The sequence below is a fragment of the Gemmatimonadota bacterium genome, from assembly GCA_041390105.1.
GTDB lineage: Bacteria > Gemmatimonadota > Gemmatimonadetes > Longimicrobiales > Gaopeijiaceae > JAGQIF01.
The window spans coordinates 1366009-1423679 of record JAWKQO010000001.1 but is presented as its reverse complement, the minus strand read 5'-3'; the positions used below and the strand labels follow the sequence as shown (position 1 = coordinate 1423679).

Sequence of the window (57671 nt, the reverse complement as noted above, 5' to 3'; positions counted from 1 at the left end):
GACGAAGGTCGTCGCTGCCGGCCAGCCGGTCGAAGTGACCTTCCCGCCAATCCCAGCGATCCCCCGACATCCTCCGGGCCTCGATCAGCAGCGCGACGGCCGTGCGGGTCGGGTCGTAGGCAGGACCCAGGGCGGTCAGGCGGACGCCCTGGACGGTTTCGTCTCCGAACTTGCCATCCCCAGGCTGGCGCGGGGTGAACGAAACGGCTGTGACGCGGACGTCGGGCAGGTCGTACGCCGCCATGGCTTGGGCCAGGTCCTCGCCATCCAGCCAGGGCGCGCCGATTTGCTGGAATGCCTCAGGCGTTCCGCGACCCACGGAGAGGTTGGTCCCCTCGAACAGGCAGGTCCCCGGGTAGTGCAGGGCGCTCTCGACCGAGGGCATGTTGGGTGATGGGGCGATCCAGGGCAGCCCGGTCTCGGGGAAGGACAGGTCCCTCGTCCATCCGTCCAAAGGGACGACGTGGAGTTCCACTTCCACCCCGAACTCCCCGCGGACCAGTCGCGCGAACTCGCCCGGCGTCATTCCGTAGCGCATGGGCACCGGGTAGCGTCCCACGAACGTGGAGTACTCGGGATCCAGCACGTCTCCCTGCACGGTCATGCCGTTGATGGGATCGGGTCGGTCCAGCACCACGAAAGGGATCCCGGCCTCGCCCGCGGCTTCCATCGCCAAAGCCATGGTGGAGAGGTAGGTGTAGTAGCGGGTCCCGACGTCCTGGATGTCGTAGAGCAGCACATCGATCCCTTCCAGCATCGCCGGGGTCGGCTTGCGGGTGTCGCCGTAGAGCGAGTGGATCGGTAGTCCGGTCTGCTCGTCCCGACCGCTCTCCACCAATTCGCCTGCCTCGGCGGCACCGCGGATGCCGTGCTCGGGAGCGAACAGCGCCACGAGCTCCACCTCAGGGTGCTCGTAGAGTCGGTCGATGGAGGGCCGTCCCTCGCCGTCGACGCCCGTGTGATTGGTGAGCAGGGCCACCCTTCGACCGCGGACGACGTCGATCGAGTCCGTGAGCAGGACCTCGATTCCCGGACGTACCCGAGCCGGTGTATGCTCCCCGGTGGCGGCCGGAGCCGCTTCGCTGCTGCCCCCGCAGGCGCCGAGCAGGAGCAGCGCGGTGGACGTGATCGGGTACGATTGTGGGAGGCGGAGTACGTTCATTAGCTTCCGGGCGCGGTTCGACGTCATGGCGCAGCGACCTGCGTGCCACGTTGCAGGTGGCGCCGGGGGTTCGTCAATCCGACCTCGCGCAGGCCGCAGGGGGCGGCGCGCGTCTTGCGAGCCTGGAAGGAGACCGAGTCCCTATCCGATGAGGGTCCCGCCCGTGCGCGCATTCCGATCTCCGCCTCGCGAGCTTCAGTGGCTGCGGGGTCAGGCGGCGGCGCTTGCCCTGGTTCTCGCCTGTGCGAACCCGTCGCTGGCCCAATCGCCCGAGGGTGCGCCAGGGGGGGAAGGGCGGGGCGGAGCGGAATACACCTGGTCCACCGCGACGCTCGAGACCCTGAGCCTGCGTCAGAAGGCCGGCCAGGTCCTCATGCCCCTGGTGGAGGGGGCGTTCACGCCCGCCGGATCGGAAAGCCTCGCGCAAACGCTCGACGCCATCGAGAAGAGCGAGGTTGGGGGCCTCATTGTGACCATGGGCTCGCCCACCGAGGTCGCGGTCAAGTTGAACTACCTCCAGGGCCTGTCCCGCCTTCCCCTCCTGGTGGGTGCCGACCTCGAAGAGGGGCCGGGCTTCCGGTTCGACGGCATCGTCCGCCTCCCGGGCGCCTACGAGCTCGGGGGAGCGACGACCTTCCCGTCGCTCATGGCCATCGGCGCCACCGGGGATCCCCAGTACGCCTACCAGGCTGGACTGGCCACCGGTCGTGAGGCCCTGGCGCTGGGGATCCACCTGCCGTTCGCACCCGTCCTGGACGTCAACAACAACCCGGACAACCCCATCATCAACACGCGTTCGTTCGGTGAGGATGCCGAGCGCGTAGCCGCGATGGGGGCGCTGTTCGTGCGAGGGATCCAGGAGGCGGGCGCCATCGCCACCGGAAAGCACTTCCCGGGGCACGGGGATACGGACACGGACTCCCATTTCGCGCTGCCGGTCATCCGCTCCACGCGTTCCCGGCTGGATTCGCTGGAGTTGGTACCGTTCCGCCGCGCCATCGACGACGGGATCGGCGCCATCATGACCGCGCACATCTCGCTGCCGGAGATCACGGGGGAGCAACGGCTCCCGGCGACGCTTTCGGGCAAGGTGCTCACCGATCTCCTGCAGCGCGATCTGGGGTTCTCCGGCCTGGTGGTGACCGATGCCATGAACATGGGTGCCATCGACCGCGCCTACGGCCGCGGCGAGGCCGCGGTCCGGGCGCTCATGGCGGGAGCGGACATCATCCTGATGCCCCCCAACCCGGAGGTGGCGATCAACGCCATCGTGACGGCGGTCGAGGCAGGGCGGCTTCCGGAGGCGAGGCTGGACGAAGCCGTCACCAAGATCCTGCGGGCCAAAGAGCGCTTGGGGCTCGACCGTCGGCGCACGGTGGACGTTGCCGGTGTGGTCTACAAAGTGGGCATCCCCGAGCACCGGGAGATCGCGGACGAGATCGCCGCCCATTCGATGACCCTGATCAAGAACGATCGCGTTCTCCCACTCCGGGGCACGCGGCGGGCCCGCGTGCTTTCCCTCACCTACCGGAGGGAGAGTGATCTACTGGCCGGTCGTTCGTTCGACCGGGTCCTGAGGGAGACGTACCCACGGCTCCGCACGGAGAGCGTATACCGCGACACCGACGCGGGCGTCTACGAACGGCTCGCCCGCGAAGCGCGCCAGTACGAGCTGGTGGTCATCTCCACCTATGTGGCCGCCGTGACGTCCAGCACCCAGATTGGGGTCGCCGAAGGCCTGGCTCGTCTGGTTCAATCCCTCTCGGAGGCAGGAGTGCCGCACGTGGTCGTCTCGTTCGGGAGCCCGTACCTCATCCGCGATTTTCCGACAACGCGCGCCTACGTGGCGGCCTGGAGCGGATCGGGGGCCAGCCAACGGGCGGCGGCGGCGGCCTTGTTCGGGAGGGCGGAGTTCGCGGGTCACCTTCCCACTCGCATCTCCGAAGACTACCCGGTGGGTTTCGGCCTCACCTTGCAGCGATGAGGCAGGCGTCAAGGCGGCGGCGCGGCGGGGCGAGGGTCCTGCTCGCCGGGGTGTGCACGCTGGCGTGCTCCGCGGGAGCACCCGCGGAGGCAGGCCCCCCGCCCGCACCGGCGTACCGCACAGCGGCCGCGGTACCGGAGGCCGAGGTCCTGGACGAGCTGGACTTCGCGGGGGAGCGCTGGGTCGAGCAGACCTTGGCGGGCCTGACACTCGCTGAAGAGGTGGGGCAGCTCGTCATTCCCTGGATTCCCGGCGCCTATGCTTCGACCTCGAGCCCCGAGTTCAAGGAGATCGCGGGGTGGGTGGAGGAGCTGGGTCTGGGGGGGGTGTCCATCTCCATCGGCTTGCCCCACTCGTATGCTGCGAAGCTGAACGAGCTGCAGCGCCGCGCCCGCGTCCCGCTGTTGGTCACCTCCGACTTCGAGAACGGCGGACCGGGGATGCGGATCAACCACTCCTACGCGCTGCCCTCTCTGCTCGCACAAGGCGGTGGCACCAGCTTTCCGCCGACCATGGCGTTCGGCGCCATCGCGGACGAGCGCGCCGCCTTCGAGTATGGCCGCATCACGGCGGCTGAGGCACGCGCTGTGGGTGTGCACATGATCTTCGCGCCGGTGTTGGACGTGAACTCCAATCCCGCCAACCCGATCATCAACACGCGTTCGTTCGGCGAGAGGCCGGCCGACGTGGCCCGGTTGGGTGTCGCGTTCATCGAGGGGGCGCGGGCCGGGGGCGGACTCACCACCGCCAAGCACTTCCCGGGGCACGGAGATACGGAGACCGACTCGCACCTGGCCCTGCCGGTCGTGACGGCCGACCGAGCGCGTTTGGATCGTCTCGAGTTGGTGCCGTTTCGCGCTGCCGTCGACCATGGCGTGGACGGGGTCATGACTGCTCATGTGTCCGTGCCGGCCGTGCTCGGTGAGGATGCTCCCCCGGCTACGTTGTCTCCGTACTTCATGACGCGGCTGCTGCGTGAAGAGATGGGATTCCGCGGCGTCCTCTTCACGGACGCGCTCCGGATGGCGGCGATCAGCGATGCCTATGGCGGTGGTGAGGCTGCGGTGCTCGCCATCGAGGCAGGCTCGGACGTCATCCTGGCGCCCGAGGATCCGCGTGCGGCCGTGACCGCCGTGACGGATGCCGTGAACAGCGGACGCATCCCCAGGGAGCGCATCCAGGCGTCGGTGCGGAGGATCCTCACGTTGAAGGCCCGCGTGGGCCTGCACGAGCGACGCTTCGTAGACATGGAAGCCGTCGACGAGCTGGTGGGGTCCGCAGAGCACGTCAGGGCTGCGGAAGCGGACGCGGTGCAGTCCGTGACCCTGGTCACGGATTCCTGGGCGCTGGTGCCGTTGGACCTGGCGCGGCGCCGCCGGATTCTCTCGATCACCTACGCTCGTGTGAGCGACCCGGCCGCGGGCCTGGCCTTCGACGCCGAGTTGCGCCGGTTCGGCGCGGAGGTACGGAGCCAGCGCGTGTTCGACGAGACACCGCAGGACGGCTACGTCGAGCTGGCAGCCGCGTCCGACAGCGTCGATCTCGTGGTGGTCAGCGCCTACACCCCGCCGACGGCAGCCGCGGGCAGCGTGGCGGCCCCGGAGGGGTTGTCGGGGTTGGTGGAGGGATTGCGGGGGCGCTCTCCGGTGGTGGTGGTGTCGCTGGGCAACCCCTACCTGCGTACGGCCTTTCCGCACGCGGATGCCTATTTGATCGGCTGGGGCCCGCACGAGGTGTCCCAGCAGGCTGCCGCGCGAGCGTTGGTCGGAGCCCAACCGATCACCGGACGCCTCCCCATCACACTCCCGCCGGAGCAGCGCGTGGGCATGGGCCTCGACCGCGCCGCCACCGGAGCGCGCCCCGTCAGTGACGTGCGCGATCCGCTGGCGGAGGCAGGCGTGCTACCGGGCCGCCGTGTCGTCCGCGCCGCGGGTGCGCAGGACGGAGCGCTGCAAGCGACCGGCATGCGGATCTCCCCGCTGGAGACGGAGGCGAGCGAAGTCGGGATGTCCGAAGCGGTCCTCGCCCAACTGGATTCGTTGATCCTGGCCGGCGTGGAGCAGGGGGTGGCGCCCGGTGTCGCCGTGGCCGTGGGCCGCCACGGGCGTGTCGTGCGCCTGCGTGGGTTCGGACGCCTCGACACCGATGCGACGTCGCCTCCAGCGGACGCGGCCACGCTCTGGGACCTGGCATCGCTGACCAAAGTGGTGGGCACCACCACCGCCGCGATGCTCCTGGTCGAGGAAGGGCGTCTGGACCTCGATGCGCCCGTGATCCGTTACCTGCCCGACTGGGCGGATGGAGACCCCCGCAAGCGGGACGTGACCGTCCGCCACCTCTTGCTGCACCGAGCCGGGCTACCACCCTTCCGCCAATGGTACCTGCAGGAGAGCGGCAGAGACGCGTACCAACGCGTGATCAACGGGCTCGCGCTGGACTATGCCCCCGGCGATTCGACCGTCTACTCGGACATCGGCTTGATGACGACCGGCTTCATCGTCGAGCGCATCAGCGGCCTGACCCTGGACGCCTTCCTGGCCGAGCGGGTGTTCGGGCCGCTGGGGATGGTCGACACGGGCTTCCGGCCCGCGGCCGAGTTGATCGACCGGATCGCGCCGACCGAGATCGACCGGACCTTTCGACGGCGCCATGTGCGCGGCGAGGTCCACGACGAGAACGCATGGGCCCTGGGCGGAGTGGCTGGGCATGCGGGGTTGTTTTCCTCGGCCCGGGACCTCGCGGTGTTCGCGGCGATGATGCTGGGGAACGGAGTCGCTCCCGCGTGCCGACCGGTCGCGGGCTCGGGTGTGCCCTGCAACGCACCGCGCCCACGGGACCTGACCCTCCTCAACGCGTCGACCATCCGGCTGTTCACCTTGCGGCACGACGGAACGTCCAGCCGCGCACTGGGCTGGGATACTCCCAGCGGAAACTCGTCGGCGGGGCAGTATTTTTCTCGGCGTTCCTTCGGGCACACCGGTTTCACCGGGACGTCCATCTGGATGGATCCCGAGCGCGACCTCTTCGTGGTGTTGCTCACCAATCGTGTCAATCCCACGCGCGAGAATCAGGCGCACGTGCCCTTCCGGCGCGCTGTCCACGACCTGGCCGCGCGGGCGGTGCTCGATGCTCCGGTAGGGCGGGAGTGAACGCGCGTTCCCTCGACATTCGGTGGCCGCCTCATGAGTGAAGCGTTCACCGGACTCGACGTCGTGGTGCTGGGCGTCTATCTGCTGGGCGTAACCGTCTGGGGCGCGTGGCTGGGACGCGGACAGACGGGCGGCACCGACTACTTTCTGGGGCGGAGAGAGCTTCCCTGGCTGGCCGTGATGCTGTCGATCGTGGCCACGGAGACGAGCACGCTTACGTTTCTCTCCGTACCGGGGATCGCCTACCTGGGCTCCCTGACGTTTCTGCAGCTCACGTTCGGCTACCTGGCCGGCCGCGTGGCGGTCTCGGTCGTGTTCCTGCCGCGCTATGCGAGCGGGGAGATGACGACCGCCTACAGCATGCTCGAACGCCAGTTCGGCGCGGGAGCGCGACGCTTCACGTCCGGGGTCTTCATGGTGACGCGGCTCCTGGCGGATTCGGTCCGCCTGTTCGCCACCGCGATTCCGTTGGCGATCATCACGGGCTGGCCCTATCCGGTGTCGATCGCCGCCATCGCCGTGCTCACCGTGGTCTACACCTATCTAGGTGGCATTCGCGCCGTGGTCTGGGTGGACGCCCTGCAGATGGGGCTCTACCTGGTCGGAGGGATCGTTGCCTTGGTGGCCGTTGGCCTCGCAGTGGACGGGGGCTGGAGTGCGGTCTTCACACAAGCGGCGGCAGCGGGCAAGCTGCAGGTCCTGGACTTCGGGTTGACGCTCTCCACCCCCTACACCTTCTGGGCGGGGGTGGTGGGCGGCGGGTTCTTGACGATGGCCTCCCACGGAACCGACCAACTCATCGTTCAACGCCTGCTCACCTGTCGTGACTTGCGCTCGAGCCAGCAGGCCCTGATCGGGAGCGGGCTGGCCGTCATCGTCCAGTTCGCGCTGTTCTTGACGGTGGGCCTGGGATTGTGGGCGTACTACATGACCGATGCGGGACCGCGAGCCTTCGATCGGCCCGACGAGATCTTCGCTCGCTTCATCGTGGAAGGCTTGCCCGCGGGGTTGACGGGCCTGCTGATGGCGGGTGTGTTCGCCGCCGCCATGTCGTCCCTGTCCTCCTCCATCAACTCGTTGGCCTCGGCGGCCGCCTACGACTTCTGGGCGCCGCTGCGGGGAGTCGACGATGATGCCGCCGTGCTGCGGGCCGGCCGCATCTTCACGCTGTTGTGGTCGGCCTTGCTGGTCGGTGGCGCGGTCCTCTTCATTCCGTTGAGTCGGGGCACCTCGGCTGTGGAGGTGGCCCTCGCGGTGGCCTCGCTGGTCTATGGAGGGCTCCTGGGAGCGTTCCTGATGGGGGTCCGAGGGACCCGGGCGTCGTCCGGGGTGGTGGCCGTGGCCATGACGGTCGGGATCGGCGTGGTCACCGTGATCTGGAGCCTCTGGACGACACAGGTGGCCTGGCCCTGGTTCGTGCCTATTGGTGCCGCCGTTACTTTCGCGACCGGAACCACATTGGCGCGGGTGTTCAGGACGGCGTGATGGTCATGGCGAACGAGGTAGTGATCGGCATCGACGGGGGCGGCACGCGGACCCGGGTGCTCATCATGGATCGCTCCGGCAAGGAGATCGGGATCGGGGAGGGCTCGGCGACGCTGGTCGATCCGGAAGCGCCGGCCAAGGCGGCGCTGTTGGTCGACACCATCGTGCGCCGGGTGCTGAACGAGCACCGTGTCCCCAGACCGGCGGCGGCGCTGTGGGCGGCTCTCGCCGGGGCGGGTCGGGAGTCCACCCGCCAGCTTCTGAAGAAGGAGCTCGAGGAAATCTCGCGCGACCTGGTCCGTCGAGTCGAAGTGGGCACCGACGTCGACGCGGCCATCCACGATGCCTTCGGGAAGGGACCCGGCATCGTACTGATTTCCGGCACCGGGTCGATCGCCTATGCGGTCACGGCCGAAGGGGAACGCCTTTCCGTCGGAGGGTGGGGTTCGACGTTGGGGGATGAGGGCTCCGGGTACGCGCTGGGACTGGCCGGGCTTTCGGCGCTGCTTCGTGCCCACGACGGTCGCGGGCCCCGGACCGAGCTTTCGTCGCTGCTCAAGGAGTTGGGGCTGGCGGCCCCGGCCGAGCTGGTCGACTGGGTGGCTCACGCCACCAAACGTGACATCGCCGCCTTGGCCCCCACGGTCGTGGGCATCGCCGACCGAGGCGATGCCGTGGCACAGAGCCTCGTCAACGAGGCCGTGGCCGAGTTGCGGCTCCATCTGAAAGCCCTTCTGGAGCGCCTGGGTCCGCAGGCGTCGATTCGCACCGTGGCCCTGGTGGGTGGCTTGATCGTACCCGGTCGGGCGCTGCGCTCGCGGGTCGAGCGGGTCATCAACGAGATGGGGCTGGAGATCCTGACGCGCGAAGTGCGGCCGGACCGAGGGGCGGCGCGGTTCGCCCTGGAGCTCGCCGAACCCGTGCGCTGAGGGAGCCCCCTCCGGCCCTCCGCCGCGGCGGCGCATGCCGGCCGGCCATCGAGACAGGGGGGTCTGTCGAAGCGTCAGGCCGCTCGGTCAGGACGACTCGCCCGCGTGCCGATTTGACTGAAAAACCAGTGGTTTCCGTTGGCATGTGCCCTGCGATGGGGAGTCGCGACATCGCCTGACACGCGCCCCCCGCCGTCGGAGCGGGCGCGCAGCACCAACCAACGGAGACAACCATGGCCATCACCCGGTACACGGCCCGGCGGCCCAGCCCCTGGGCGGATTTCGATCAAATGTTCACGCGCTTCTTCAACGACCGCGCGCTCAGCCCCGAAGGCTCCTCCGTATCGGACTGGATTCCCGCCGTCGACGTACGGGAGTCGCCGGACGAGCTCCTGCTGACCGCGGACCTGCCTGGCCTCAGCGAGAAGGACATCGACATCGAGTTCGAGAACGGCGTGCTCACCATTCGTGGTGAGAAGCGCGCCGAGGAGGAGCGGGAGGGCGAGCGCTACCACATCTGGGAGCGCCGCTACGGTTCCTTCCAGCGCGCGTTCACGCTGCCCCGGACCGTGCACTCCGAAGGTGTGAAGGCGGTCTTCGAGAACGGAGTTCTCAAGATCCACATGCCCAAGGTCCCCGAGGCCAAGAGCCGCAAGATCGAGGTGAAGAGCAGGGCCTAGCCACGCGGCCCAGCTCGCGTTCCCGAGGTTCACGGAGGTCGGTGCCTGCAGGGTCGGGTGCCGGCCTCCGTGCATTCGTGAATCGGTGGAGCTCCGGGCCCGCGTTGACCGAGCGGAGCGCCGGGCCGTAGACTCACGCGGTACGAGCATCGCGCTCGGCTCTATCACCCTCCTGCGCGACGCCACCATGAGCTCTGTCCACGAAGCCACCCGACTCTTCGCTGCGTGGCGCAGTGGCGACGAGGCCAGCCTGGAACGGCTCCTTCCGCTGATCTACGAGGAGCTCCGCCGGCTTGCGGGTCGGTACATGCGCAGCGAACGCCCTGATCATACCCTGCAGCCCACCGCGCTGGTCAACGAGGCGTATCTGCGACTGTTGGACGCGGATCTGTCGTTCACCGATCGGGCGCACTTCTTCCGGATCGCCGCGCAGGTGATGCGACGCATCCTGGTGGACCACGCGCGCCTGAAGCAGGCGGAGAAACGCGGCGGCAAGGGAGCCGTGGCGGTCACCTTGGACGAAGGACTCCTGGTTCACGATACGGCCCCCCAGGTCATCCTCGACATCGACGAGGCCTTGGCGCGGCTCGCCCAGCAGGACGAGCGCAAGGCCAAGGTGGTGGAGCTGTTCTACTTCGGCGGGCTTTCCTACGACGAGAGCGCCGAAGCGCTCGGCATTTCGCCCGCGACGGTGCACCGGGACCTGCAGTTCGCCAAGGCCTGGCTGTATCGTGAGTTGGGCGGGAGCTCCGAGGAGGATCACAGCGACCGCTGAGCGCCCCCTCAGTCCGTCGCGGAGCCGTCGGCGGCGGCCACCAGGTCCCCCAGACGCGCCAGGAACGCGGGACCGTTGGCGGCCATGAGAGCGCCGGGCTCGAGGTCGACCGGCGCCTGATCCAGGCGGGACGCCACGCCTCCCGCCTCCTGCAGGATGATCAGCCCCGCCGCGATGTCCCAGGGGGCCAGGTGCAGTTCCCAGAAGCCGTCCAAGCGTCCGCTGGCGAGGTAACAGAGGTCGAGGGCTGCCGCGCCCGTTCTCCGGATTCCGGCACACCCGCGCAACACGAGGTCGAACTGGCGGAGATAGCGGGGAAGTGCCTCGATCCGTTTGAAGGGAAAGCCGGTTCCGATCAGGGCCTCTCCAAAGTCCTCGACCGCCGAGGTACGCAGGCGCACCGGGGCGGTATCGCCCGGGCCGAGATACCAGGCCCCTCCTCCCTCCCAGGCCCACCAGCGCTCACCCGTGCGTGTCGCCGTTACCGCGCCGGCGCGGACCTTTCCGTCGAGCGCCACGGCGACGGAGGCGGCGAAGTAGGGATGTCCGTGGAGGAAGTTGGTGGTCCCGTCCAGAGGATCGACGATCCAGAGAGGCCCTGCGGCGTCGGTCCCATGGCCCAGCCCCTCTTCTTCGGCCAACACGGCGTGCGTGGGATGCCGGTCGAGGATGAGGTCGGTGATTTCACGTTGTGCTTCGAGATCCACCGCGGAGACGAAATCACCGCGCCCTTTGGTCGCGGTGTGATCACGGTGCGAGCGCCCGTAGTGACGGGCGTGCACGAGGGCCGCGGCGTCGGCGGCGGCGCGCGCGGTGGCGGTCCATTCCTGCAGCCGGTCCAGAGTTCCTCCCGATTCGTCTGTGCGGGTACAGATGGGTGTGGGGTCCCCCGCCCATCGGCGACCTGCTAAGTTAGGCGCCCCTTCGGCGCGGGACAGGGACGGCTCCCTGTCCGGAACGGATTGGAGTGACCGTGAGCAAGAAGCCCGTCGTCCTGAGCGGAGTGCAACCCACCGGCGAGGCCCATCTGGGCAACTACCTGGGTGCCTTCCGCCAGTGGGTGGAGATGCAGGATCGATACGAGACCTACTACTGCATTGTCGACCTGCACGCGATCAACACCGAGTACGATCCAGCCGATCTCCCGGACCGCGTCTTCGACATGGCCGTGAGCCTGCTGGCCGTCGGGATCGATCCGGAGCGCTCGACGCTGTTCGTTCAATCGGATGTGCCGGAGCACGTCGAGTTGTTCTGGCTGTTCAACACGGTCGCGCCGGTAGGTGACCTGGAACGCATGACGCAGTACAAGGACAAATCGTCCAAGCTGGAGTCGGTCCCCGTTGGCCTCCTCAACTATCCCGTGCTGCAGGCTGCCGACATCCTCATCTATCGCGCCGACGCGGTTCCGGTCGGGGAGGATCAACGGCAGCATCTCGAGCTCGCGCGCGACCTCGCCCGTAAATGGAACGCGCGCTTCGGGGAGCTGTTCCCCGAGCCCGATGCGATCATCCCGCGCGTGGGGCGCATCCTGGGGCTGGATGGCGAAGCGAAGATGTCGAAGTCCCTGGGGAACACCGTCGGTATCCTGGCCGAGCCGGACGCCGTCTGGGAACGGGTACGAACGGCGGTGACCGACCCGCAGCGTGTGCGCAAATCCGACCCGGGACGTCCCGAGGTGTGCAATGTGTTCAGCCTGCACACCTTGATCACGGATCCCGGGCGACTGGACGACATCGCCACCCAATGTCGCGCCGCGACGCGCGGGTGTGTGGAGTGCAAGCGCATCCTGGCGGACTCCATCTCGACTACGTTCGAGCCGTTCCGGGAGCGGGCCCAGGAGCTGCGTGCCCAGCCGGGTCGGGTGCGCGACATCCTCGAGGACGGTGCCGAACGGGCGCGGTCGGTCGCCAGCGAGACCCTACGCGAGGCCCGGGACCGCATGGGACTGAACTGGCGCGTCGGGCACGAGTAGCGCCGCCCCCGCCGACGGTCCGGCTCGGGCTCCTCCCCGCGGCCAGGCCCCGCACCCGGCCCGGGCTGCGGAGGCGCCACAGCACCCGCCGATGGTCCGCTTCCTGCTCCCCACCCACGGGCCGGAGACCCCCGGAGCCGTCTCACGCTCAGAAAGCGCCCCAACTGGCGCGCTTTCCGTGCGTCGGAGGTGGAGGGGAGGCTCCGGAGCGGCCTGAGCCGGAAAAAAGGGCTCGGGCGTGGGACCTCCCCGCCCATCAGGGACGAGCAGACGCCGATGACCGAGATCTTCAAGGCTGCCATCGAGAAGGGTGCCAGCGACATCCACCTGAAGTCCGGGGACGTGGTCCGGGCCCGGATCCACGGGACCCTCTATCCCCTGACGGAGCAGAAGCTGACGCACGAACAGGTGCGGCAGATCGCCCTCAAGCTCATTCCCCATGAGCGCGACCGGCAGCGCGTCGACGAGCTGCTCGACTACGACTGCTCGTGGGGGCTTCCCGGTCTCGGCCGCTTCCGCGTGAACATCCTGCGGCAGCGGGGCACGTTCTCGATCATCATGCGCGTGATTCCCATCGAGATCCCGACCTTCGAGGACCTGAAGCTGCCGACCGTCCTCGAGAAGATCTCGCAGAGCGAGCGCGGGCTGGTGCTGGTGACCGGCGTGACGGGCTCCGGAAAGTCGTCGACGATGGCGGCCATGATCGGGTACATCAACCGCAACCGGCAGCGACACATCGTGACGCTGGAGAACCCGATCGAGTTCCTGCATCGCGACCAGAGCTCTTCGATCACGCAGCGTGATGTCGGGACCGACACCGACTCTTTCCAGACGGGCCTGAGGGCCGCGCTCCGTCAGGATCCTGACGTCATCCTCATCGGCGAGATGCGCGACAAGGAGACCATCGACATCGCCCTGAAGGCGGCCGAGACCGGCCACCTGGTGATCTCCACGGTCCACACGCAGAACGCCTCCCAGACGATCTCTCGCCTGATCGCGGTGTTCGAGCCCAACGAGCAGGAGATGATCCGGATCCGTCTGGCCGAGACCCTCCAGGCCGTGGTCAGCCAGCGCCTGTTGCCGCGCTCGGACGGGCAGGGGCGGGTGGTGGCGGCGGAGGTGATGCTCGTGACAGGAACGATTCGGGATTGTATTCGTGATCCCGACCGGGTCGAGGAAATCAGCGAGCTGATCGAAGAGGGCCGGGGCCACTACGGCTCCCAGACCTTCGACCAGCACCTGATGGAGTTGGTGCGGTCCGGATTCGTCGAGTTCGAGGTGGCCAAGGGAGCCGCCAACAACCCGAACGACTTCGATCTGAAGATGAACCTCTTCGGGGACAGCTCGCCCCAGGACCGGATCTCCGGGGGACGGGACAGCGGGATGGCCTCGGAGATGGCTCAGTTCTTCGGGACCTAGGCGGTCGTCGGAGGGGAAACCCATCTGGCGTGCCGCTGACCTTCTGGGGGCGTGGTGCCGCCAGGGGCGACCCCTCGAACCAAGGCATCCATGGCGACCTCCGCGCGGCTCGATCTATCCGGCGTCTTCATTCCCGCCACCTCGCCGTTCGACCCCGTCTCGGGCGACCTGGACGTGGTGGGATTGCGAGCCAACGTGCGCCGCTGGAGCGGCACCGGCGTCAAGGGCATCGTCATCGGTGGGTCCACCGGGGAGGCGATGCTCCTGGACGACGAGGAACGCCTGGCGGCGCTGGACGCGACGGCGGGCGTGCTCCCCGACGGGGTGCTGCTCGTGGCCGGGACCGGTGCCGAATCGACCCGCCGCACCGTGCGCCTGACGCGTGAGGCCGCTGCCCATGGTGCCCATGCCGTCCTGGTGCAGCCACCCGCCTTCTACAAGGGCGCCATGACGCCCGAGGCGCTCCTGATCCACTACACCGCGGTGGCAGAGGCCTCTCCCGTGCCGGTGATCATCTACCAGGTGCCTCTGCGGCTCAGCACGCTCGACCTCCCCACCGGCCTCGTGGCCGAGCTGTCGAAGCATCCCAATGTGATCGGGATCAAGGACTCCCGGGGCCAGCTGGATCTGGTGGGCGACCTGGTCTCGCAGACGGTTACCGGCTTCCAGGTCCTGGTCGGGAGTGGAGCGCACCTGTACGCCTCCCTCGAGGTTGGGGCGGTGGGTGGGATTCTGGGCGTGGCCAACCTGGCGCCTCGGGAATCCGCGGCCATCTGCGCCGCGTTCGCGCGAGGCGACCACGCGGAAGCGGGGCGCATCCAGAAGGAGGTCGGGCCGGTGCACGTCGAGATCGTAGGTGGGCTCGGCGTTCCCGGAGTGAAGGCCAGCCTCGATCTGCTGGGCTACCGCGGCGGTGATCCGCGGCCGCCGCTGCGGCCGCTGCCCGACCGGGGCCGTGAGACCGCGCACAAGGTGCTGCGAGCGGCGGGGCTGCTGGAACCCGACCGCGTGCGTGCTTGACCCGCGCCGGGAAGCGGATACCTTCCACCAAAGGATGCCCGAGACGGGCCCGTCCCCCGCGGACGGGCCCGTTTTTCGTCGCTTCCCGTCCCACGTCCATTCAGCGAAGGAGTTCGGTCATTGGCCGGAGGGCGGCGAGGGCGGTGCACCGTCGTGGTCGGATGCCAGTGGGGCGACGAGGGCAAGGGGAAGATCGTCGACGTACTGGCGGCCGACGTGCAGGTGGTGGCGCGCTATCAGGGCGGCGCCAACGCCGGCCACACGGTGCACGTGGGTGACGACGAGTTCGTGCTCCATCAGATCCCGTCCGGGATCCTCCACGATGGCAAGCGCTGCTTGCTCGGGAATGGTGTGGTGCTGGACGTCGTGCAGTTCTTCGAGGAGCACGACGCCTTGGTGGCGCGGGGCCTGCGTATGGGTGGCCGCGTCGGGGTCAGCGGGCGTGCGCACGTGCTCCTGCCCTACCACCGCGCACTGGACCGGGCGCGTGAAGCAGCGGCGACCGCCAAGATCGGGACCACGGGTCGGGGCATCGGTCCTGCCTACGAGGACAAGGTCGGTCGGCGCGGACTTCGCGTCGGCGACCTCGCGGATGCGTCGGGCGTGGAGCGTTGGCTCGCGGGTGCGTTGACTCGCGCGCAGGACCTGCTCGAAGCATTGGGGCAGGATGTCTCCCAGGTGGAGCGGGAGACGCGTGAAGCGCTGGCCCTCGGCGCCCGTCTACATGGGCTGTCGACGGAGGTCGGGTCGGAGATCCTGACGGCGCTGAGCTCGGGGAAGGACGTGTTGCTGGAAGGCGCCCAAGGCACGCTGCTCGACCTGGATCAGGGCACCTATCCCTTCGTGACCTCCTCCAACACCACCGCCGCGGGTGCGCCGGTCGGGGTCGGAATCGGACCCACTGCGATCGACGACGTGCTCGGCGTATTGAAGGCCTACACCACACGGGTGGGGGAAGGCCCCCTCCCGACCGCGTTCCCAGCCGAGCTGGACGAGCAGGTGCGCGAATGGGGTGGGGAGTACGGTGCCACGACCGGTCGGCCGCGCCGTTGCGGTTGGTTCGACGGGGTCGTGGCCCGACACGCCGCGCGGGTCAATGGTCTGACCGGGTTGGCCATCACCAAGCTCGACGTGCTCGATCAATTGCCCGAGATCCAGATCGCGGTGGGGTATCGCACCCAGGGCGGGCAGACCGAGTTCTTCCCGGACGCCGCCTGCGGATACGACTCCATCGAGCCGGTGTACGAGACGCTCCCCGGTTGGATGACGTCCACTGCGGAGGCGCGCACCTTGGAGGATCTTCCTCGCAACGCGCGCGGCTATCTGAGCCGACTGCAGGACGTCGTGGGAGTCCCGATCCGCATGGTCTCCGTGGGTACGCGCCGGAGCGAGATCATCCGGGTCTGAACCGCCCCACCGTGCGGACGCCTATATGGTGAGTACGCTCGCAGGATACGCGCTGCTCTCGGTGCTGGCGGCGCTGGCCACCATCGCGCTCAAGACGGCCGCCTGGTGGCTGACCGGGTCCGTCGGCCTGCTTTCCGATGCGCTGGAGTCGCTGGTCAACCTGGTTGCGGCCGTGGTTGCCCTGGCGACCCTCTCGCTGGCCCGTCGGCCGCCCGACGAAGATCACGCGTACGGCCACGCGAAGATCGAGTACTTCGCCAGCGGGTTCGAGGGCGGCCTCATCGTGGTCGCGGCCCTGTCGATCGTGGGTACGGCCGTCTGGCGCCTGTTCGAGCCGCGACCGCTGGAGAGCTGGGGCATCGGGCTGGGACTCACAGCGGTGGCATCGGCCATCAACGTCGTCGTGGCCTGGGTGCTCCTGGGTGCGGCTCGCCGCCATCGGTCCATCGCGCTGGAGGGAGACGCCCAGCATCTGCTGTCCGACGTCGTGACCTCCCTGGCGGTGATCGGCGGCGTCGCGGGCGTCGCGCTCACCGGGATTCGTTGGCTGGACCCCGTGGTCGCCATCGGAGTGGCCTTCAACATCGTGCGCATCGGGTGGGGCCTGGTGCGGCGCTCGCTGCTGGGGCTGATCGACACCGCCTTGCCCGTCGATACACGCCGCGCCGTGGATGCGGTGCTGGACCGCTACCGCCGGCAGGGCGTCGACTTTCATGCCCTGCGCACCCGCCAGTCGGGGTTCCGCGGGTTCGTCTCGGTGCACGTGTTGGTGCCCGGAGAGTGGACCGTGCAGCGGGGACACGACCTCCTGGAGTCGCTCGAGTCCGAGATTCGCGCGATCGCGCCGGATCTGACGGTCTTCACGCATCTGGAGCCGGAGGAGGATCCCGCTTCATGGCACGACCTGAAGTTGGATCGCCATCCGCACGAGCCGAGCTGACCCCTCAGCAGCCCAACTCCACCTTGCTCCGTGGGTCGTTGACCGGGAAGCAGTAGCCGGAAGGCAGCTCCGACGGCACGTAGCGGTCGAGCTCTCCATCCAGGAGCCCCTCTTCCAGAAACCGGACCAGATCGTCCACCTCGGTCGCGGTGAGGCCCAGCGGAACGAAGAGGGGTGAGAGACGGTCGAGCGGTACCCGTGCGTTCTGCGGAACCGCGGCATTCTTGTACTCGACCACTGCCCGCAGCGTCGTGAAGGTCCCGCCGTGCCCGAGCGGGCCGGCTTCGATCAGGTTGTAGAGTTGGGGCACCTTGAAGGCGTAGGCATCCTGCGGCCGCCCGGTGAAGCCTCCCCGGCCCAGGTGCTCCGGTCGGCTCGGGTCCGCCCCTCCCTCGAGAAAGACGCCAGCGCCTTCCAGGTCGCCCATCCCCAGCGCGTGGAAGCTCATGCTGCTCAAGGCTGGGCCCGTGTGGCAGGACGAGCACCCGCCCTTGCCGAAGAACACCAGAGCGCCGCGCTTCTGCGCCTCCGTCAGGGCCGCGGCTTCGCCGCGCAGCCAGCGCTGGAAGGGAGCCCGGTCCGCCAGGAGGGTGCGTTCGTAGGCCGCGATGGCCAGCCCCGCCTGTTCGCGATCGATGGCGGCCCCAGGGAAGGCGGCCTCGAACAGCGCCCGATAGACCGGGTGGGTCGAGGCCATCGACGATGCGACGGCGCCCATCCGATGGACCGACAGGCCCGCGATCGCTTGGGTCTCGATGCCTTCGTACCCGAGGAAGTTGGCCTCCTTCGGGGTGCCCGGCGTCCAGGACGCCTCGGTGCCGCGGTTGGGGCCCGTGGCCCCGAACTGGCCGTTCCAGAGCATCACGGGCTGGTAGGCTGCGTTCAGCGGGGCGGGGGAGCGGATCGGCTGGACGTCGAGGTCGGCCAGCGGGTAGGCCGGATCGCGCGTGCGCATCTCACCCCGGGTGCCGAAGCCCATCCCTCCCTCTCCGATGCCCTGGCGGCGACCGGCCTGGAAGCCGGCGGCGGCGTTGTGGCAGGCGGAGCAGGAAGCGGCGAAGCGTCCCTCGGGGCGCCGCGTCTCGTTCATGAGGGCCGTCTCGTGGAAGAGAAGCCGGCCCAGGACCACCTTCTCCCGCGTGAGCGGGTTCCGGGGGTCCTGTGGGATCTCAGGGAGCTCGTCGGCGTGGGGAAGGAGGAAGAAGGTGAGCCCCTCCCCCTGGGAAACCTCGGTCAACCGGGCCTGCAGGGCCTCGTCCAGGCTGCCCGCATCCGGGCTGGTGCCGGTTCCGTCGCATCCGGCGAGCAGGATCCCCCCTCCCAGCAAGAAGGCGGAAAACTGCAGGGCGCTACGCATCGGGTCCCTCTGGGTCTGAGAACCGACCGCGCATACCCCGCAACACCGGGAACGTACCACCCCCGACCCCCCGGGAGCCCGGTCCTTCTCCCGGCCGGAGCGGTCATCCTTGAGGATTTCCGCGCCCGGCGGCTATCTTTTCAAGCTTTGCCGCCTCCATCGGCGGGCCCGTCGCCGGCCCGCGGCGGAGGCCTGCTGACCAGACGTGCGGGCCCGGGGGCCCTGATCCGGATGTTCGACGAGCTCGGCCAAAAGCTGGATACGGTCCTGGGGCGTTTCCGCCAGCGGGGCCTGCTCACGGAGCCCATGATCAAGGAGGGGCTGCGTGAGGTCCGGCGTGTGCTGCTGGAAGCCGACGTCAACTATCAGGTCACGCGCGAGTTCCTGACCCGTGTGCAGGCGCGGGCGCTGGAGGAGCCGGTCCTCAAGTCCGTCTCGCCCGGGCAGCAGATCGTCAAGATCGTGCACGACGAGCTCGCCCATCTCCTGGGAGACGAGCGCCCCACCCTGCGCTGGGCCGCCAGCCCGCCCACCGTGCTGATGGTGGTGGGACTGCAGGGCTCCGGGAAGACCACCACGGTCGCCAAGCTCGCGCGCCGCCTGCTCAAGGAGGGTCGGGAGCCCTTGCTGGCCGCCTGCGACCTCTACCGTCCGGCGGCCGTGGAGCAGCTCCAGACGCTCGGGCAGAAGGTCGGCGTCCCCGTGCATGCGGGCGCACCCGGAACGGATCCCGTGGAGATCGCCAAGCAGGCGCTGGCGGTGGCGCGGGAACAGAAGCGCTCGGTCCTCGTCATCGACACGGCCGGTCGGCTGCAGATCGACGAAGCGATGATGGACGAGCTGCGCCGCATCAAGGCGGAGCTGGGCCCCCAGGAGATCCTGCTGGTCGCCGACGCGATGACCGGTCAGGAGGCGGTCCGGATCGCGGAGGGCTTCAACGAGGCGCTCGCGCTGACGGGCGTGATCCTCACCAAGATGGACGGCGATGCCCGCGGTGGCGCTGCGCTCTCCATTCACGGGGTCACGGGAACGCCCATCAAATTCGTGGGGACGGGCGAAGGGGTGGCCGACCTCGAGCCGACGGATCCGCAACGCCTGGCCGGTCGCATCCTGCAGATGGGCGATGTGGTGGGCCTGGTGGAGCGGGCGGCCGAGGCCTTCGACGCCGACGAGCAGGCGCGCCTGGAGAAGAAGGTCCTGGGCAAGGGGCGCTTCACCCTCGAGGACTTCCTGGGCGCCATGCGGCAGGTGCAGAAGATGGGGCCGCTGGAGCAGGTCGCACGCATGATCCCCGGCCTGGGGAAGAAGCTCCCCACGGGCTCGGTGGACCCAAGGCGCATCAAGCACGTGGAGGCGATCATCCTCTCGATGACGCCTTCGGAGCGAAGGAAACCGGAGATCCTCAACGGATCGCGGCGGGCCCGCATCGCGCGAGGGAGCGGGCGACCGGTGGCGGAAGTGAACCGCCTGCTGAAGCAGTTCAAGGAAATGGAGAAGTTCCTCAAGCAGATGAAGGGCCTGGTGCCCCGCTGAGGGACTCACTCGGAACGCAACACGACACACCACTCCAGACAGAGGAACGATGGCCGTTCGCATCCGACTCCGGCGCATGGGCCGGAAGAAGCAACCGCACTACCGCATCGTGGTCGCAGACAGCGCCTCCCCCCGGGACGGACGCTTCGTCGAGACGCTCGGGTACTACAAGCCGCTCAGCTCGCCTGCGCGCGTGGTCGTCGACCTGGAGCGGGTGGACTTCTGGGTGGCCCAGGGCGCGCTGCCCTCGAACACCGTGAGGTCGCTCCTCTCCAAGGCGCGTTCCGGCGGGGACGGCAAGATCGCCGTGGGCGCTCCGGACGTGGAAGCCGAGAAGGCGGCCAAGGCCGCCCAGGTCGAGGCGAAGCGCAAGAAGGAGGCTGAGGCCGCGGCGACGGCTGCTGCGGAGGCGGCGGCGGCCGAAGCGGCTGCCCAGGCCGAGGCGGAAGCCGCGGCTGCCGAGGAGTCCGGCGAGGCGGAGGCCGAGCCCGCTGCGGAAGCCTGACGGGCCCGATGGACCCGTCCGGGGCTTCCGCGCCCCGCTTTCTCACCGTGGGCCATCTGAGCAAGGTCCACGGGATTCGCGGCGAGCTCTATGTCTGGTCCCTCACCGATCACCCGGATGACGTCTTCGTCCCGGGGGCGGCGTTCCGCGTAGGCGACGAGCGGGGGAGGCCGGTCGACGTGCCCGTGTCGCAGCTGCTGATGAACGAGGTCCGGCCCTACCGTCGCGGCTACCTGGTCCGCTTCGACGGGGTCGAAGATCGGACGGCCGCTGAGTTCCTGGTGGGGCACGACCTCCTGCTTCCCGTCGAGCAGGTGCAGGATCTGGACGAGGGCGAGTTCTTCTACCACGAGCTGTTGGGCGCTCCGGTCGAGACCGTCAGTGGCACTGCCGTGGGTTCGGTCCGGGAGGTCTACGAGCTGGCTCCGGCACACATGCTCGAGGTGAGTCGACCGGGGCGGGAGCCGCTGCTGGTGCCTCTCTCCCGTCCGATCGTACACGCGGTCGAGCGCGATCCGGTGCGCATCGTGATCGATCCTCCGGAGGGGTTCCTGGACCTCTAGCAGGTCAGACGCATGCGCATCAACATCGTCACCATCTTCCCGACCTTCTTCGACACACCGCTTTCCCTCTCCATCCCGGGACGGGTGCGCAAGGCCGGGCTGGCGGACGTGCATGTGGTCGATCTGCGTGATTTCACGCACGACCGCCACCGCACGGTGGACGATGTGCCGTACGGTGGGGGCGCCGGCATGGTGATGAAGCCCGAGCCCTTCTTCGAGGCGGTCGATCAGCTCGCCCCCTCGGGACCCATCGTGCTGCTCTCCGCGCGGGGCCGTGCCTTCCGACACGCGGATGCGGTCCGCTTCTCGGTGCAGGAGGAGCTGACCCTGCTCTGCGGGCACTACAAGGACGTCGACCAGCGTGTCGCCGATCATCTGGCCACCGAAGAGCTGTCCCTCGGTCCCTTCGTGCTGTCCGGGGGGGAGATCGCGGCGCTGGCCGTCACCGACGCCGTGCTACGCCTGCTCCCCGGTGCGCTCGGCGACCACGAGTCCGCGTCTTCCGACTCGTACTACGAGGAAGAGCATGTGAGCGCGCCCTCCTACACGCGCCCGCCGGAGTACCGGGGGCATCGGGTGCCGGAGGTGCTGCTCTCCGGGGATCACGCCAGGATCGCGGAGTGGCGTCGCCAGGCCGCGGCGGAGGCTGAGGCGCGGAGGAACGCTGGTGACTCGTGATGGTTCAGGTCTGAGGGCTGATCTTCCCGGCACCCCCTCCTGAACGAGCCGGCGACCCGGGGAGCACCCACGGCGGCTCGAATCGACCGTGGCGCGCCGCCGTGGTCGAAGGGGCCAGCAGATCACGCCACCTGATCCCATCGCGGCCGGCCAGAGGCGTGCGCCTCTCGGGCCGTGTGGGGGCCCCGCGGCGCAGCGCTCCGACCAGGCCGCGAGGCGCGCGACGACTGCGACCGCGGTTGCTTTGCTGGGTTGATAGGCAGGCTAGGCGCGGTGGCACGCCGTCTCTCCGACGCCTTGTTCCAGGCCGAAGAAGGCATTGACCTGTCGGGGTCAGCGACGCCGGCCCTCTGCCGCTGCGATCTCGGATCCGCTGCCTATTGCCCCCCCCCCGTCACCCGCACTACCTTACGCGCAATAGCTTTTACTATGGGCCCCCCCGGCTCTGAGAAGTCCTTCATTCGGCGCAGGGGGGCTGAAATGTGGCGTGACTGTGGGGGTTGGGTCGCTGGTCTCCTCTTCTTGGTCGCTTTCCGGCCCGCAGACGCATCAAGTCAGACCCCCGAGTACTGCGATCCTGAGCATCTTCCCACCGCGGCGGGTCCGCGGTATTCCGTACCCCCCCGTCTGCTCGCTCCGCTAGAGGCCCGTGGTCGTCTCGATACGGAGTATCCAGTCGCCGCACGCGAAGTTGGCGTGGTTCGGACGGTCTTCCTGTGGCTGTTGATCGATACACGCGGGGCGGTCACGGCCGTTAAGATGGCGGAGTCCAGCGGACTACCGTTGGCTGACAGCGCGGCAGTTTCGACAGCAAGGTCCCTACGATTCGCACCTCCATACATCGGGCGGGAAGTGGCCTGCGGATGGAGTCGATTTCCTTTCGTATTCGCCCCCAAGACACCAGCCGCACCGGCTGGCCCCTCTCATCTCTGACGAGGAGCACTCGATCATGTTGCGACGCACACTACTTCTGGCCGGGGTCGGCGTGCTGTTGGGTTTGAATGTCAGGGCTCTCCGCGCTTCCTCCACAGACGTGCCTGAGGTCAGGCAAGGGGTCTGGACGGTCTGCATGTACCAGTATGGATGGCCCTTCGGCGAGTGCGTGGATTGGATACACGAAGGATGTATCATTGACATTCAGTGCATCCAATAGAGACTGGAGGGGGCGGGCGGCCACCGGCGGGCGCTCGTCCCCTTACCTCCGATCCGTACTGTGACGATTGACAGAGTACTCGCAATCGCTACGGTGGTGCTGGCGACCACTCTCGTGGTCTTCAAAGTGCGGGGTAGCCCCCATACCGAACCGCGTTCGTCGGAGGAGTGGGAGGCCTTGGCTCAGGACCCACTCCTACCAGGCGACGTGCTCCGATCGTCTCTCCGCTCCCTCGAAGGTGACTCCCCACACACGGGGGAGGGGTGTTGGCATGCGATCGTCGCATCAACTCTCTGTCCTTGGTGTCGCAGGCTAGCAAGCGAATGGTACAGCGGACCAGCGAAGCTCCGCGCGATTTGGATCTTCGCCGAAGCCCGGCAAGAGGTGAGTCAGTTCGTGACGCAATATCGACTAAGCGCTGATTCTGTCTTCCTTGCAGACGACGTAGCCGACTTGCCCGAGTTCGGAGTCTTTGCGACGCCAACCCGGCTGACCGTGGTGGGAGATACGATTAGCGACCTGAGCGTCCTCCAGGAGTTACCGACCGCGGAAGAGGGAGTGATCCAGTGCGAATCGAGCCCATAGGCGGGATGGTGGCCGCTCGCCTGGCCCTTGCGTGTGCGGTCGGAGTTGTAGGAGCTGCGTGCGGGAACGAACCGGATGGGCCCGGAGGAAGGGTGATCGCGGTTGAGCGCTGGGATACTGTCTTTGCCCTTGGTTCCGTCGATCCGACCGACACGACTCTGGTTTCCCCGAGTGAGATCGAGGTATGGAACGATCAGATCGCCGTCCTGGAGGGACTAGCTCGCCGAATCCAAAGCTTCGACGCTCGAACGGGTCGTCGGCGCTGGTCGTATGGTCGTGAGGGACGTGGCCCGGGGGAGCTGGCGCAGCCTTTCAACATGTGGATCGACGAGAGCGACAATCTCCGGGTGTGGGATGATCGCAATCGAAAGCAGTTGGTGCTTGACCAGCGCGGCGAGTTCTTTGAAGAAATCTACTATCGGGAGCTGTGGGGCCTGTCTACGAGCCCCACTGGATTCGGCCAGCGCATGGTTTGGACACAATTGCAGCCGGGTCGCCCGGCGATGATCACCGATATCGAGAGCCATGAGCTTGTCGATTCGGTGACGGTCGAGTGGCCAGTTCCGCCGTCAGTCGACTTCAAGCCCGAGCTCCTCACCAAGACGGCCGCATCGCCGTCCGCATGGGCCGCTGGCTTGTATTCGGGTCCCTTCTTCGCAGTTGGGACGCCCGTGGGCGTGAAGGTGCACCCGCTCATTGAGCCGATTCCCTACACGAGAGCGCCGGGCGCTTGGTTCGCAACGGATCCAAGGGCGGACAGCTCCTACTACGGCGCGCGCGACATCGCGATCGCCGATTCAAGGGTGTTCATTCTGTCGGGCGGCCGACCAAAGCGGGCCGCTCACGCGAGCCAGCCTACGACGATGATCGACGTATACTCCCTGGACGGGGAGTATCTGCACAGCTACCGACTGCCATTCGATGGTGCGGCTCTCGCAACGAGGGACGGTCGGACGTTCTATGTGGCCACGCTCGTGCAGGGCTCCTACCCCCACATCTTCGGGTTACGACCTGCGGACTAGGTTCGTCGCGCCCTCCAAGCCCGCTCCAGCTACTCCTGCCGCAGCGTCTCGAGCGGGTCCGTGCGACCCGCTCGCCGAGCCGGGAGCCAGCTCGCCACCACCGCAGTGGTCAGGAGAAGGAGTGCCGATCCGACCATCGTGGGCAGGTCGTGGGTGTCGACCCCCCAGAGTCGGTTGGCGAGCAGGCGGCCCGAGACCCAGGCGCCGCCGAGTCCCAACAGCACGCCGAGGCCGGTGAGGCCCAGCCCACCCAGGAGAAGGGAGCGCTCGATGTGCCCGCGCGACGCCCCCAGGGCCAGCCGAATGGCCAGATCCCGCCGCCGGCGGCCCGCCACGTAGAGCAGAAGCCCGTACAGCCCTCCCGCCGCCAACAGCAGCGCGAGCGCCGCCAGCGAGCCGAACAAGGCCGAATCGAAGCGGCGGCCGGCGTTGGCCTCCCGGACCATGTCCTCGAGGGAGCGAACCGCGGGAACCGGCAGCCCGGGGGCCACCGACCAGACCGCGTCCCGAAGCTGGCGTGGCACATCGGTGGCGGAGGGCTCCATGCGTACTGCGAAGGTCGCGCGGTCGACCACGAAGGGGAGCTGTTCCAGCGGGAGGTACAGCGCCGGTCCGTGTTCGTACTCGGCCCCATAGTGGCGGTCGTCGGCGGCGACCCCGGTGATGAGCGCGGAGAAGCCCACGTCGAGCGTCTGACCCACCGCCGCTGCGGCCGAACCGTAGAGCACGGTGGCCAGCGGCTCGGAGATCACGATCGGCGCGGGGTCGGCCGTGGACTCGGCGCGGTCCCACCCACGCCCGGCCAGCACCGCGAGCTGGAAGGTGTTGAAGTACTCGGCGCTGACCGGATGGAGCATCACCCGCACCTCGTCCCGGCCGGCGACTTCGATCTCGCGGGACCAGCAGCAGCGACGCCCCCCGGTCATCTGCATGGGAACCGTGAGGCCGACCGTAGCGCTCCGGGCTCCGGGCACCTCGGAGAGCGCGGTCCGGATGGCTTCCATGTCCCTGAGCCATTCCTCGGTGGTGCCCGTCTCCGCGGGCGTCACCGGGACTGCCCATACATGACTGGGATCGATGCCGAGGGACTGTCCTTGCACCTCGAGGAAGCTGCGCAGCAGCAGGCCGGCCCCCGCCACCAGCGTGAGCGATAGCGCAACCTCCGCGACCACCAGGCCGGAGCGCAGCGTGCGGACTCCGCGGCCCTCCGTCGCGGTGCGGGTAGCGCCGCGCACGGCCCCTGCCAGGTTCTCCCGCGCGGCCCGCAGTGCCGGCAGCAGCCCGAACGTCAGCGCCGTCAACACGCCCAGCGCCGCGGCGAAGCCCAGCACGCGTAGATCAAGGTGCACGGACGCTTCGCGAGGCAGGGTCTGGGGGTTCAGGGCCAGGAAGGTGCGCAGCCCCAGCGCCGACAGGGCCACGCCCAGGAGTCCGCCGACCAACCCCAGCACGAGGCTCTCGGCGAGCAACTGTTCCACCAGGCGCAGACGACCGGCACCGAGCGCGTGCCGCACCGACATCTCCTGTTGTCGCTCCAGTCCGCGCGCCAGGAACAGGTTGGCCACGTTCGCGCAGGCTACCAGCAACAAGATGGCGACGGCCCCGAACAGCAGCGACAGGCCCTGGCGCACCCGCTGCACCGTCACCTCTGCGAGTGGCGTCAGCGGGATCTCCTTCGGGGCGTCGCTGTCGCGCAGCCGGTAGTTGTTGTCGACGGGGGCCATCGCCACCATCAGTGCGTCCATCTCGGCCTGGGCCGCGGCCGCGGTCGTTCCCGGCGCCAGGCGGCCGGCCACTTCCAGCACCGAGTAGTCGTGGGAGCTGAACGCTTCGGCGCTCCAGTCCACGGGTTTCCACACGTCGATGTGCTGCCCGACCAGGGCCTCCGGCGTCGCGAAGCTTCCGTCCAGGATCCCCACCACCAGCGCGGGCGACCCGTCCAGGGAGATCGTGCGTCCGACCAGATCCGGATCGGCCCCCCACAACTGCCGCCAGGTGGACTCCGAGAGCACCACCGCGCCGCTGGACGGATCGTCGTCGGGACGGAGCAGGCGGCCCCGCAGGGCCGACGCTCCGAACAACGAGAAGAAGTCCTCCGTGACGGAGGCGCGCTCCAGCCGCTCCGGAGGGCCGTTCCCCACAAGGTTGACGTCGTCGGTGTATGCGCCGCCCCACTGCTCGACCGTCTGGAAGTCACCGAGCTCGTGGAAGAGGGGACCGGAATGGGAGCCGTGCTCCAGGTAGACGAGCCGATCCGCCGCTGGGTAGGGAAGCGCCCGCAGGATCACGTGATCGACGATGGTCGCGATGGTGGTGACGGCTCCCACCCCCAGGCCCAACAGGAGGACCACGGTCCAGGTGAAGGAGGGAGCACGGGCCAGGGAGCGCAGCGCGACGCGCAGGTTGCGGGTCCAGCGGTCCATGACGAGTTCCCTGACGCGGAGCAGGTGGGGGGAGCGGGGGGCGCCGAGATGCGACAGCCACTCGGAGAGGAGCGCACCAGGCAGGCGCCCGAAACAGCGGAGCGCCAGGCGGGTGCGCTGGCGGTCGACCGTGGCCTCGGCCCAGAGCGCCCGGAACGTGGCCGCCGCCTCGGCGGCGTGACGATCGCGAAAGGACGCCGGGAAGAGCCGCAGGAGCCGCTCGTACAGGCCGGGGACGCTCACCGACCCTATCCGTCGGCTACGAGGGGACGAGCCTCGGCGAGCAGGTGCTCGAGCCGGCGCAGCTCGGCCGCCAGGACCACCCGGCCGTCGGCGCTGAGGGAGTACGTCCGCCGGCGTTCGTCCCCATCGGCCTCCACCTCGGCCACCCAGCCTTCCCCCGACATCCGTCGTAGCGCGCGGTAGAGGTTGGCAGGGTCGAGTTGAACGCCCGAGCGGGAGCGGGCCTCCACGGCTTTGATGATTCCGTAGCCGTGGAGCGGCTGCTCCGCCAGGACGGCCAGGATCATCAGGTCGCGCGGGTTCAGCGGCACGGCGGGTCCAGGGCTCATGCGCCAGCATAACTGTCGATCGACTAATAGTCAATCGACTAATATCAGTGGCCACTCAGCGCGTTCTGGATGGACCCGGGGGTCGTGGCTCCGGACGAGTCATCCGCGCGCTGCGCCGGGTCGGGACTCGATGTCCACCACGATGTGCCGCCACTTCCCCTGGCGGAAGCGAACCACCGACAGCAGGGCTCGCGTGATGTGACCGAGCAGGATGGCGAGCCACACGTCTCCGGGCCGGAGGCCGCGCGTCTGCTGGAGCACGAAGCAGAGCCCCAACGGAATCACGATCTGGGAGACGATGGAGATGTAGAGCGGGCTCTTGGTGTCGCCGCTTCCCTGCAAGCCGCCGGTGTAGGTGAGGGCCACCGTGATGAAGAGCCCCGAGAGGCTGAGGAAGCGTAGCAACTGCAAGCCGAGCCCCACCACCACTGGCTCGGTCATGCCGAACAGCCCGAGCAGTGCCTCCGGCAGGAACAGGAAGAGTGCCCCCACCGTGACGGCCACGCCCAGTCCGATGCGAGCGGCGCCATGCACGGCCTGGATCGCGCGCTCCGGGTGCTTGGCGCCCAGATTCTGTCCCACCACGGCCGAGGTGGCGCCCATCAGCCCCACCGACGTCCAGGTGATGAGCGAGAACAGCTCGGTATACGCGACCGCGTAGGCGGCCTGTGCCTCCGCGCTCTGCTCCAGCGAGCCGATGAAGCGCAGCAGCAACACACCCGCGACGTTCATGGCCACGCCCTGGACGCCCGTGGGGAGCCCGAAGCGGAACAGCGAGCGGATCACCTCACCGTCGGGTTTCAGTGACATTCCCTTGGGGAAGCCCACCACCCAGCGCTCGCGTCTGAGCTGCACCAAGGCCACGATGGCCATCGACCAGGTTGCGATGACCGTGCCCATGGCGGCGCCCAAGGTACCGTAGGCCGGGATCGGGCCCAGACCACGGATGAAGATCACGTTCAGCACGATGTTCAGCACCGTGACGACCAGGCCGTAGCGCAGCGGCGTGCGGGCGTCGCCGGCGGCGCGCAGCGCGCCCCCCAGCATGAAGAAGATCAGCATGCCGAAGCTGAAGAGGAACAACAGCCGCAGGTACGGCAGGGCCTCCGCTTTGACTGCGGGTGCGGCGTTGACGAGATCCAGCAACGAGGGCGCGAGCAGCAGGCCGATCGGGGCCAGCACGAGCACGGAGAGGAAGACCGCGGTGAGGAAGGCCTGATAGACGGTGCGGTTCACCTTGTCGTGATCGCCTTGCCCGGCGAAGCGCGCCACCAGGATGCCCATCCCCGCGAAGAGCGAGGAGATGAAGACGATCACCACCAGGAAGATCTGCCAGCTCACGCCGATGGCAGCGTTCCCGGTGAATCCCACGTAGCGCCCGACCATGATGTGGTCGACGATGCCCTGCAGCCCGCCGATCATGTTCTGCAGCATGGTGGGCCAGGCGATCTTCCAGACCGCCTTCAGCACGGGGCCCTCGACGATGGAACGATCGAAGGTGCGCGTCCGTCCTCCCGGTCGTTGACGGTCGCTCACGAGCGTTGCCCCATCCAGACGGTGGTGGGACCCAGCCGCCACATCAGACGCGCGTCGAATCCGGCGCGCCCGAGCGCCTCGAGCTCCTGGTCCAAGGGAAAGTAGGTGTCCTCGCGAGCCCACTCGTCGAAGAGCGTCCAGCAGCGCTCCTCATCGATCCCAGACGTCACCATGTGGTCCACCCACTCCCGGTACGTGGCGTCCCGCTCGCTGCGGGTCTGGGGAATCGTGACGTCCCCGCACACGAAGACGCCCCCCGAAGGAAGCGCGTCGAAGATGCGGCCGTAGAGCGCCTCCTTCTCCGCCAGCGTCGGGACGTGATGCAGGGCCAGCGAGGCCATGACGGCGTCCGCGGGCGGGATGGGCTCCAGGAAGGAGCGGGCTACGAAGCGGGCGCGGTCGCCATGGCGGGCCAGCCGAGCGCGTGCCAGCTCCAGCATCGCTTCGTCCACGTCCAACAGATCCACGCTCACCGTGGGCGCACGAGCCAGCAGGGCAGCCGACAGGCTACCGGAACCTGCCCCGAGATCCAGCGCACGCCGAGCGCCGGCCGCCTGGACCACGCGCGACGCCTCTTCGAGCATGGACTCATAGCCCGGGATGTAGCGCCGGATGGTGGCGTCGTAGGTATCGATCTCGATCCCGAGGTGCTGTCGGACGGAATGGGTCAAAGGGGGTGCCGGACATGGGGAACGAAGGACTCCGAATATGGTGGGGGAGGGCGCTGCGGGGGAGGGAAGCGCCAGTTGTGATTTGGGGCGCCGGGGCGGAAGTTGACCGGATCGCGGAGGTCCCCTGGGCAACGCCGGGGTGTCCGGTTCCTGATCTCCGCTGCGCGTGAGCCACCGGGATCGCCTTTCTCGCCCTTCAGGGAGTGGACAGAGGTGGAATCCGTCGACGTGACCCAATTGCTGGCCGAAGCGACCGCCGGAGACGGTGCCGCCATCGACCGGCTGCTGCCGATCGTCTACGACGAGCTACGGGAGTTGGCGGGCCGGCACCTGCGGCGCGAGCGGGACGATCACACCCTGAACGCGACCGCACTGGTCCACGAGGCCTACCTGCGGCTGGTGCGGGTGGACCGGATGGAGTGGCAGGGCCGGGCCCACTTCTTCGCGATGGCGTCCCGACTCATGCGGCGCATCCTGGTCGACCACGCCTTGGCTCGGAAGGCGCAGAAGCGGGGCGGCGGCCAGCCCATGGCCGATATCGACGGAGTCTCGGTCGCCGTCTCGGACGAGGTGGAGGATGTGCTCGCGCTGGACGAAGCGCTCTCCCGACTGGGCGAGGTGAGCGAGCGGCAGTGCAGGGTCGTGGAATGTCGGTTCTTCGGAGGCATGAGCATGGAAGAGACCGCCGAGGCGCTCGGGATCTCCCCCGCCACGGTCAAGCGCGATTGGGCGGTGGCGCGGGCCTGGTTGAACCGCGAGCTCTCCTGACCACCCGGGAGCTCACGTGAGTCCAGGCGACCCGACGGCGCGTTGGGAGCGCGTCACCGAGCTGTTCGGAGAGCTGCTTGCTCTCGATCCCGAGGACCGAGGGCCTTTCCTGGAACAGCTGCGGGGGAGCGACGCGGCCCTCGCGGACGAGCTGCGTTCCCTGCTGGAACACCACGAGGGTCCTGGAGCGGTGGATGCCGCGCCCGAAGCCCTCATCGCGGATGCCTTCTCGTCGTTCTCGGCGGAGCCGCGTACTCCGGACCGGGTGGGACCCTACCGGGTCGAGCGGGTCCTCGGATTCGGTGGCATGGGTGCCGTATATCTCGGCGAGCGCGCCGACGCGGACTTCCAGCAACGCGTCGCCCTCAAGCTCGTGCGGGTCGGCTTCGATTCCCCGTCCCTGCGGGACCGCTTCCTGCGCGAGCGCCGCATCCTGGCGCGCCTCGAGCACCCGAACATCGCTCGACTCGTCGACGGCGGGCTCACGGAAGAGGGCACGCCCTACTTCGCCATGGAGTTCGTGGACGGCGTGCCCGTCCACCGGTTCGCGGACGATCGGCAGCTGAGCATCGAGGAGCGGCTGCGACTCTTCGTCCAGGTGTGCGACGCGGTGGAGCATGCCCACCGGCAGCTGGTGGTGCACCGCGATCTGAAGCCGGCCAACGTGTTCGTCACGCGCGACGGCACCATCAAGCTGCTCGACTTCGGCGTGGCCAAGCTCCTCGAGGAGGAGGACAGCGAGGCGCCGCGCACGCGTCCCACCGAGCGTTGGCTCACGCCCGAGTACGCGAGCCCGGAGCAGATTCGTGGCGAGCCGGCCACCACCGCGTGTGACGTCTACGCGTTGGGAGTGCTGCTCTACGAGTTGCTGACCGGACACCGTCCCTTCGGCTTCGGGAGCGCGGCTCCTCACCAGGTGAGTGAGGTCATCCTGGGGCGCGATCCCGAGCGCCCCAGCACGGCGGTGGTGCGCACGGAGACGCGCAACACCGGAGATGGACGGACCATCGAGATCACGCCGGATGAAGTAGGCCGAGCGCGCGGGCTGCCTCCCGACCGACTGCGACGGCGCCTTTCGGGAGACCTGGACACCATCGTCCTGAAGGCCATGCAGAAGGACCCCGGTCGTCGCTACGGAGGAGCGGCGGATCTGGCCCAGGATCTCCGCAACCACCTGACCGGTCGCCCGGTCACGGCACGACCGGACTCCTGGACCTATCGCTGGGGTCGGGCGCTGCGGCGCAACCGCTTGGCGGCTGGCCTGGCCGTCGCGGCCGCTGCGGCGCTCATCGCCGGGATGTTGGGGACCGCCTGGCAGGCCCGACGCGCGCGCGCCGAGGCGTCCCTCGCCGCCTCCGAGCGGGACCGGGCGGCGCGGGTGGCCGACCTGATGGTGGAGATGTTCCGACTCAGCGATCCGGGCGCCGTGAATGGGCAGACCGTCACTGCGCGCGAGGTGCTGGACCAGGGAGCCGCTCGCATCCTGTCGGATTTCACCGACGAGCCCGCCTTGCAGGCGGACCTGCTGATCGAGGTCGGGCAGATCTACGACAACCTCGGCTTGATCGAGGAGTCCGCGCGTCATTTCGAGCGCGCCCTGGAGCTGCGCAGCGCTCTCTACGACGATGACGACCCCCGCATCGCCACCGCCGTGCTGCAGGTCGCGCACGCGCGCATCGAGCAGGGCCGGCCCGAAGAGGCGTTGGAGCTGGGGAAGAGGGGGATCGCGGTGCTCCGCAGCCGCGGCCAGGAGCAGGCGGCGGAGCCGCAGCTCGCCTATGCGCTGATGGATCTGGGCATGGCGCATACGCTGCTGGGGCAGCCGGACGAAAGCATCGGGGCGTACACGGAGGCGACGCACATCCTGGAAGCGTCGGAAACCCCGGACCGGGCCGCGCTGGCGCGCGCCGTGTACTTCCTCGCGGATGCGGCCCATTCGAAGGGAGACTTCGAGTTGGCGGATTCGCTCTTTGAGGCCGCCGTACGACGCTTCCGCGAGGGGGGCGGTGAACCGACGCCCGAACTGGGTGCCAGCTTGATGAATCTGGGGAGCATCCGGCTGTTCCGTGGGCAGGCGGACGAAGCCGAACGGCTCATGCGGCAAGCGCTGGAGGTACGCCGGACGCTCTACGGGGACTTCCACCCGTCCACTGCGGAATCGCTGAACGGGCTGGCCAACGCCCTCCAATACCTGAACCGCTACGACGAAGCGCGCACCATGGCCGAGGCCTCGGTCGTGGCCGCCGATTCCGTCTGGGGCCGCAGCCACATGTCGTCGGTGAACGCCCGCACGGTCCTGGGCGCGATCCTCCTGCAGGGCTTTCCTGGGCCCGACGCCGTTCGGGTGCTGGAGGAGGCCGATCAGGGGCTCACGGCCGAGTTCGGGGAGGGCAACGCGCGGACCATCGCCAACCGCATCACCCTGGGGCAGGCCTATGCGGTCGCCGGCGAGCGGGAGCGGGCCCGGGAGCTCTGGCGGCGGCTCCTGGCCACGAGCGACGAGAACCTCGGGCCCGAGCACCCGTTCCACGCCTTCCTCGGGCTGGAGCTGGCCCGCCAGGCCTTCGACGACGGGGACCTGGACCGGTCGGCGGCGGGAGCCAGCGACGCCCGCGATCTGGTCGCGCGGGTGCTGCGCCCGGATCACCGCTTCGCCCTCGGGGCGGAGCGCCTGCTGGGGAGGATCTGGATGGAGCGCGGCCAGCTCGCGGCGGCCGATTCCGTGCTTCGGCGGGTCTGGGCGCTGGAGGTCGAGGAGGGATCGGATCCCCGGGAGGCGGCTGTGACGGAGACCCTGCTGGCCGATGTGGCCCTCCGCGATGGGCGGCTCGAGGAGGCGGCCGCCCGCGGGGCCCACGCGTTGGGGACCCTGCGAGAGGTGGCCCCGGCAGGGTCGGTCCGGCTGGCCGAGGCCCAGAGCGTCTTCGGGGCGGTCCTGGCGGCCCAGGGACGGGTCGCGGAGGCGCGGCCCCTGCTCCGGGACGGGGCAGAGGGCCTGCGAAGTGCCTTGGGGCCCCGGAGCCCCCGGGTGCGAAAAGCGGCGCAACGCCGCGGATCTTCACCCCCGCCACCAGGACCATTACCTTAACAGGCTCGAAATCACGCGCCCCGAGCGGCGGGCCGGAGCCGATCCGGTGGTCTTCTGGTCGAGGAGGGAAGATGGCGGACCTGATCAGCATTCTGGAGAAGGAACAGTTCAGGAACGACATCCCAGAGTTCTTCCCCGGGGACACCGTGCGGGTGAACTACCGGGTGCGCGAGGGTCAGAAGGAGCGCATCCAGGGGTTCGAGGGCGTGTGCATCGGGCGCCGGGGTGGTGGAGTCGGCGAGACCTTCACGGTCCGCAAGATCTCCAACGGCGTCGGCGTCGAGCGCGTGTTCCCGCTGCACTCCCCTTCGATCGCCGACATCAAGGTCGTGCGCCAGGGTGTGGTCCGGCGGGCGAAGCTCTACTACCTGCGTGAGCGTAAGGGGAAGTCGGCGCGCATCCGGGAGAAGCGCGCTACCTGACGCCCCGGCCCGCGCCGCCATGGCAGCGCACGCGGGTCGTCGGGGTGCGGCGCCCGCACCCGAGGACGCACAGCGGCTCCAGGGCCTGCTCGACTACGAGCGAGGCTTCTGGAGCCGCGGTGTTTTGCGGGTGGCCGGCGTGGACGAGGTTGGACGGGGCCCCCTCGCGGGACCCGTGGTCGCCGCCGCGGTGGTCTTGCCGGTGGACGTGTTCATCGAAGGTGCCACGGATTCGAAGGCGCTGGCCGAGGCCGCGCGCGACGCGCTGAGCGCTCAGGTGCTCGAACGTGCCTACGTGGGCATCGGGGCGGCCTCACCGCGCGAGATCGACCGCTACAACATCCTGATCGCCACACGCACGGCCATGGAGCGTGCGCTGCGTCAGTTGGAGCGTGCGCTCGGGCGGGCCGCGGATCACGTGGTCATCGATGGACTGCCCATGAAGGGGTTCTCCCGGTCCCACGAGGCGGTGGTCGAGGGCGATCGCCTGGTCCATTCGATCGCGTGTGCGTCCATCGTCGCGAAGGTGGTGCGCGACCGCCTGATGCGCCGGCTCCACGACCGCTATCCCGAGTACGGCTGGGACAGCAACGTGGGCTACGGGACGCTGGAGCATCGCGACGCCATCCAGGTGCACGGGCCCACGCCGCACCACCGCATGACGTTCGGACTGATGCAGCTCGAGCTGGAGCTGTGAGTGCGCGCCGCGAAGCGGCGGGGGGCGCGCGGATGAGTCACGGACGCGCACCTCGGGGAGATGATGCGCGCCTCGGGCGGATCTAGAGTCCCGGGCGCGCTCGGGGTACCTTTCTGGCCGCGAGCCGGTAGCTCAGCTGGTAGAGCAACGGACTTTTAATCCGTAGGTCCTGGGTTCGATCCCCAGCCGGCTCATTGCGTGACACGCACGGAGGCGTGGGTTGCCTGACTCCGATTCGACAGCTGCAGCGGGGTTCGCGAGCGCCGAGGAGGTGGCCCGCATCGGCAAGGGATTGCTGGCGGCCGACCTGCCGCGCGCGCAGTGGACCCACGCGGCGCATTGGGCCGCCGCGCTGTGGCTGCTGCGAGAACGACCGGAGCTCGACGCTGCGCGGGTGCTGCCTGCGCTGATCCGCCGCTACAACGAGTCCTCTGGGACCGCGAACACCGACAGCAGCGGGTACCACGAGACCATCACCCGGGCGTCCCTGCGGGCTGCGGCCCATTGGATCGCGGCCGCCGCTCCCGACGAGCCTCTCCACCGGATCTGCAACCGTCTGGTGGCCTCCCCGCTGGGCTCCCCCGATTGGCTGCTCCGCTACTGGAGCCGTCCCGTCCTGTTCTCCGTCGAGGCTCGACGCGGGTGGGTGGAGCCGGACCTGGCGCCGTTGCCGTATTAGCGGGGGGCCAGGGATGGCCGCCGCGAAGGATGCGCTAGGCTTCGCCCGCTTGCAGAGGTGACGCGGACGCGCGTGGAGCCCTCCCTCCGAACCGCTGCGCATTGCGGGCCCGCGCCTTGGCGGCCTCTTCCTCCCGGTCCTTCGCCGGCGCCGACGTCACCAGGGAGTCGATCAACGTGCGGGCTGAACGGAAGACCTCGTCCACGGCCCGGTCGAATGCTTCCTGGTTGGCCTTGGATGGCGTGTTGAAGCCACTGAGCTTGCGCACGAACTGCAGGGCGGAGGCTCGGATCTCCTCGTCCTGGGCGGGAGGATCGAAGTTGAAGAGCGTTTTGATGTTTCGGCACATGGCTCGTCCTCTGCGGTGGGTCGCTCCCAGCCCGGGTCGCTTTGCGACCCAGCTGCCATCCTACACGAACAGCGAGCCACCGTCACGCGGGCCCGGAGGACGCGCAAGAAAAACCCCGCTCCGGCAGGTGCCGAAGCGGGGCTGTGGGATGAGACTCCGGAATCCGGTCAGTTCGCGGGCGCCCGGTAGGTCTGGTGGCACCCTCGGCAGGTCTGCCCCACCGCTCGCGCCGCCTCGCCGATGGCCTCGGCGTTCATGCCGCGGGCCGCTTCGATCAGCGTGTTGGAGGCGTTGACCAGGTCCATGCGCTTGCTGTCGAAATCGCTCCAGTTCTGCCAGATCTCGGCCTTGGCCCGTGAGCCCTCCATCGAGCCCTCCGGGAAGACGTCGGCCATCATCATCGCGATGTGATTGATGGCTTCCGCGTGACCGAGCACGTGGCCGGGGTACTCCACGGCGCCGCTGGCCAGCGCGCGCAACGCGCCATTGTGTGACTGGAGGCCTTCCATCAGCGATTCGCGATAGGCGGCCAGGGGGGGCTTCTCCTGCTCCTGCTGGGCGGCTGCGCCCTGGGGTGCGGCGGCTGCGGCAACGAGCAGCGCCGCCGACATGAGCGTCGAACGAGTAGATCTCACAGATGACCTCCTGGTGGCGAGATCCCGAAGGTGACGACAACCGGCGTCGAGTCTACGCGGAGGGCGGTGCAACTGTCGAGGCCCCCGGCTGCGCGGCCAGCCCACGCTGGCGCAGCTGCCGGAGCGCCAAGGCCAGCACCTGCTCGGGCGTGCCGTCGGTGGGGACCCCCTGGGCGACCCGCTCCGTGTGGTCGGTCAGCCTTTCCCAACGGGCGGCCGCCGCCTCGTGGATGGACCAATCCGCGTCGGAGACGTCCCCGCGCCGGGCCATGATCCGGTACCGCACCACCTCCGTGGAGGCCTGGCAGTGGAGGAAGAGCGCCGGAACGGCCAGCTCCTCGGCGCGGTCCAGGAAGGCCCGCCGCCACCGTTCCTCCCGAAAGGAAGCGTCCACCACGACCCGCCCCCCACGCTCCAGGAGCGCCGTCGCGTCGGTCAGGCAGGCCTGGTAGGTCCTCTCCGACCACTCGGCGGCGTAGATGCCCTCGCCGAACTCCGCGGCGGCGGACTGGTCCGGCGCCAGGCCGGCCAGCCGCTTACGGGTCCGGTCTGACGAGATCGGACTGAGGTCTACCGCCTCCGCGAGCAGTCTGGCCAACGTCGACTTGCCGGTTCCCGGAAGACCTCCGACCAGGATGAGACAGGGCCGGCCCTCCGGAGCTTCCAAGGCGCCCAGGGCCAGCAGCCAGTACGCGCGTGCACGGAGACGGGCAGCGCTGCGCGTAGCGTCGGCAGCGTCCGGTGACAGCGCCAGGATGCCCTCCACCTTGGCGCGCACGAGGGCGCGGTAGGCGAGATAGAACGGCAGGAGGTATTCACCCTCCGGGTCGTCGCGGGCAGTGAAATACTCCCGCACGAAATGCTCGGCGAGGTCGGCCCTGCCGCGGAACACCAGATCCATGGTCAGGAAGGCCATGTCTGCCACCGGATCCGCGAAGCGGAAACGGGCGTTGAACTCGATACAGTCGATGATGGCCAGGTCGCCCGGCGGAGCCTGGTCTTCCAGAACGTAGATGTGCTGCAGATGAAGGTCGCCGTGCGTGTCGCGCGGGACCCCCGCGCGCGCGCGCGCCTCGATCAGATCGCCCAATGCCTGCAGCCATTCCTCCGAACGGTCGCGCGCACGTTCGTGGACCTCGCCGTGGACGGTGTGTCCGATGTGCAGACGGGTTTGCTCGAAGTTCTCGCGAGCGTTGCGCGCGACCACGACGAGCGCGCCGTACGCGTCGATCTCCTCTCCTGCCGCCGCCTCGGCATGGAAGCGGGCCAGCCTGTGCGCGACGCGCGTCAGGAGCGCCGCGTCCAGCTGACCCCGCTGCAGCCGCGCCAGGAGGGTGGCCTCAGCGGGGAGCCGCTTCATGCGCACTGCGAACTCGAGCGGCGTGCCGGGGCCGCCGACGCGGAGCCCACGCGGCCCGCGCACGATGGTCACCACGCCGAGGTACACGTCGGGCGCCAGGCGCGCGTTCAGGCGCACCTCCTCTTCGCAGAAATGACGGCGCGACTCGAGCGTGCGGAAGTCGAGGAACCCCAGGTCGAGAGGCTTCTTGACCTTGTACACGAAGTCCCCGGCCAGGAAGACGATGGAGATGTGGGTTTCGACGACCGCCAGGCCCGGAGTGGCGTGAGGGTACGCCTCGGGACGGCTCAGCTCCCGTACGAGCTCGGCTGTCGCAAGCGCCTCGCCGACCACGGTCGTCTAGACCTCCAGCTCGACCCACCTTCCCGCGGGCCCCGCGTTGATCACGCGCGTAGGCCCGATCTGCGATTCCACGCCCCAAGATGCATGGATGTGGCCGCACACCAGCAGAGGTCCCTGCACACGCTCGGCGGCCTCCAGAACCGCCCGGCTTCCCAGCGAGCGGCCACTGCCGTCCGTATCCGCATGACCGAAGGGCGGGGAGTGGGAGACCAGCAGCGCCCCCGCTGGGCAGTCCACCAGACGGGTCCGCGCCTCGTCTTCGCTCAGGTCGAAGCTCCAAGGGCCGAAGGGCGTCACCGGAATACCACCTCCGATGCCGAAGACCTCCACGCCCGCCGCGTGCGTGCCCTCTCCGTGCAGGACCCGCGCAGCTGTCCAACCCGAGCAGGCAGCGCGGAGCTCCACGTCGCTCTCGCCGTTCCCGGGCACGAGGATCGTGGGAGTCTCGATGGCGTGCAGGACATCGATGAGCGGCTGGAGCCCCTGCCGCATGACCGCGAAGTCTCCTGCTGCCAGAAGCAGATCGGCGTCCGGAGCACGTTCGACCAGCGCGCGCGCGGCGCGCTCGTCGCAGTGCAGGTCACTGAACACCAGGATGCGCATGTCCGCTGCCTCGGGCTGGCTCGAATGTGGTGCCCTACGGTGTCGGAGGCCGAGCGGCCGCGCCAGGGGAGCTTCTGCTCGAGCCTGGCTACCCCCTTGACCCGTCTGCTCCGGGACGTTCCCGTCCTGGCCATCCCAAGCGGAGGCTGGAAGGAATGACGATCCGCGTGTTCGTCACGGGCGGCACGTTCGACAAGGAGTACGACGAGATCCGCGGAGTGCTCTATTTCCGCGAGACGCATCTCCCCGAAATGCTGAAGCTCGGCCGCTGCCGACTGGATGTGGCGGTGGAGACGCTCATGATGATCGACAGCCTCGAGATGACCGCCGAAGACCGCTCGGGGATTCGCGGCCGCGTCCTGGAGTGTCCGGAGCGCTGCGTGGTGGTCACGCACGGCACGGACACGATGGTGCAGACCGCCGCGGTCCTGGCCCAGGAAGTGGGGGAGAAGACCGTGGTCCTGACCGGCGCCATGGTGCCCTGGGCCTTCGGCAGCTCCGACGGGCTCTTCAATCTCGGAAGCGCCCTCTCCTTCGTGCAGGTCCTTCCCCCAGGCGTGTTCGTGGCCATGAACGGGCGGGTCTTCCCCTGGGACAACGTGCGCAAGAACCGGGATACGGGTCGCTTCGAGGCTCTGACGGAGTAGGGCCCGCCGGGGAGCCGGCGCGGAGGGCCGGGCAGGCCCCACCTGCGGGCGCGCCCGCTCAGGCCCCAGGCCCTGGCCGCCCCCGGGGCCATTCGGCGCGTCCTCAGGGGGACGGGACCTCGGGCGGGCCCCGCCGGTACCCCTGGCGCGGGTCCTGCAGAGCAGGGGGTCCGCGCCCGTTTGCGGGACACGCGACCCCCGCTAAGGTTGTGGCCCGCCTGCTCCCCGACCTTGGCTCGCCCAAGCGCCATGAATCTGCCAGTCACCTCGACCAATCTGACCGAGCTCGAAGCCGAGTCCATCCACATCATGCGTGAGGTGGCGGCGGAATTCGAGCGGCCAGCCCTGCTCTTTTCCGGGGGCAAGGACTCGGTCGTGATGCTTCACATCGCCCAGAAGGCCTTCTGGCCCTGCAAGGTCCCTTTCCCGGTGGTCCACATCGATACCGGGCACAACTTCGACGAGGTCATCGAGTTCCGGAACCGGCGCGCTGCCGAATTGGGCGTGCGCCTGGTGGTCGGAAGCGTGCAGGAGGACATCGACACGGGGCGGGTGACCGAGGAGACGGGCCCTCGGGCCAGCCGCAACCGCCTCCAGACGACGACGCTGCTCCGCACCATCGAGGAGCATCGCTTCGACGCCGTCTTCGGGGGGGCCCGCCGGGACGAGGACAAGGCTCGCGCCAAGGAGCGAGTCTTCTCCTTCCGCGACGAGTTCGGTCAGTGGGACCCGAAGAATCAACGCCCCGAACTGTGGAATCTGTACAACGGTCGCATCCGTCGGGGCGAGCATATCCGGGTGTTCCCCATCTCCAACTGGACCGAGCTGGACATCTGGCAGTACATCGCCGCCGAGGAGATCGAGCTCCCGCTCATCTACTATGCCCACCGGCGCCGGGTGATACGCCGCGACAACATGTGGCTGGCCGAGACGCGCTTCCTGACGCTGATGGACGGTGAATCCGTCGAAGAGCGCCAGGTCCGCTTCCGCACCGTGGGGGATGCCTCCTGCACGGGGGCCGTGGAGAGCGAAGCCGACACGATCGAGAAGGTGCTCGCCGAGGTCGCTGTGACCCGAATCACAGAGCGAGGCGCCACCCGGGCCGACGACCGCATCTCCGAAGCCGGGATGGAAGACCGCAAGAAAGAGGGATACTTCTGATGGAGCTGCTGCGCTTCGCTACTGCCGGCAGCGTCGACGACGGGAAGTCCACGCTCATCGGGCGGCTGCTGTACGACTCGAAGTCGGTCTTCGAAGACCAGCTGGATGCGGTGGAGCGGACCTCGATCCAGATGGGGTCCGAGTACGTCAATCTGGCGCTCCTCACCGACGGCCTGCGCGCCGAGCGGGAGCAGGGCATCACGATCGACGTCGCGTACCGCTACTTCGCGACACCGCGTCGGAAGTTCATCATCGCGGATACGCCTGGCCACATCCAGTATACGCGCAACATGGTGACCGGCGCGTCCACCGCCGACCTGGCCCTCATCCTGATCGACGCGCGCAACGGTGTGGTCGAGCAATCCAAGCGCCACTCGTTCCTGTCTTCGTTGCTCCGGATCCCCCACCTGGTGGTCTGCGTCAACAAGATGGATCTGGTCGGCTACGAGCAGGACGCGTTCGAGAAGGTCGTGGAGGACTTCAAGGACTTCGCCCGCAAGCTGGACGTGACCGACGTTACCTTCATTCCCATCAGCGCGCTGCATGGGGACAATGTGGTGGAGCGGTCCGAGAAGATGCCCTGGTACCAGGGGTCGTCGCTCCTCTATCACCTGGAGCACGTGCACGTCGCCTCCGACCGCAACCTCATCGACCCACGCTTCCCCGTGCAGTACGTGCTGCGCCCCTACAGCGACGAGTACCACGACTACCGGGGGCTGGCGGGCACCGTGGCCGGCGGCAAGTTCCGACCGGGTGAGGAAGTGATGGTGCTGCCGTCGGGATTCACCTCCACGATCGCTTCGGTCGACACCTTCGAGGGACCGGTGGACGAGGCCCTGCCGCCCATGTCGGTGGCCATCCGCCTCGCCGACAACCTGGACGTCAGCCGCGGGGACATGCTGTGTCGGCCGCGCAACCAGCCTCATGTCGGCCAGGATCTCGATGCGATGGTCTGTTGGATGAGCGAGCGTTCCACGCTGACCCGTGGCGCCAAGCTCGCGATCAAGCACACCACCCGCTGGGCCCGGGCCATGGTCAAGGACTTCCACTACCGGCTCGACATCAACACGCTCAGCCGCGACGAATCCGCCACCAGCCTCACCTTGAACGAGATCGGACGCGTGCAGCTCCGGGTCACGCAGCCCCTGTTCTTCGACGAGTATCGCCGCAACCGGACCACGGGCAGCTTCATTCTGGTGGACGAAAGCACCATGAATACCGTGGGCGCCGGCATGATCATCGGGCCCGCCGACTCATGAGCCAGCCCGCCACGCCGGGGGGCGTCTCTCCCAACGTGGTCTGGCACGAAGGGCTGCTCCCCCGGGAGGAGCGCTGGGCCCGCGCGGGGGTGGAAGGGGGGACCGTGTGGCTGACGGGTCTGAGCGGATCCGGCAAATCCACGGTGGCCGCCGAGCTGGAGCGGCTCCTGGTGGAGGCGGGCCGGCCCTGCTACCGGCTGGATGGTGACAACGTGCGCCACGGTCTGAACCGGGACCTCGGATTCTCGGCGGAGGATCGTCGGGAGAACGTGCGACGCGTCGCCGAGGTCGCCCGGCTGATGGCGGATGCGGGGATCGTGGTGCTGGTGCCGATCATCAGCCCCTATCAGGCGGGCCGCGCCGAAGCTCGCGCGCTGCACGATGCGGCTCGACTCCCCTTCCTGGAGGTCTTCGTGGACACGCCGCTCGAGGTGTGTGAAGCCCGCGACCCGAAGGGCCTCTACAGACGTGCGAGAGCGGGCGAGATCACCGGGATGACGGGGATCGATGACCCCTATGAGGCGCCGCAGGCCCCTGATCTTCGTCTGGTGCCTGCGGACGGTGGCGCGGCCGCGATGGCGCGCCAGGTGCTCGAGCGGCTGACGTCGCGCCCCTAACACTCGCTGGATCGGGGGCCTGGCCCTCCCGGGTTGCCCCGGCTCCCGTGCCGCCAGAAGTTGGGCGCCACTTCTCCGGCGAGTGATCTCCAGCAGACAGCCCGATGCGCCTGCCTTCCCGTTCGACGACCAGCGATTCCTGGGCTCACCTCGCACATCTGGAGGACGAGGCCCGAGCCCTGGAGCCCGGTCCGAACGAGCGGGCCGGCTGGACCGAAGCGGTCGTGGCGCATGCCGAGCGCTTTCTGGCCGAGCTCGACGATGCTCCGACCTTCGTGTCCACGCCCCAGCCGGATCCCAGCCTGGAGGTGAACGCGCTGCCCTTCACGGAGGAGGGTACGGCGCTGCAGGCGGTGCTGGACGTGCTGCGTCGGGCGGATCGCCCGGGGATCAACCCAGCGTCCGGCGGGCACCTCGGCTACATCCCGGGCGGGGGGCTCTTCCCTTCGGCGCTCGCGGACTTCCTGGCCGACATCGAGAACCGCTACTCCGGCATCGCCTACGCGGGGCCGAGCGCCACGCGGATCGAGAACCGCCTGATCCGCTGGATGTGCGATCTGGTCGGGTACTCGGGGGAGGCGTGGGGAGACCTCACGTCCGGCGGATCGATCGCCAATCTGAGCGCGGTGGTTGCCGCGCGGGAGGCCGCCGCTCTGCGGGGCGCTGACCTCGAGCGCGCGGTGATCTATCGCACCACCCAGACCCACCACTGCGTGGAGAAGGCGCTTCGGATCGCGGGCCTGGGCCAGGCACCCCGCAGAAGCGTTCCGCTGGACCAGCGCTGGCGTATGGACGTCAGAGCGCTCACGCGTATGATCCACGAGGATCGCGCCAGGGGGCTGCGCCCCTTCCTGGTCGTCGCCAGCGCAGGCACCACCGACACGGGCGCCATCGATCCCCTGGCGGATCTCGCGACCCTCGCGGAGCGGGAGGCGTTGTGGCTCCATGTGGACGCCGCCTATGGGGGGTTCTTCCTTCTGGTCGATGGTTTGCGCGAGCGCTTCGCGGGCCTGGAACGGGCGGACTCGATCGTGCTCGACCCCCACAAGGGGCTCTTCCTGCCCTATGGTTCGGGGGCCCTGGTGGTCCGCCAGGGTCGCACACTCCGCGAGGCCTTCGCCTACGAGGCGGCGTATATGCGCGATGCCGAGGAAGCAGAGGCGGAGCCCTCGCCCGCGCAGTACTCACCGGAGCTGACCCGGCCCTTTCGGGGCCTTCGCATGTGGCTGCCTCTCCAGGTGTTCGGCCTGGCACCCTTTCGCGCGGCGCTCGCCGAGAAGCTCGCGTTGGCGCGCTATTTCCACGACCGGGTCCAGGAGATTCCCGGAATCGAGGTCGCGGGGCCGCCCGCGCTCTCGGTCTGCTGCTTCCGCCATGCCCCCGAGGGTGGGGATGCAGATGAGGCCACCCGAAGACTGACACGCGCGCTGCACGCCGATGGTCGCGTGTTCTTCTCGTCGACGATCATCGATGGCGACGTGTGGCTTCGCTGCGCCGTGCTCTCCTTCCGGACGCACCGTCGACACCTCGACCTCGGGCTGGAGATGATCCGGCGCTCCATCGCGTCTTCCTGAGTCTCAGCGGCCCCTCCGGACCGTCGACTCCGGGCGCTGGGGGTAGGCGGGCTCTTCCGCACACTGCACGTGGGGGAATCTCCGACCGCGCCCTACCGCCCGCACGCCGAGATTCGCAATGGAGGTGGAACGCAGCGGATTCGGCGGAGGAGGGTTCCATGTTCGATCGCGCTGAGTTGGTGCGGCTTCGTGGGGCGTCCGGAGTGCAGGGAGTGTTGAGCGTCTATGCTTCGGGCGGAGATCGCGATCCGGCGGCACAAGGAGCCTGGTTCCTGCGGCTGGATCAGGAAGTGCGTGCGGAGCGCAAGCGCCTCGAGGAGCAGACCCCCGTGGAGGTGGCGGGTTTCGACGCGGCGTGGACCCGCCTGCTGGGCGAGCTTCCATCCCGCGAGAGCTTCCTGGGCGCTCCCGGGTGGGTCGGCTTCGCCAGTCCGGAGCGGGTGATCCACGCGGCCGCGTTGCCGGCTGCGGTTCCGGCGTTCGCAGGCTGGGAACGCTCACCCTGCCTGGCCCCCCTGGCCGCGGCCCGTAGCTACAGTCGTCCCTTTGTGGCCGTCCTGGTCGATCACCGGCACGCGAGGGTCTTCCGCTACGAGGACGGTGCGTTGACGGAGACCCATGATCACACCGCCGACCGTTCGCTCGGTGACCTGAACGAGGTCGGCGTTCGCAAGCGTGCCGCCACCCACTCGGGCATGCGTGGCCAGACCTCGCATGAAGCGGCGCACTATGGAATCGTCGAGGCGACCGAGCGCCTGGTGCGCGAGCTGGTGGAGCCGGTGCGTGAGGCGGTGGGGGCCGAAGTGGTGCCCATCTTCATCGGGGGTGACGACCATGTCGCCCATGCGTTGAGGCAGGCGCTACCCGCCGAGTTGCGCGACGACGCCCAGCTGCTCGGTGACCTGTACCTGCGGATGCCCGCAACCGAACTGAAGCAGCGTCTGGAGGCAGCGCGCACCAGTGCCTGGGCTGAACGCTCGCAGCGCCGCGTGGGCGGTTGGCTGGAGGATGGACGCTCGCGGGGGCGGGCGGCCTTGGGCCTGGACGACACCTGGCGCGCCCTGGGTGAAGGCGCGGTGGATGTCCTGCTGCTGTCGCAACGCTTCTACCGGGAGCGGCTGCAGGAGGCCAACCGGTTGGTCGACCTGGCGCTCGACCAGGGCGGGGATGTGGAGATGCTCGACGGAGAGGCGTCGGAACGTCTGGATCAGGAGACCGAAGGCGTGGGCGCCGTGTTGCGGTTTGCGGTTGCGGCGGTTCGCTGAGGAGGAAGCATGGCTACCAATCGGATGATCGGGAATGAGACCATGAGCCACGTGGCCGACGTGATGCAACGTGAGGTCATCACCGTGTCCCCACGATCTTCCCTCAGAGACCTGGCCCGCTTGCTTTCGGAGTCCGAGATCTCGGGAGCGCCGGTCGTGGACAGCCGAGGTCGGGTATTGGGGGTGGTTTCCGCGACCGACATCCTCCGGGCCGCCACCGATGAGGATGACGAACGCCAGCGCGTGCTCGATCAGGCCGAGCGGCGAGGCAACGCGTACTATCGCGATCTGGGACGACTACTCAGCGATGTGGAGTTGGAGTTTCTGCTCGGTCGCTCCGATGACCTCGACGAGCGTACGGTCGAAGAGATCATGACCTCGGATCAGTACACGGTCGAACCGCAGATGTCGCTCTCCGACGCGGCGCGGATCATGGCGGACCATCACGCGCACCGGGCGTTGGTGCTGGATGGAGAAGAGTTGATCGGGATCGTCACGGCCTTCGACATCGTGCGGGCCGTGGCCGACGGGCGTCTCTGACCCGAACGCGGGGGCCCGGGCCAGCGTGCCCGGACCCCCTGCTGCTCAGCGCCGCGCCGAGCCCTCCACGGCGGGAAGATCCGTGCGGCGGGCCCAGTCGTCCCAGGATCCGTCGTAGAAGCGCGCCTGGAATCCCAGGTGCTTCGAGATCATGTAGGCGTAGCTCGCTCGCATCCCGATGTAGCAGTAGCTGACCACCGTGCTCGCGGGCGCGGCTCCCGAGGCCTGATACCGGGCCCTCACCTGCTCCAGGGCCTTCAGCACCGGGGTGTCTCGCGACTCGATCAGGTCCTCCCAGTACAGGTTGTAGGCACCGGGGATGTGACCGGGTCGCAGGTCGCCGGGCGTGCGAGCGCCGGTGTACTCGTCCTCGGGGCGAGCATCGATGATCGTCACCGACGGGTCGTCGAGACGAGCTGCGATCCAGGCGGCGTCCACCACGAGGTCGGTGCGGACGGCGGGTCGGAAGGTGCCCGGTGCGGACGCGGTGGCGGGTGCGTCCGCGACGCTGCCGCCGATGGCCTTCCAGGCCGCCAGGCCGCCGTCCAGGTACGACGTCTGGGCGGCGTGACCCAGGTAGTCCAACGTCATGTAGAGGCGAGCCGCGAGCAGCGGATTGCCGTACAGGATCACGCGCGTGTCGTTGGAGACGCCGGCTGCGCGCAGGGCGCCGACCATGCCCTCAACGGGCTGGATCTGGGTGGAGAGCCCATCCGCCGTATCTGCGAAGACCATGTAGTCCAGGAAGCGCGAGCCCGCGATCCACTCGGTGGGGAGCCGGTCGTGCCCCATGGCGGCCTGGAGGACGACCAACCCCGGGTCGGAGCGATGCTGCTGCAGCCAATCCGCGGAGACCAGGACCGGTGTCTGGGCGTGGAGGGCTGCCGGAATGAGGCCAAGGAACAGGGCGAGCACCGCGCCGTGGCGGGCCCGTCTGTATGCGAGCGCGTTCATGCAGGTCTCCGTTCTTCGAGAAGGTGTTCCAGAGTGTGGGTGAGAAGGTCGATCTCATCGGTCGTGTTGTAGACGTGCGGGCTGATGCGCACGCCTTGCACGGCTGCGTGCTGGATCGGGCGCACCACGATCCGCGCATCCTCCCAGAGTCGGTCGGCCAACTCGCGGGGAGGCCATCCCTCCAGACCGACGGTGGCGATGGCGGCGGTATGGGGCGGGCCCGGCTCGGCACAGAACCGGACTCCCGGCCGATCGGCGAGCACGTCCGTCCAGCGCACGGTCAGCTCGCGCAGACGGGCGGCGATGCGATCGGGCCCGAGTGCACTGCGGAAGCGGAGCGCTTCCGCCACGGCGTTGTGGCCGGCGGCAGGGTGCGTGCCGATCTCTTCGAGCTTGCGGATGTCGGCGGCACGATCCGGATCGGAGGCCAGCAGGGGCCAAAGGGACTGGATCCGGTCCTGCCGCACGTAGAGGAAGCCCGTGCCCAGGGGCGCGAGCGCGTACTTGTGCAGCGAGCCGCCATAGTAGTCGCAGCCGAGCTCGGTCACGTCCACCGGCACGTGCGCGAACGCCTGGGCGCCGTCGACGAGGGTCTGCACGCCTCGCTGGCGGGCGAGCTCGCAGATCTCGCGCGCCGGGTAGATCTGCCCGGAGAGGTTGTTGACGTGGCAGAAGAGCAGGATCCGCGTGCGGTCGGTCAACGCCCGTGAGAAGATGTGAAGCAACTCGCCGGGATCGGTCACGCGAGCAGGGGGAGAGATGGTTCGTAGGACGATTCCGTCACGACGCTCGCGCTGCTTCCAGGCATACAGCATGCGGAAGAAGTCCTGATCGGTGGTCAGCACCTCGTCGCCCCGTTGCAGCTCGAGGCCCATTTGGACGAGTTCCAGTGCCTCCGTGGCGTTGCGCGTCAGCGCGATCTCTTCGGGGGTCGCGCCGAGTGCGCGGGCCAGGTCGGAGCGCACCCGCTCCTGCCCCGGCTCCAACACCGACCAGGTATGCCGTGAGGGGAGGCGATTCGCGAACTCGGCGTCGGTAGCCACCGCACGCTGCACCGACCGAGGAGCGGATCCGATGCTGGCGCAATTGAGGTAGGTGGCCGACCGATCGAGGTCGAACGCGTCCTGGATCCTCCCCCAGTCGTCCGGTGCGGTACCGGCTGCGGCCACACCCTGCTCCGGCCGAATGCGGGCAGACACCGTCGGAGCGAGCAAGGCTCCGCCCAGTCTTCCCAGGAACGCGCGTCGCGCCAGCGCGCTCACCGCCGCTCCCCCAACTCGAGCGCGGCGTTGATCCGCACCATGTGCTCGGGGTCCTGTAGAGCCATGAGCAGCGCGGTCCGCGCCTCGGGCTCGGGCCGTTCCGCCAGCGCCCGCAGCGCCGCGAGGCGCACCCTCATGTGCGGGTCCTGCATGGCGGTCGTCCACGCCGTCAACGCACGGGGGTCGCCCAGCAACCGCAGCGCGGTCGCAGCGGTCTGCCGTACTCCCGGCTCCGGATCGTCGGTGAGCGCACGCGCGAGCGCTGTGAACGCTCGAGAATCCCCGAGCTCGCCCAGCGCGAAGGCAGCGTCGGCACGCGCGTCCGGAGAGCCTGTGCGGAGGCGCTCCTGCAAGCTGGCCAACACGCCAGCTCCGCCGAGCTCGGCGAGGCCCCCCACCGCCATCTGGCGATTGTGCGCGTCGGCGTCGTTGGCTGCGACCTCGAGGAGGGCGGTGCGGGCCTGGGCGCCGCCGAGCCTTCCCAAGGCCCAGACCGCCACGGAGCGCACGCCCGGGTCGCCATCGCCCAGACCGCGGAGCGCCGCCTCCAGCCCGGCGGGCCCCCCGAGCCAGGAGAGGCCCAACACCGCGGACTCTCGCGCACGGGCCGCTTCGTCGTTCAGCCCGGCCTCCAGTGCCACCCGGGCCTGGGCGTGCCCGCCGTGACCGAGTGCCAGCAAGGCTGCCGAGCGCACGGCCGCATCGGGCGCGCGAGTGCGATCGACGAGGGCGCGCAGTGCCCGGGGCGACTCCGAGGACGCGAGCTCCCAGGTGGCCAACACGTCGTCTTGTTCTGCCCGCGCGCCCCAGGTGGCGCCGCTCAGGCACACGGTGATGCCCGCGAGCACGGTCCAGGCCGCCGCGACCTGCCCCAGGGAGGCGGGTCCGTCGTTGCGCTCGGGACGGAGGAGGGCGCCGATCCGTTCCGACAGGGCCTCGGCGCCTGACATGTGCAGGGAGGCGCGCGGCGCTCGCCCCGCGCTGCTTGCGATCGAGAGCAGCACTTCCGCGTAGCGCAACGGATCGACGGAGGACCGGGTGACGAAGTCGTCGCAGGCGCGCTCCTGAACGCAGCGAACCGTGCGGCGCGCCCGCCAGGCCAGGGGATTGAACCACTGCGCCGCCCAGATCAACTCCGAAGCGAGGTGCACACCGTAGTCGCCGCGACGCACGTGCGCGAGTTCGTGAAGGAGCGCGAGTTGCAGCCGCTCGCGGGGCCAGGTCTCCGCACCCTCGGGGAGCAGTACGACCGGTCGCCGCAGGCCCCACGCGGCGGGGACCCGCACGAAGCGGGACTCCAGCACCTCCACCGCTCGCCCGATTCCCATCGAGCGACGCAGCGTATCGCAGAGCGCTTGGGTATCAGCGGATGCGGGTCGGCTGCCGTAGTGCGACACCATGGAAACGCGGAAGAGGTCGAGGAACAACCGGCCCGCCGCCAACAGGAACCCTACGGCCCAGACGCCGAGCGCGACCTGTGTGGCCCCGGCGAGCGACTGGAGCGGCAGGACCGAGGTCAGGGGAACGTCCCAGCGCGGTGCCATTGCCTGGATGGCCGGCAACGACAGCACTGCGATGACGAGCCCCGTCCAAACGGCATGGTGCGTGGCGGCGGAGGCCTGCCGCGAGCTCCTTCCCAACATGCTCGCGAGCGCGACCAGGACCGCGCTCTTGAGCAACAGCCCGGCCCACAGGAAGGCACTCATGGGTGACGCTCCTTGCGGGTCGCCTCGATGCGCCGGGAAAGCTCGGCGAGCTGCTCGTCCGTGAGGCCCTCGCTCGGGAGGTCCAACAGCGCCAGCATGGCGTTGGCGGACGAGCCGCCGAAGAACGTCGTGACCAGGTCCTGCAACGCTGAACGCCGCGCCTGCGCCCGGGGCACCCGCGGACGGTAGCGATTGAGCGTGCCCGAGCGCTCGACGTGGACGTACCCCTTCTTTTCGAGGTTCCGGAGCGTGACGCGCACCGAGTCGAGGCCGGGCTCGTCGGGGAGGACCTCACACACTCCATCTGCGGTCGCTTCCCCATGCAGGTAGAGCGCTTCCATGATCTGCCGCTCCCGACGACTGAGCCGGCCGAGATCCGCCGATCGAGCCATGCCCCCTCCTGGTATGACCAAAAAAAAATTTCGTCTTCAGGAGGTACGCCGCGCCTGGGCAGGAGGTTTCAGAGCGGCAGACGGGCGATCCCGGGCGTGGCCGTCGCCAGGAGGCTACGGCCACGGTGGGTGAGCCGGGTGGCACCCACAGCCAGGATCTCGATGGGGGTACCGTCCCGCAGGCGCAGGCACAGGAGGTCGCCATCGCTCTCCACCTGGAGGTCCGGGAGTGCGCAGGGGCCGGCGGCCACCATCACGCTCCCCGCTCCGCCGGAGAGCGGGAGCTCGAAGGCGCCGCTCCGCCTCAGCGGCTCCGGGCCGGGCGGGGTGACCACCGTCAAGAGCGGCGCTGCGCCCATGGGGATCTCGAGCGTCGTCGCGTCCAGCTCGCTCCGGTAGCTGGGGGAGACGCGGTCGGCCAGCAGTGACGGGGATCCCGCCTGCCCCAGCAGGGAGATCCGGGCCCGACCGGCGACCTCCACACCATTCTCCGTGAGCGCGGCAGTCGCACCGGCGGCGAGGTGGAGCCGCGCCACCGAAGGTGCAGCGTCCGGCGCTCCTGTGATGGTGTCCGACCACGCCACCAGGACGCCAGGCAAGTGCACCAAGGCCCGGCGGTGGCCACCCCCGCCGGGGAAGCCCTGGTGTCCGCCCAGGAAGGCGCGGGCATCCTCCCAGGCCTGCCACTGCGCCCCCGTTCCATGGACGATCCGCGTCCAGTGGAAGGCACTGCCGGGTGTGGACGGCCCCTGATCGTCTACGGTCACCGTGTTGTGGGCGATGGCGGAGCGATAGTGATCGCGGCGTTCCGGCAGGGAGGAGTAGGTGAACGTGCCCGGATCGACGAGCACCTCATGCCCCGTCAGCGCCACCACCACCGACAGCAGGTCCGCGTGGGCATGGCCGCAGTTGAAGGCTCCGTGCGGGCCGCAATCGATCAGCACGTAGTCGGCATGGTCGGGCCCATCGGAGGTGGACAGATACAGCCCGCCGTCCGGGTAGGCATGCGCGCCGCCCCGAGCCTTTGTGGACGGGAGCGCCACATAGCGGTCCAGGCCCTCCGGACCCAGAAGCCACGCCACCTCGTCGACGGCATCGCCGGCGACTGCCTTCCAGTCCGGGCGACCGGCCCGCACCGCGCCAGTGGCCAGGGCAGGCCGGACATCCGCGCGTCGTCGCTCATCCAGCGGCCAGGTGCGCCCGCCGTCGTCGTCGCCCAGGAGGGGAATGCAGCCACTGGGGAGCGTGATGCGGGCGAGATGGTCTACGGCCGCGTCGAGTCGGGCCAGCACCCGCGTTGGCGGAGGCCCATCGCAGTGCGCGCCCAGGATGGCCCATTGGTGATAGAAGTCCACCGTATAGCGCTGGTAGGCCGTGGATTGCTCGAAATAGGTGCCGTCCTCGCGGATGTGCGTGTCGGCCCAATCCTCCAGCACGCTGCGACCCCGTGCTCTCCATCGCTCGGCGCGTCGGAGCTCGGGGAGGGCGACGCCGATGGTGTAGAGCGCCAAGGCTTCCCCGGTCAGGTGCGTGTTCGGGCTGTAGTAGGTGGAGAAGTAGCGGTCGATGTGCAGGCCGTGCGTCTCGATCGAGCGCAACACCGTCAGGAAACGGTCGGGAGTGAGCGCGGGTGAGTGGCGGAAGGCATGGAGCGCCCACAACCAGGACTGGATGCGGAAGGCGAGCTCCAGACTGCTGGCCCAGTGGATGCCACGGCCCGGGGGATTGCGCTCGATCCAGTCGACCAGGTGTTCCAGGCAGGCGTCCGCCCAGCGTTCCTCGCCGCTGACCGCGGCCGCGCGGGCGAGTGTGAGGAAGTGTTGGTGGCGTGCCAGTTCCCAGACGAGCTTGTACTCGCCTCCCACCCGCGGGTCGAGGTAGTCGATCCTGCTCCAATGATCGGACCGGTAGCGCAATCCGGAGAGGGGCTCGTAGCTCCAGTCGGGCACGGGGTCGAAGCTCCACACCCGGTCGAAGAGCCGGATCCGGCCCTCCAGGACGTCTTCGGCCTCGGCCACCGCACGGGCCCCCGACCCGGGCCGCGCCCGCTCGAGGGCGGCCGCGCTCGCCGCCGGATCGTCGAGACCGGGGAAGAACCGGGGCGGCCGCTCCTGGAAGCGCTCCAGCAGTTGGGCGGCCGAGCGAGGGCTGCCCTCCAGGTGTCGAGCCAGGAAGGCCTGGCCGGAGGGAGAGCGCGTTCGCGCAGAGCCCAGGGTGCGGTCCCGGCGTAGCGCCAGGGCCTGTCCCACCCGCTCCGCGACCTCGGAGGGGCCCATGCGGGCCAGCTTTTGGAGGCGACTCACGTCGCCCGATGCCCCGGTTCGTTGCGATTCCTCAACAGATCCAGCCCAGCAGCGAGTCGAACTGCCCGTAGGACGGGCCCCCAGGGCAGCCCCGGTGGCGGTACCAAAATTGCCTGGACGCGCTACGATTCTCCAGCCCGCAGCCAGAACGAGGAAGGTCCAGCAGGATGTCGACGCGGCTCAGCGTGTTCGGAATGGGGTACGTGGGGTGCGTCTCCGCGGCCTGCTTCGCCAAAGAGGGCCACCAGGTCATCGGGGTGGATGTGAACCCCACCAAGGTGGGGATCATCAACGGTGGGCACTCCCCGATCGTCGAGGAGGGCATCGACGAGCTCGTCGGAGCCATGGTGGGAGCCGGCCGCCTGCGGGCCACGGACTCCGTGACGGAGGCCATCGAAGGCAGCGAGGTATCATTGATCTGCGTGGGGACGCCGTCCAACAAGAACGGCAGCCTCGACCTCCGCTATGTCGAGCGGGTCAGCGAACAGATCGGCGCCGTGTTGGCCCACAAGGCCGCGCCGCATACCGTCGTCATCCGCAGCACCGTGCTTCCCGGCACCGTCGAGGACCTGGTGGTACCCGCCCTGGAGCGCTCCTCCGGCAAGCGTGTCGCCGACGGGGAGATCCATGTCTGCATGAACCCGGAGTTCCTTCGCGAGTCGACCTCGATCAAGGACTTCTACGACCCACCCTTTACGCTGATCGGTGGAACCAGCGCTGAAGGCGTGGAACGGGTGGCGGCTCTCTACGCGGGTATCGAAGCGCCGCTCTACCGCACCGACATCAAGGTGGCGGAGATGGTCAAGTACATCTGCAACTGCTTCCATGGCCTCAAGGTCTCGTTCGCCAACGAGGTCGGGAACGTGGCCAAGCAGCTCGGCGTGGACTCGCATCAGGTCATGGAGATCTTCTGCCAGGACACCAAGCTCAATCTCTCGCCCTACTACCTGAAGCCGGGATTCGCCTTCGGAGGGTCGTGCCTCCCCAAGGACATCCGGGGAGCGCAGTTCCTGGCCCGGGACCTCGATGTCGAGACACCGGTCTTGAACTCGATCCTGCCCTCCAACGACCGCCAGGTGCAACTGGCGGCCGAGCGCATCCTGGCCAAAGGGAACCGCCGGATCGGCATTCTGGGCATGAGCTTCAAGGCCGGGACCGACGATCTCCGTGAGTCACCCATGGTGACCCTCATCGAGCACCTGATCGGGCGTGGCATGGAGCTGGCCATCTATGATCGGAACGTCTCCAAGGCGCAGGTGATGGGGGCCAACAAGGAGTACATCGAGGGCGAGATCCCGCATATCTGGTCCCTGATGCGTGATGACATCGACGAGGTGGTCGCGCACGGGGACACGATCGTGGTGGCGCACAAGAACCGCGAGTTCGAGGAAGCCTTGGCGCGCACCCGACCGGACCAGGTGATCGTGGATCTGGTGCGGATCCCCTTCGAGGGCACGGCGGACTACGACGGGCTCTGCTGGTAGGGTGCGGGACTCCCGCTCAGCCGGTCAGGCCAGGGTGGCGTAGAGCGCGTACGGTGTCGACGGTGTCGGCCTCCTCTGGCCCCTTGTCCAGCCGGTAGCCGCGCAGGCGAGCGAAGCGGAGCGTTACCCCACCCGGGTAGCGTGAGCTCTCCTGGACGCCATCGAACGCGATCTCCACGACCAGGCGGGGCTGTACATAGACCGTGCGCCGCGTGCGCCGCACCTCCAGCTCCAGCAGGGCGGCGGTCTGCCAGCGCAGGATCTCGTCGGTCAGCCCCTTGAAGGTCTTGCCCAGCATCACGAATCCACTCGGGCCCCGGGCGCCCAGGTGCAGGTTGCTCAACCACCCGCTGCGGCGGCCGTGCCCCCATTCTGCGGCCAGGACCACGAGATCGAGGGTGTAGGTCGGTTTCACCTTCAACCATGTGCTACCCCGCCGTCCCGCTTCGTATGGGGCATCCAAGGCCTTGGCGATGACGCCTTCGTGCCCCGCCAGCCGGGCCTCGTCCAGCGTGGCGCTGGCGTCCTCCGGCGTCGTGCAGATGCGAGCCGGCACTGCGGCTTCCCCCACGGCTCCCAGCAGGTGCTCCCTGCGTTCCCGGTAGGGTTCGTCCAGCAGCGCTCGACCGTCCAGCGCGAGGACATCGAAGAAGGTGGTGGTGAGCGGCAAGCGAGCCCGGATCTCCTCGCGCTCGCCGCTGCTCCCGAAACGGCTCATCGTGACCTGGAACGGATGGGGACGCCCCTGTTCGTCCTCGGCCAACGTCTCGCCGTCGAGGATGCCGGAGCCGAACGGAAGCGCCCGCACCTGCTGCACGACTTCGGGCACCGCGTCCGTCACGTCGTTCAGGGCACGCGTATAGACGCGCACATCGTCTCCCGACTTGTGTACCTGCACGCGCGCCCCGTCCAGCTTGTACTCGAACGCTGCGCTTCCCAACTGCTCGAGGGCGTCGGTGGGCGAAGAGGCGGGGGCTGCCAGCATGGGCTTGAGCGGACGAAAGAGCTGGACGGTCAGGGCATCCAACGCGTCCGCACCACGTGTGGACGCTTCGACCACCTCGCTCAGGCTCCCCGCCAGCAGCAGCGCGCGCCGGATCGCCGCCGGCCCGAGGTTCTCCGCCTGCGCGACCGCCTCAGCCATGAGCCCCTCGAGCGCGCCCTGGCGAAGGCCTCCCAGAAGGAGGGGAATCAGGAAGTCCCGCTCGTCCGTGGTCGTGCGGGAGAGGAGCTGCCGGAGCGCCGCGCTCCGCCGGCTCGCGGATCCGGGACCGGACTGCTCAGCGATGTGCGAGAGCGCGGTATCGACCTCGGCGAGCGTGAGCGAAGGGGCGGCGGCCGGCGTCGTGAGGGCCGCGTCCCGCAGGGTGGCGGGTCCGATGCCGATCCGCCCCTGAGGGAGGGTTCCGGACAGGTAGACTGCCACCAGCGGTCGCCACCGTGCCCCGGCGGACTGCAGCGCTTCGGTCAGGAGCGCGATCTTGCCCGAGCGCTGTGGGGTGCGGGCCACCGCCGTTGAGACCTGAGCAGTCGCGTGGAGGGAAGGCGGAGATTCCGTGACCATGACGGCAATTCGCTCGAACCGCGGGCTATGGCATGTGCCGAGGGGAGGCGAGCCTCCGGGGGTTGGCGGCGGGCCGGGCCACGCTAGCTTCGTGAGGTCGCTCGGAGCAAGCAGCCCCCCAACGGAGACGGCCCCCGATGGATCGCGGCGACATGTGGAGACGGCTCGAAGAGCGTGTCGAGCCCTGGGACCTGATCATCGTGGGCGGGGGCGCCACGGGGATCGGGATCGCCGTTGATGCCGCTTCGCGCGGGTACGATACCCTCCTGGTCGAGCAGAGTGATTTCGGCAAGGGTACTTCCAGCCGCAGCACCAAGCTGATCCACGGCGGAGTCCGCTACCTCCAGCAGGGGAACCTGCCTTTGGTGATGGAGGCACTGCGGGAGCGGGGCGTGCTGCGCGAGAACGCGCCCCATCTGGTTCACGACCTTCCGTTCGTCGTTCCGAACTACCAATGGTGGGAAGCCCCCTTCTACGGGGTCGGCATGCGCGTCTACGACGCCCTGGCCGGTCGCTACGGATTCGGGCCTTCGCGCAACTTGAGCAAGGAAGAGACGGTCGAGCGGTTGCCCACCATCGAGACCGAAGGTCTTCGTGGAGGCGTGGTCTACCACGACGGACAGTTCGATGATGCCCGGCTCCTCATCCACCTGGCCATGACTGCGGCGGAGCAGGGTGCCATCCTGCTGAACTATGCGCAGGTTACGGGCCTGACCCGGGATGGCCAGGGCTACCTGGCCGGCGTGGTGCTGCACGACCTGGAAGCCGACACTCGCCATTCCGTGGCGGGCCGTCTCGTGATCAACGCCACCGGGGCCTTCACCGACGGCCTGCGGCGCCTGGACGACCCCGCCGCGCTGCCCATCGTGCGCCCCAGTCAGGGCGTGCATGTGGTGCTGCCCAAGCGCTTTCTGCCGGGTGACTCGGCGATCATGGTCCCGCACACGGACGACGGGCGCGTTCTCTTCGCCATCCCTTGGCTGGATCGTGTCCTGATCGGGACCACCGACACGCCATTGGAGTCGGTGGAACTGGAGCCTCGACCGCTTCCTGAAGAGGTGGCGTTCATTCTCGAGCATGCCGCCCGCTATCTGGAGGAGGATCCCACGCCCGCCGACGTGCTCTCTGTGTTCGCCGGGATCCGCCCCTTGGTGGGGAGCGTGGCGGAGAGCGGAGATACCGCGAAGATCTCGCGCGAGCATTCCATCCAGGTGTCCGAGAGTGGCTTGGTGACCATCGCCGGAGGGAAATGGACCACCTATCGCCGCATGGCGGAGGATGCCGTGGACTTCGCCGTTCCCCTGGCCGGCCTGGAACCCCGCGACTGCGTCACGCGCGAGCTTCGGCTGCATGGCTACCACGCGCACGCGGAGCGCTTCGGCCGCCTCGCGTCCTACGGGTCGGATGCGCCGGAGGTGGAGGCGGTGATCGAGGCGCAGGCAGGCTGGGATCAGGCCGTGCACGAGCGACTCGAGCTCACCGTTGGAGAGGTCGTCTGGTTCGTGCGCGAGGAGATGGCCCGCACCGTGGATGACGTACTCGCGCGGCGGAGTCGCAGTCTCATATTGGACGCGCGCGCGGCGGTGGAGGCCGCTCCGACCGTGGCAGCGGTGATGGCCACCGCGTTGGGTCGGGATGCGCATTGGGTAGACACGCAGGTCGAGCACTTCACGGAGATGGCGAGGATCTATGTCCCGTAGACGCAGGACCGGATGGGTGGCGTTCGCAATGACCTTGCTCGCAGGGCAGGGCTTGGCCGGGCAGGAGTCGCGCTCGATCCTCATGTTGTTGCCCACGGAGGGGCGCACACTGGCGGCGGGCTACGAACAGGCGGGGACGCTGGGGGCGGACGACTACGCGCTACCCGGTGGCCAGCATGTGCAGGCGTGGGAACTCAAAGGTAGGGCCGGCGAAGGTCTCGTGCTCGAGCTGCTCAGCGAGGAGTTCGACGCGTACCTCTACCTGATGGGCCCCGGTCTCGCCGAGGCCGTCACCGACGACGACGGGGCGCAGGGATGCAGTGCCCGGTTGGACGTGGTCCTTCCTGCGGATGGTCCCTACCTCGTGGTGGCTTCGTCCATTTCGGGTGAGGGCGGCACGTTCACGCTGAAGGCCGCCAATGAAGCGGGTCCGCGCCAGGACGGCGACGACTGCTCGTTTGCCGGTGGGGGTGACGGGTGGGGCTGGCAGGTGGAAGACGTGCCCACCGACGGGCGCATGCTCGTCGATGGCGATGTGGTCGAGGCCGAGCTCATGCAGGGCGGTTTTACGCTCCCCGATGGGTCTCCCGCCCTGGCCTGGGGGCTCCTCGGAACGGCCGGAATGACCTTGACCATCGATATGGAGAGCGAAGCATTCGACGCGATCCTCTACGCCAACGGGCCCGGCCTGGAAAGCATGGCGGTGGACGACGACGGGGCAGGTGGGTGCAACGCGCGACTGACCCTCACGTTTCCGGAGGACGGCGAGTACCGCGTGGT

At 68.8% G+C, this 57671-nt stretch carries 48 protein-coding genes and 1 tRNA gene (2 of these 49 only partly in view); 32 read left to right on the top strand and 17 right to left on the bottom strand.

Annotated features, from left to right (window positions below; genetic code table 11):
* Positions 1–1162, bottom strand: partial view of a DUF1343 domain-containing protein gene (locus tag R3E10_06375; protein MEZ4415361.1) — the 5' portion only. It extends 104 nt beyond the left edge of the window; the window shows 1162 of its 1266 coding nt (coding positions 1–1162); it begins with the start codon at positions 1160–1162; the stop codon falls past the left edge of the window.
* A gap of 163 nt (positions 1163–1325) precedes the next feature.
* On the opposite strand from R3E10_06375, the gene R3E10_06370 reads away from it, so the two are divergent.
* The 6 genes from R3E10_06370 (at position 1326) to R3E10_06345 (ending at position 10164) form a co-directional block, all read left to right on the top strand.
* Complete coding sequence (locus R3E10_06370; protein MEZ4415360.1) at positions 1326–3146, top strand: glycoside hydrolase family 3 N-terminal domain-containing protein; 1821 nt, start codon at positions 1326–1328, stop codon at positions 3144–3146.
* A 50-nt stretch (positions 3147–3196) separates the two neighbouring features.
* Positions 3197–6295 (top strand): glycoside hydrolase family 3 N-terminal domain-containing protein, encoded by a 3099-nt coding sequence (locus R3E10_06365; protein ID MEZ4415359.1) that lies wholly within the window; start codon positions 3197–3199, stop codon positions 6293–6295.
* Between the two features lie 33 nt (positions 6296–6328).
* Complete coding sequence (locus R3E10_06360) at positions 6329–7780, top strand: sodium:solute symporter (GenBank protein ID MEZ4415358.1); 1452 nt, start codon at positions 6329–6331, stop codon at positions 7778–7780.
* A 5-nt stretch (positions 7781–7785) separates the two neighbouring features.
* Complete coding sequence (locus tag R3E10_06355; GenBank protein ID MEZ4415357.1) at positions 7786–8709, top strand: BadF/BadG/BcrA/BcrD ATPase family protein; 924 nt, start codon at positions 7786–7788, stop codon at positions 8707–8709.
* A gap of 233 nt (positions 8710–8942) precedes the next feature.
* Complete coding sequence (locus tag R3E10_06350) at positions 8943–9389, top strand: Hsp20/alpha crystallin family protein (protein ID MEZ4415356.1); 447 nt, start codon at positions 8943–8945, stop codon at positions 9387–9389.
* 187 nt (positions 9390–9576) lie between these two features.
* Complete coding sequence (locus R3E10_06345; protein ID MEZ4415355.1) at positions 9577–10164, top strand: sigma-70 family RNA polymerase sigma factor; 588 nt, start codon at positions 9577–9579, stop codon at positions 10162–10164.
* A gap of 8 nt (positions 10165–10172) precedes the next feature.
* Here the strand turns inward: R3E10_06345 and R3E10_06340 are convergent, their stop codons facing one another.
* The gene (locus R3E10_06340) at positions 10173–10997 is read right to left on the bottom strand and encodes an inositol monophosphatase family protein (GenBank protein ID MEZ4415354.1); all 825 of its coding nucleotides are present in this window, start codon (positions 10995–10997) and stop codon (positions 10173–10175) included.
* Between the two features lie 140 nt (positions 10998–11137).
* Between R3E10_06340 and trpS the strand changes: the two genes are divergently transcribed.
* The 5 genes from trpS (at position 11138) to R3E10_06315 (ending at position 16922) form a co-directional block, all read left to right on the top strand.
* Positions 11138–12136 (top strand): tryptophan--tRNA ligase, encoded by a 999-nt coding sequence (gene trpS, locus R3E10_06335; GenBank protein MEZ4415353.1) that lies wholly within the window; start codon positions 11138–11140, stop codon positions 12134–12136.
* 276 nt (positions 12137–12412) lie between these two features.
* Positions 12413–13555: a type IV pilus twitching motility protein PilT gene (locus R3E10_06330; protein ID MEZ4415352.1), complete on the top strand. Its 1143-nt coding sequence runs from the start codon at positions 12413–12415 to the stop codon at positions 13553–13555.
* Between the two features lie 90 nt (positions 13556–13645).
* Positions 13646–14575 (top strand): dihydrodipicolinate synthase family protein, encoded by a 930-nt coding sequence (locus R3E10_06325; protein ID MEZ4415351.1) that lies wholly within the window; start codon positions 13646–13648, stop codon positions 14573–14575.
* Between the two features lie 153 nt (positions 14576–14728).
* The gene (locus R3E10_06320) at positions 14729–15982 is read left to right on the top strand and encodes an adenylosuccinate synthase (protein MEZ4415350.1); all 1254 of its coding nucleotides are present in this window, start codon (positions 14729–14731) and stop codon (positions 15980–15982) included.
* A gap of 25 nt (positions 15983–16007) precedes the next feature.
* Positions 16008–16922 (top strand): cation diffusion facilitator family transporter, encoded by a 915-nt coding sequence (locus tag R3E10_06315; GenBank protein ID MEZ4415349.1) that lies wholly within the window; start codon positions 16008–16010, stop codon positions 16920–16922.
* 4 nt (positions 16923–16926) lie between these two features.
* Here R3E10_06315 and R3E10_06310 read toward each other — a convergent pair whose 3' ends face one another.
* Positions 16927–18279: a cytochrome c peroxidase gene (locus R3E10_06310; protein MEZ4415348.1), complete on the bottom strand. Its 1353-nt coding sequence runs from the start codon at positions 18277–18279 to the stop codon at positions 16927–16929.
* Positions 18280–18510: 231 nt separating this feature from the next.
* On the opposite strand from R3E10_06310, the gene ffh reads away from it, so the two are divergent.
* The 5 genes from ffh (at position 18511) to R3E10_06285 (ending at position 24318) form a co-directional block, all read left to right on the top strand.
* A complete protein-coding gene (gene ffh, locus R3E10_06305) occupies positions 18511–19812 on the top strand; it encodes a signal recognition particle protein (GenBank protein ID MEZ4415347.1) in 1302 nt (433 codons plus the stop codon).
* A 49-nt stretch (positions 19813–19861) separates the two neighbouring features.
* Positions 19862–20317 carry a 30S ribosomal protein S16 gene (rpsP, locus tag R3E10_06300; GenBank protein ID MEZ4415346.1) on the top strand — a complete coding sequence of 152 codons (456 nt, stop codon included), beginning with the start codon at positions 19862–19864 and terminating at the stop codon, positions 20315–20317.
* Positions 20318–20325: 8 nt separating this feature from the next.
* Positions 20326–20880 carry a ribosome maturation factor RimM gene (gene rimM, locus R3E10_06295; GenBank protein MEZ4415345.1) on the top strand — a complete coding sequence of 185 codons (555 nt, stop codon included), beginning with the start codon at positions 20326–20328 and terminating at the stop codon, positions 20878–20880.
* Positions 20881–20892: 12 nt separating this feature from the next.
* Complete coding sequence (gene trmD / locus R3E10_06290; protein MEZ4415344.1) at positions 20893–21558, top strand: tRNA (guanosine(37)-N1)-methyltransferase TrmD; 666 nt, start codon at positions 20893–20895, stop codon at positions 21556–21558.
* A 1830-nt stretch (positions 21559–23388) separates the two neighbouring features.
* A complete protein-coding gene (locus R3E10_06285) occupies positions 23389–24318 on the top strand; it encodes a 6-bladed beta-propeller (protein ID MEZ4415343.1) in 930 nt (309 codons plus the stop codon).
* Positions 24319–24347: 29 nt separating this feature from the next.
* Here the strand turns inward: R3E10_06285 and R3E10_06280 are convergent, their stop codons facing one another.
* The 4 genes from R3E10_06280 to R3E10_06265 all read right to left on the bottom strand — a co-directional run bounded on the left by R3E10_06280 (position 24348) and on the right by R3E10_06265 (position 29520).
* Complete coding sequence (locus tag R3E10_06280) at positions 24348–26984, bottom strand: ADOP family duplicated permease (GenBank protein ID MEZ4415342.1); 2637 nt, start codon at positions 26982–26984, stop codon at positions 24348–24350.
* A gap of 5 nt (positions 26985–26989) precedes the next feature.
* A complete protein-coding gene (locus R3E10_06275) occupies positions 26990–27295 on the bottom strand; it encodes a helix-turn-helix transcriptional regulator (GenBank protein MEZ4415341.1) in 306 nt (101 codons plus the stop codon).
* Between the two features lie 117 nt (positions 27296–27412).
* Positions 27413–28849, bottom strand: coding sequence for an MATE family efflux transporter (locus R3E10_06270; protein ID MEZ4415340.1), 1437 nt, complete (start codon positions 28847–28849; stop codon positions 27413–27415).
* A complete protein-coding gene (locus R3E10_06265) occupies positions 28846–29520 on the bottom strand; it encodes a class I SAM-dependent methyltransferase (GenBank protein ID MEZ4415339.1) in 675 nt (224 codons plus the stop codon). The genes R3E10_06270 and R3E10_06265 overlap by 4 nt, the downstream gene beginning before the upstream one ends.
* A 213-nt stretch (positions 29521–29733) precedes the next feature.
* On the opposite strand from R3E10_06265, the gene R3E10_06260 reads away from it, so the two are divergent.
* The 6 genes from R3E10_06260 to R3E10_06235 all read left to right on the top strand — a co-directional run bounded on the left by R3E10_06260 (position 29734) and on the right by R3E10_06235 (position 35174).
* On the top strand, positions 29734–30288 hold the full coding sequence (locus R3E10_06260; GenBank protein ID MEZ4415338.1) for a sigma-70 family RNA polymerase sigma factor: 555 nt from the start codon (positions 29734–29736) through the stop codon (positions 30286–30288).
* Positions 30289–30304: 16 nt separating this feature from the next.
* A complete protein-coding gene (locus R3E10_06255) occupies positions 30305–33376 on the top strand; it encodes a tetratricopeptide repeat protein (protein ID MEZ4415337.1) in 3072 nt (1023 codons plus the stop codon).
* A 71-nt stretch (positions 33377–33447) separates the two neighbouring features.
* Entirely contained in the window at positions 33448–33798 is a 351-nt protein-coding gene (rplS, locus tag R3E10_06250; protein MEZ4415336.1) for a 50S ribosomal protein L19, read from the top strand.
* 19 nt (positions 33799–33817) lie between these two features.
* Positions 33818–34495 (top strand): ribonuclease HII, encoded by a 678-nt coding sequence (locus tag R3E10_06245; protein MEZ4415335.1) that lies wholly within the window; start codon positions 33818–33820, stop codon positions 34493–34495.
* Positions 34496–34616: 121 nt separating this feature from the next.
* Positions 34617–34689 (top strand) — tRNA-Lys (locus R3E10_06240).
* A 26-nt stretch (positions 34690–34715) separates the two neighbouring features.
* Entirely contained in the window at positions 34716–35174 is a 459-nt protein-coding gene (locus tag R3E10_06235; GenBank protein ID MEZ4415334.1) for a hypothetical protein, read from the top strand.
* Positions 35175–35208: 34 nt separating this feature from the next.
* Here the strand turns inward: R3E10_06235 and R3E10_06230 are convergent, their stop codons facing one another.
* From R3E10_06230 to R3E10_06215, 4 genes are all read right to left on the bottom strand, one after another.
* Complete coding sequence (locus tag R3E10_06230; protein MEZ4415333.1) at positions 35209–35523, bottom strand: DUF2277 domain-containing protein; 315 nt, start codon at positions 35521–35523, stop codon at positions 35209–35211.
* 167 nt (positions 35524–35690) lie between these two features.
* Positions 35691–36158 carry a cytochrome c gene (locus R3E10_06225; protein ID MEZ4415332.1) on the bottom strand — a complete coding sequence of 156 codons (468 nt, stop codon included), beginning with the start codon at positions 36156–36158 and terminating at the stop codon, positions 35691–35693.
* Between the two features lie 52 nt (positions 36159–36210).
* Complete coding sequence (locus R3E10_06220) at positions 36211–37851, bottom strand: AAA family ATPase (GenBank protein ID MEZ4415331.1); 1641 nt, start codon at positions 37849–37851, stop codon at positions 36211–36213.
* Positions 37852–37857: 6 nt separating this feature from the next.
* Positions 37858–38463: a metallophosphoesterase family protein gene (locus R3E10_06215; GenBank protein MEZ4415330.1), complete on the bottom strand. Its 606-nt coding sequence runs from the start codon at positions 38461–38463 to the stop codon at positions 37858–37860.
* Between the two features lie 155 nt (positions 38464–38618).
* Between R3E10_06215 and R3E10_06210 the strand changes: the two genes are divergently transcribed.
* The 7 genes from R3E10_06210 (at position 38619) to R3E10_06180 (ending at position 45526) form a co-directional block, all read left to right on the top strand.
* Positions 38619–39110, top strand: coding sequence for an asparaginase domain-containing protein (locus tag R3E10_06210; protein ID MEZ4415329.1), 492 nt, complete (start codon positions 38619–38621; stop codon positions 39108–39110).
* Positions 39111–39359: 249 nt separating this feature from the next.
* Positions 39360–40271: a sulfate adenylyltransferase subunit CysD gene (cysD, locus tag R3E10_06205; protein ID MEZ4415328.1), complete on the top strand. Its 912-nt coding sequence runs from the start codon at positions 39360–39362 to the stop codon at positions 40269–40271.
* Positions 40271–41530, top strand: a complete 1260-nt coding sequence (locus tag R3E10_06200; protein ID MEZ4415327.1) for a GTP-binding protein — start codon at positions 40271–40273, stop codon at positions 41528–41530. The genes cysD and R3E10_06200 overlap by 1 nt, the downstream gene beginning before the upstream one ends.
* The gene (gene cysC / locus R3E10_06195; GenBank protein ID MEZ4415326.1) at positions 41527–42147 is read left to right on the top strand and encodes an adenylyl-sulfate kinase; all 621 of its coding nucleotides are present in this window, start codon (positions 41527–41529) and stop codon (positions 42145–42147) included. The genes R3E10_06200 and cysC overlap by 4 nt, the downstream gene beginning before the upstream one ends.
* 104 nt (positions 42148–42251) lie before the next feature.
* Positions 42252–43721 carry an aminotransferase class I/II-fold pyridoxal phosphate-dependent enzyme gene (locus R3E10_06190; GenBank protein MEZ4415325.1) on the top strand — a complete coding sequence of 490 codons (1470 nt, stop codon included), beginning with the start codon at positions 42252–42254 and terminating at the stop codon, positions 43719–43721.
* Positions 43722–43879: 158 nt separating this feature from the next.
* Complete coding sequence (locus tag R3E10_06185) at positions 43880–44986, top strand: hypothetical protein (GenBank protein ID MEZ4415324.1); 1107 nt, start codon at positions 43880–43882, stop codon at positions 44984–44986.
* A gap of 9 nt (positions 44987–44995) precedes the next feature.
* Positions 44996–45526 carry a CBS domain-containing protein gene (locus R3E10_06180; protein MEZ4415323.1) on the top strand — a complete coding sequence of 177 codons (531 nt, stop codon included), beginning with the start codon at positions 44996–44998 and terminating at the stop codon, positions 45524–45526.
* 45 nt (positions 45527–45571) lie between these two features.
* On the opposite strand, the gene R3E10_06175 is transcribed toward R3E10_06180, so the two are convergent.
* The 5 genes from R3E10_06175 to R3E10_06155 form a co-directional block, all read right to left on the bottom strand.
* Positions 45572–46480, bottom strand: coding sequence for a rhodanese-like domain-containing protein (locus R3E10_06175; protein MEZ4415322.1), 909 nt, complete (start codon positions 46478–46480; stop codon positions 45572–45574).
* On the bottom strand, positions 46477–47742 hold the full coding sequence (locus tag R3E10_06170; protein ID MEZ4415321.1) for an aminotransferase class V-fold PLP-dependent enzyme: 1266 nt from the start codon (positions 47740–47742) through the stop codon (positions 46477–46479). The genes R3E10_06175 and R3E10_06170 overlap by 4 nt, the downstream gene beginning before the upstream one ends.
* Positions 47739–49448 (bottom strand): M56 family metallopeptidase, encoded by a 1710-nt coding sequence (locus R3E10_06165; GenBank protein MEZ4415320.1) that lies wholly within the window; start codon positions 49446–49448, stop codon positions 47739–47741. Before R3E10_06165 ends, R3E10_06170 begins: the two co-directional genes overlap by 4 nt.
* Complete coding sequence (locus R3E10_06160) at positions 49445–49840, bottom strand: BlaI/MecI/CopY family transcriptional regulator (GenBank protein ID MEZ4415319.1); 396 nt, start codon at positions 49838–49840, stop codon at positions 49445–49447. Before R3E10_06160 ends, R3E10_06165 begins: the two co-directional genes overlap by 4 nt.
* Before the next feature lie 68 nt (positions 49841–49908).
* Positions 49909–52143, bottom strand: a complete 2235-nt coding sequence (locus tag R3E10_06155) for an alginate lyase family protein (GenBank protein MEZ4415318.1) — start codon at positions 52141–52143, stop codon at positions 49909–49911.
* Between the two features lie 167 nt (positions 52144–52310).
* On the opposite strand from R3E10_06155, the gene R3E10_06150 reads away from it, so the two are divergent.
* Positions 52311–53627 carry a nucleotide sugar dehydrogenase gene (locus R3E10_06150; protein MEZ4415317.1) on the top strand — a complete coding sequence of 439 codons (1317 nt, stop codon included), beginning with the start codon at positions 52311–52313 and terminating at the stop codon, positions 53625–53627.
* A 16-nt stretch (positions 53628–53643) separates the two neighbouring features.
* Here the strand turns inward: R3E10_06150 and R3E10_06145 are convergent, their stop codons facing one another.
* Positions 53644–55191 (bottom strand): ATP-dependent DNA ligase, encoded by a 1548-nt coding sequence (locus tag R3E10_06145; protein MEZ4415316.1) that lies wholly within the window; start codon positions 55189–55191, stop codon positions 53644–53646.
* A gap of 152 nt (positions 55192–55343) precedes the next feature.
* On the opposite strand from R3E10_06145, the gene R3E10_06140 reads away from it, so the two are divergent.
* Both R3E10_06140 and R3E10_06135 read left to right on the top strand, forming a co-directional pair.
* On the top strand, positions 55344–56891 hold the full coding sequence (locus tag R3E10_06140) for a glycerol-3-phosphate dehydrogenase/oxidase (GenBank protein MEZ4415315.1): 1548 nt from the start codon (positions 55344–55346) through the stop codon (positions 56889–56891).
* Positions 56881–57671 carry the 5' portion of a hypothetical protein gene (locus R3E10_06135; protein MEZ4415314.1) on the top strand. 97 nt of this gene lie beyond the right edge of the window, so only the first 791 of its 888 coding nucleotides appear in the window; the start codon lies at positions 56881–56883; its stop codon lies beyond the right edge, outside the window. The genes R3E10_06140 and R3E10_06135 overlap by 11 nt, the downstream gene beginning before the upstream one ends.

Excerpts from the sequence above, each read along its gene's own strand:
- R3E10_06330 (MEZ4415352.1), top strand. The coding sequence starts at position 12,413 with ATGACCGAGATCTTCAAGGCTGCCATCGAGAAGGGTGCCAGCGACATC.
- R3E10_06355 (MEZ4415357.1), top strand. The coding sequence starts at position 7,786 with ATGGCGAACGAGGTAGTGATCGGCATCGACGGGGGCGGCACGCGGACC.
- trmD (MEZ4415344.1), top strand. The coding sequence starts at position 20,893 with ATGCGCATCAACATCGTCACCATCTTCCCGACCTTCTTCGACACACCG.
- R3E10_06345 (MEZ4415355.1), top strand. The coding sequence starts at position 9,577 with ATGAGCTCTGTCCACGAAGCCACCCGACTCTTCGCTGCGTGGCGCAGT.
- R3E10_06140 (MEZ4415315.1), top strand. The coding sequence starts at position 55,344 with ATGTGGAGACGGCTCGAAGAGCGTGTCGAGCCCTGGGACCTGATCATC.
- R3E10_06360 (MEZ4415358.1), top strand. The coding sequence starts at position 6,329 with ATGAGTGAAGCGTTCACCGGACTCGACGTCGTGGTGCTGGGCGTCTAT.
- R3E10_06215 (MEZ4415330.1), bottom strand. The coding sequence starts at position 38,463 with ATGCGCATCCTGGTGTTCAGTGACCTGCACTGCGACGAGCGCGCCGCG.
- R3E10_06230 (MEZ4415333.1), bottom strand. The coding sequence starts at position 35,523 with ATGTGCCGAAACATCAAAACGCTCTTCAACTTCGATCCTCCCGCCCAG.
- R3E10_06180 (MEZ4415323.1), top strand. The coding sequence starts at position 44,996 with ATGGCTACCAATCGGATGATCGGGAATGAGACCATGAGCCACGTGGCC.
- cysD (MEZ4415328.1), top strand. The coding sequence starts at position 39,360 with ATGAATCTGCCAGTCACCTCGACCAATCTGACCGAGCTCGAAGCCGAG.
- R3E10_06325 (MEZ4415351.1), top strand. The coding sequence starts at position 13,646 with ATGGCGACCTCCGCGCGGCTCGATCTATCCGGCGTCTTCATTCCCGCC.
- R3E10_06200 (MEZ4415327.1), top strand. The coding sequence starts at position 40,271 with ATGGAGCTGCTGCGCTTCGCTACTGCCGGCAGCGTCGACGACGGGAAG.
- R3E10_06310 (MEZ4415348.1), bottom strand. The coding sequence starts at position 18,279 with ATGCGTAGCGCCCTGCAGTTTTCCGCCTTCTTGCTGGGAGGGGGGATC.
- R3E10_06210 (MEZ4415329.1), top strand. The coding sequence starts at position 38,619 with ATGACGATCCGCGTGTTCGTCACGGGCGGCACGTTCGACAAGGAGTAC.
- R3E10_06350 (MEZ4415356.1), top strand. The coding sequence starts at position 8,943 with ATGGCCATCACCCGGTACACGGCCCGGCGGCCCAGCCCCTGGGCGGAT.
- rimM (MEZ4415345.1), top strand. The coding sequence starts at position 20,326 with ATGGACCCGTCCGGGGCTTCCGCGCCCCGCTTTCTCACCGTGGGCCAT.
- R3E10_06245 (MEZ4415335.1), top strand. The coding sequence starts at position 33,818 with ATGGCAGCGCACGCGGGTCGTCGGGGTGCGGCGCCCGCACCCGAGGAC.
- R3E10_06185 (MEZ4415324.1), top strand. The coding sequence starts at position 43,880 with ATGTTCGATCGCGCTGAGTTGGTGCGGCTTCGTGGGGCGTCCGGAGTG.
- rpsP (MEZ4415346.1), top strand. The coding sequence starts at position 19,862 with ATGGCCGTTCGCATCCGACTCCGGCGCATGGGCCGGAAGAAGCAACCG.
- rplS (MEZ4415336.1), top strand. The coding sequence starts at position 33,448 with ATGGCGGACCTGATCAGCATTCTGGAGAAGGAACAGTTCAGGAACGAC.
- R3E10_06190 (MEZ4415325.1), top strand. The coding sequence starts at position 42,252 with ATGCGCCTGCCTTCCCGTTCGACGACCAGCGATTCCTGGGCTCACCTC.
- R3E10_06145 (MEZ4415316.1), bottom strand. The coding sequence starts at position 55,191 with ATGGTCACGGAATCTCCGCCTTCCCTCCACGCGACTGCTCAGGTCTCA.
- R3E10_06175 (MEZ4415322.1), bottom strand. The coding sequence starts at position 46,480 with ATGAACGCGCTCGCATACAGACGGGCCCGCCACGGCGCGGTGCTCGCC.
- ffh (MEZ4415347.1), top strand. The coding sequence starts at position 18,511 with ATGTTCGACGAGCTCGGCCAAAAGCTGGATACGGTCCTGGGGCGTTTC.
- R3E10_06150 (MEZ4415317.1), top strand. The coding sequence starts at position 52,311 with ATGTCGACGCGGCTCAGCGTGTTCGGAATGGGGTACGTGGGGTGCGTC.
- R3E10_06160 (MEZ4415319.1), bottom strand. The coding sequence starts at position 49,840 with ATGGCTCGATCGGCGGATCTCGGCCGGCTCAGTCGTCGGGAGCGGCAG.
- R3E10_06315 (MEZ4415349.1), top strand. The coding sequence starts at position 16,008 with ATGGTGAGTACGCTCGCAGGATACGCGCTGCTCTCGGTGCTGGCGGCG.
- cysC (MEZ4415326.1), top strand. The coding sequence starts at position 41,527 with ATGAGCCAGCCCGCCACGCCGGGGGGCGTCTCTCCCAACGTGGTCTGG.
- R3E10_06165 (MEZ4415320.1), bottom strand. The coding sequence starts at position 49,448 with ATGAGTGCCTTCCTGTGGGCCGGGCTGTTGCTCAAGAGCGCGGTCCTG.